The sequence below is a fragment of the Hydrogenophaga sp. ANAO-22 genome (assembly GCF_042466645.1).
In the GTDB taxonomy this organism is placed as follows: Bacteria; Pseudomonadota; Gammaproteobacteria; order Burkholderiales; family Burkholderiaceae_C; genus Hydrogenophaga.
This window is the reverse complement of record NZ_CP159956.1, coordinates 171,153-228,823: the sequence shown is the minus strand read 5'-3', so window position 1 is coordinate 228,823 and position 57,671 is coordinate 171,153. Positions and strand designations below refer to the sequence as shown.

The window sequence follows — 57,671 nt, the reverse complement described above, 5'->3', positions numbered from 1 at the left end:
CGGCCGCCGATGCCAGCGACGGTTTGCTGTACGACCTGGCCTGGCAGCCCCAGCCGCTGCTCGCCGCCACCGCCGATCTGCAAGGCCGCTGGCTGCTGCTGGCCGACCGCTCCGGTGTCGCCGACGAACTCGCGGACCGCCTGACGCAGGCCGGCGCGCAGTGCGTGCGCGTGCGACCGGGCGACGCCCTGGACACCGCCGGCCCCTGGCGCGGCGTGGTGCACCTCTGTAGCCTGGACACGGCGCCGCTCGACGGGCCCGCCGAGCACGACGACGACTGGCTCACCGTGGGCAGCGCGCTCGCGCTGGTGCAGGGCCTGGGCGCCGCGCCCGCACCGCTGTGGCTGGTGAGCCGGGGCGCGCAGGCGGTCAGCGGCCAGGAAGCCGCCGACGCCCTGCGGCCGCGCGCGGCCGGCCTCTGGGGCCTGGCGGGCGTGGTGGCGGTCGAGCACCCGGAACTGCAGGTCCATGCGATCGACCTGGACCCCACCGACACCGCGAACGCGGCCCTGAACCTGTTGACCGAATTGCGGCAACCGCCCGCGTCCCCGCAGCGCATCGCCCTGCGTGGCGCGCAGCGCTGGGCGGCCCGGCTGGTGCGCCACCGCCGGGGCGAGGGTGCGCGCCGCAGCGAGCCCCGCCACTGGGTGGTGGCCCAGGCCGGCACGCTCGACGGCGCGCGGCTGCAGGCCTCCACGCCCCACCGCCTGCAGGCCGGCGAAGTGCGCCTGCGCGTGCGCGCGGCCGGCATCAATTTCCGCGACGTGCTGCTCACCCTGGGCATGTACAGCGCGCCTGGCGTGCCGCTGGGCGCCGAGTGCGCCGGGGAGGTCACCGAACTCGGCGTGGGCGTCGAGGGGCTCGCGGTGGGCGACACCGTGTTCGGTTACGCGCCCGGCAGCCTGGGCACGGACGTGACCGTGCCGGCGGCCTTTCTCGCCAAGCTGCCGGCCGGCATGGCCGTGGAAGACGCCGCGGCCCTGCCGGTGGCGTTTCTCACCGCCCACCACGGCCTGCACCGCCTCGCCCAACTGCGGCCGGGCCAGCGCGTGCTGATCCACGCCGCCGCCGGTGGCGTGGGCCTGGCCGCGGTGCAGCTCGCGCTGCGCGCGGGCGCCCAGGTGTTCGCCACGGCGGGCTCGCCCGACAAGCGCGAGCTGCTGCGCCGGATGGGCGTGGCGCAAGTGATGGATTCGCGTTCGCTCGCCTTCGCCGACGAGCTGCGCGCCGCCACGAACGGGCAGGGCGTGCACGTGGTGCTGAACTCCCTGGCCGGCGATTTCATTCCCGCCACGCTGGGCGCGCTGGGCCAGGGCGGCACTTTCCTGGAACTGGGCAAGCGCGACATCCTGACCGTCGAGTCCGCTGCCGCGCTGCGGCCCGACGTGCGCTACCACGCCTACGACCTGGGCTCAGAAGCCCAGGCCGACCACGGCCTGCTGCGGCCCATGTTCGACGACCTGCTCGAGGCCTTCGCCGATGGCAGTCTCGCGCCCCTGCCGGTGCGGATCTACCCACTGGAAGGCGCGCAGGAAGCCTTCCGCTTCATGGCGCAAGCGAAGCACGTGGGCAAGATCGTGCTGCGCGTGCCGCAGCCGGCGGCGATCGCCGCCGACGCCACCTACTGGATCACCGGCGGCCTGGGTGGCCTGGGCCTGGAAACGGCGCGCTGGTTGGTCGCCTCGGGCGCGCGCCACCTGGCGCTCAGCGGCCGCTCGGCACCTGGCGACCACGCGCGGGCGGTGATCGCCGAACTGCGCGCGCAGGGCGCCACCGTGAACACCTTCGAGGCCGACGCCGCCGACCGCGAGCGCATGGCCTCGGTGCTCGAGAGCCTTTCATGCACCATGCCGCCGCTGCGCGGCGTGGTGCACGCCGCCGGTGCCTTGGACGACGCCGTGCTGCTGCGCCAGACCTGGCCGCGCTGCCAGGCCGTGCTGCGCGGCAAGGCCCACGGCGCCTGGGTGCTGCACGATCTCACGCGCCACCTGCCGCTCGATCTCTTCGTGCTCTATTCCGCCGCCGGCCTGTGGCTGGGCGCGGCGGGGCAGGGGGCCTACCCGGCCGCGAACGCCGAACTCGATGCCCTGGCCCACGCGCGCCATCGCCAGGGCCTGCCCGCCCTGAGCGTGGCCTGGGGCGCCTGGGCCGAGGTCGGCATGGCCGCGCAGTCGGCCAGCGGCGGCCACGGCGCGTGGGCCGCGCGCGGCCTGGGCCAGATCACGCCCGCCACCGGCTTCGCCGCGCTGGCGCAGCTGCTGCACGAGGGCACCGCCCATGCGCTGGTGCTGCCGATCGACTGGACGCGCTTCCTGGCGCAGTTGCCAGCCGGGGCCGACGCGGGCTTCTTCCAGACCCTGGCCACCGCCACGCCCACCACGGCGCCCGCTGCCCCGCCCGCCGGGCCAGCGGTGCTGGAGCGGCTGCAGGCCATGCCCAGCGGCCAGCGCCGCGCGGCCCTCATCGCCTACCTGAGCGAGCGCACCTTGCAGGTGTTGGGCCTGGAATCGGCACAGCCGCTGCAGCCCCGCATCGCACTCAAGGAAGTCGGCCTCGACTCCCTGATGGCGGTGGAGCTGCGCAACGCCCTGGCCAAAGCCTTCGCGCACCCGCTGCCGGCCACGCTGCTGTTCGACTACCCCACGCTCGACGCCCTGGCCACCAGCCTGCTGCGCACGCTGGGCCTGGAGATCGAGGTGGCGCCTGCGCAATCGTTCGCCGCGCCCGCCGCCGCGCCGCCCGCGCTCGATGAACTGGCCGACCTCAGCGATGAAGAAGCCGAAGCCCTCTTGTTGAAGGAACTCGAAAGCGGGTCCTCGGAGCACACATGACAGACACCCCGCCGGGCGCCGAAGCGCTCACCCCCGTCAAGCGCGCGCTGCTCGAGATCCGCGATCTCAAGGCCCAGTTGGCGCGCGCGCAGGCGGCGCTGCACGAACCCATCGCCATCGTCGGCATGGGCATGCGCCTGCCCGGCGGTGTGCACGACGCCGAGAGCTTCGCCGAACTGCTGTGGTCGGGCACCGACGCGATCCAGGGCATCCCGGCGGACCGCTGGTCGCTCGACGCGCTCTACGCCGAAGACCCGGACGCGCCGGGCAAGATGACCACGCGCTTCGGCGGCTTCATCGACCAGGTGGACCGCTTCGATGCCGAGTTCTTCGGCATCTCGCCGCGCGAGGCCGCCAGCATGGACCCGCAGCAGCGCCTCATGCTGCAGGTCAGCTGGGAGGCGCTGGAAGACGCCGGCCACGCCGGCCCCGAACTCGCGGGCTCGCGCACCGGCGTCTACCTGGGCGTGAGCAACAACGACTACGGCCGCGCGCTGTTCGCCCACCGCGAGCTGATCGACGCCTACTTCAGCACCGGCAACGCCTACAGCGTGGTGGCCGGCCGGCTGTCCTACTGCCTCGGCTTGCAGGGGCCGGCGGTGGTGGTGGACACCGCCTGCTCCTCCTCGCTGGTGGCCCTGCACCAGGCCTGCCAGGCGCTGCGCGCGGGCGAGTGCGACCGGGCGCTGACCGGGGCGGTGAACCTGATCCTCACGCCCGAGATGAACATCAACTTCTCGCGCGCCCGCATGATGGCGGCCGATGGCCGCTGCAAGACCTTCGACGCCGAGGCCGACGGCTACGTGCGCGGCGAAGGCTGCGCGGTGCTCGTGCTGCGCCGCCTCTCGGACGCGCTGGCGCAGGGCGACCGTGTGCTGGCCGTGGTGCGCGGCAGCGCGCTCAACCAGGACGGCCGCAGCGGCGGCCTGACCGCGCCCAACGGCCCGGCCCAGGAGGCCGTGCTGCGCGCGGCGCTGGCCTCGGCCCGGGTGCCGGCGAGCGCGATCGGCTATGTGGAAGCGCACGGCACCGGCACGCCGCTGGGCGACCCGATCGAGGTCGGCGCGCTCGGCGCGGTGCTGGGCGAGGGCCGCAGTGCGGCGCAGCCGCTGCCCATCGGCTCGGTCAAGACCAACATCGGCCACCTGGAAGCCGCCGCCGGCATGGCCGGCGTGATCAAGGTGGTGCTGGCGATGCAGCGGCGCGAGATCCCGCCGCACCTGCACTTCCGCACCGGCAGCCCGCACATCGCGTGGGACCGCCTGGCGCTGACCGTGCCCACGCAGGTCACGCCCTGGGCGCCGATCGAGGGCCGGCGCCTCGCGGGCGTGAGCTCGTTCGGCTTCAGCGGCACCAACGCCCACGTCATCCTCGAAGAAGCCCCGCAGAAGACACCCGCCCCGGCGGGCAAGGACCGCCCGCTGCACCTGCTGGCGCTCTCCGCGCGCGACGGCGCCACGCTGCAGGAACTGGTGCGCCGCCACGAGGCCGCGCTGGGCACGGCCACCGCGCCCCTGGCCGACCTCTGCTTCACCGCCAACGCCGGCCGGGCCCACTTCAGTCACCGCGCGGCCGTGGTCGGCGCCGACCTCGACGGGATCCGCCAGGGCCTGGCCCAGGCCGAGGCCAGCCAGGTGCAAGGCGCGCAGCGCCCGCAGGTGGCCTTCCTGTTCACCGGGCAGGGCGCCCAGTACGCCGGCATGGGCCGGGCCCTGTACGACAGCGCGCCGGTGTTCCGCCAGGCGCTGGACGACTGCGCCGCGCGCCTCGCGCCCCTGCTGCCGCGTGGCCTGCTGGAGGTGATCTTCGCCGCGCCCGGCGAGGCCTCGCCGATCAACGACACGCTCTACGCGCAGCCCACCACCTTCGCCATCGAGTACGCGCTGGCCGCGCTCTGGCGCTCCTGGGGCATCGAGCCGGTGGCCGTGATGGGCCACAGCCTGGGCGAGTACGCCGCCGCCTGCGTGGCCGGCATGCTCCCGCTCGACGACGCGCTGCGCCTGGTCACCGAGCGCGGCCGCCTCACGCACGCGCTGCCCGCCGACGGCGGCATGGCCGCGGTCTTCGCGCCCGAGGCGGTGGTGACGGCCGAGCTGGCCCGTGCCGGCGGCGCGCTGACCATCGCCGCCTACAACGGGCCCGAGCACTTCGTCGTCAGCGGCCTGCGCACCGAGGTGGACGCGCTGCTGGCCCACCTGGAGCGCGCCGGTGTGCGCGCCAAGGCGCTGCGTGTGCCGCACGCGGCGCATTCGCGCTGGATCGAGCCGGTGCTGCCCGAGTTCGGCCGCGCGCTCGAAGGCGTGCGCTTCTCGGCGCCGCAGATCGCGCTGGTGTCCAACCTCACGGGCCAGTTCGCGGGCGTGGAAGAAATCGGGCGCCCGGGCTACTGGCTGGACCACATGCGCGAGCCCGTGCGCTTCGAGCAGTCCCTGCAGGTGCTGCTGGCCCAGGGCATCACGCATTTCATCGAGATCGGCCCGCACCCCGTGCTGCTGGGCATGGGCGCCGAATGCGCCGCTGGCGCGCCGGTCGAATGGCTGCCCTCGCTGCACCGCGAGCGCGCCGACTGGACCGACCTGCTCGAAGGCCTGCAGCGCCTGTACCTCGCGGGCACGGACGTGAACTGGCCCGCGCTCGACGCCGGCCAGGCCCGCCAGCGCGTGGCCCTGCCCACGTACCCCTTCCGCGAGCGCCGCCACTGGATGGACGTGGTGGGCCAGCCGGCCGCCCCGGCCGACGGCGCCGCCCGCCGCTGGGACACGCTCACGCGCGCGCTCCAGCGCCAGGCCGAGCGTGGCCCGCTCGACCTGAACGCCGCCTCCTACCCCGCCAAGTGGGCCTGCCTGGAGCGCATCACCTCGGCCCACGCCGTGCGCACCCTGCGCGATGGCGGGCTGTTCAAGGCGGCGGGCGAGCGCCACACCCTGGCCCAGGTGCTGCAGCGCGCGGGCATCGCCGAGACCTATGGCCACCTGGTGCAGCGCTGGCTGGACCGGCTGGTCGCCCAGGGCGATCTCGTGCAGGAGGGCGACAGCTTCGTGGCACCCGCGCCGCTGGCCGAGCCCGACCTGGCCGCGCTCTGGCGCGAGGCCGAGGCGCTGTTCGCCGACAACCAGCCCCTGCTGGCCTACGTGCGCCACTGTGGCGAGCTTGTGAGCCCGGTGCTGCGCGGTGGAGAGAGTCCGCTGGAAACCCTGTTCCCGGGTGGCGGCTTCGAGCTGGCCGAGGGCCTGTACGAGCGCTCGGCCACCATGCGCTACATCAACGCGCTGGCTGCTTCGGGTTTCGAGGCCCTGGGCGCCTCGGTGGCACCGGGGCGCCAGCTGCGCGTGCTCGAGGTCGGCGCCGGCACCGGCGGCACCACCGCCTCGCTGCTGCCCGCCTTGCCGGCCGACCGCACGGCCTACCGCTTCACCGACGTGTCCGACTTCTTCATGGACCGGGCGCGCGAGCGCTTCGCGGGCCATCCCTTCGTGAGCTATGGCGTGCTCGACATGGACCGCGATCCGCTGGAGCAGGGCGTCGCGCCGCACAGTTTCGACGTCATCGTCTCGGCCAACGCGGTGCACGCCAGCAAGGACCTGCGCCTGACCCTCTCGCGCCTGCACCAGCTGCTGGCCCCGGGGGGCGTGCTGTTGCTGGTGGAATCCACCGTGCACATGGCCTGGTTCGACATGACCACCGGCCTGATCGAAGGCTGGCAGCATTTCGCCGACGACCTGCGCACCGACAACCCGCTGCTGCCGCCCGCCACCTGGCTGCAGGCGCTGCGCGACGCCGGTTTCGACGCCGCGGGCGCCTGGCCCCAGGCCGGCTCCAGCGCCGAGTGGCTGGGCCAGCACGTCATCGTCGCGCGCGTGCCCGGCGATGCGTCGGCGGGCACGCCGGCGGCGCAGGCCGACGAGGTGTCCGAGGCGATGGCGCCCAGCGCCACCCCGGCCCAGACCCCCGCCGGCGCCCTGCGCGAGCAGCTGGAAGCGGCCCTGCCGGGCGAACGTCTGGAGCTTTTGCGTGAATTCGTGCGCGATCGGGTCGTGCGTGTGCTGCGCCTGGACAAAAACGACACACCAGGGCGGCATGATCGCCTGATGGACCTGGGTTTCGACTCTCTGATGGCGGTGCAGCTGCGCAACCAGCTGGGCGCCAGCCTGGGCCTGGACAAGCCCTTGCCCGCCACCCTGATGTTCGACTACCCGACGATCGACGCCCTGGCCAGCCACCTGCTGGGCCGCCTGGCGCCGCCCGAGGCCCCGGTGCCGGGGGCCCCGACGGGCATGGAAGTTGCACCCGCCCCGGCGGTGCTGGGAGAGGCCGCGGTCGCGGCCATGAGCGATGCGGACATCGAGGCCCTGCTCCTCGACCGCCTGGGAAAACCATGAACGACGAGCGTCCGAACCCCGCTGCGGCGCCGCAGGAGCCCGCGGCCCTGTCGCCCCTCAAGCGCGCCTTTCTGGCCCTGGAGGACGCGCAGTCGCGCCTGGCGGCCATGGAGCGCGCCGCGCGCGAGCCGATCGCGGTGATCGGCCTGGGCTGCCGCGTCCCCGGCGGCGGGAACGACGCCGACAGCTTCTGGCGCCTCATGCGCGACGGCGTGGACGCCATCGGCCCCACGCCCGCCGACCGCTGGGACATGGACGCGCTCTACGACGCCGACCCCGAAGTCCCGGGCCGCATCGCCACGCGCCAGGGCGGCTTCCTCGGCCCGGTGGACCAGTTCGACGCCGGCTTCTTCGGCATCGCCCCGCGCGAGGCGCAAGGCATGGACCCGCAGCAGCGCCTGCTGCTCGAAGTGAGCTGGGAAGCGCTGGAGAACGCCGGCCAGGCGCCCGACCGGCTCGAAGGCTCGCGCACCGGCGTCTACGTGGGCGTGACCGCCAGCGACTACGCCTACATGCAGCTCATGAGCGGCGACCGCTCGCTGCTCGACGCGCACTTCACCTCCGGCATGGCGCACAGCATCGTCTCCGGCCGCCTCTCGTACCTGCTGGGCCTGCAGGGCCCCAGCCTGACGCTGGACACCGCCTGCTCCTCTTCGCTGGTGGCGGTGCACCTGGCCTGCCAGGCCCTGCGCAGCGGCGAGTGCCGCATGGCGCTGGCCGGCGGCGTCAACCTCATCCTCTCGCCCGACCTGTACATCGCGCTGTCGCACTCGCGCATGCTCGCGCCCGACGGCCGCTGCAAGACCTTCGACGCGTCGGCCGACGGCTTCGCGCGCGGCGAAGGCTGCGGCATGGTGGTGCTCAAGCGCCTGAGCGACGCCCAGGCCGATGGCGACCGCGTGCTGGCCGTCATTCGCGGCAGCGCGGTCAACCAGGACGGCCCCAGCAGCGGCCTGACCGCGCCCAACGGCCCGGCGCAGGAAGCCGTGATCCGCGAGGCGCTGGCCCGCGCGGGCGTGGCACCCCACGAAGTCGGCCTGGTCGAGGCGCACGGCACCGGCACCCAGCTCGGCGACCCGCTGGAGGTGCAGGCCCTGGGCGCGGTGTTCGGCAAGGAGCGCGAGCAGCCGCTGTGGCTGGCCTCGGTCAAGACCAACATCGGCCACCTGGAAGCGGCCGCCGGCATCACCGGCCTCATCAAGCTGGTGCTCTCGCTGCAGCACCGCGAGATCCCGGCCCACCTGCATTTCAAGACGCCCAGCCCGCACATTCCCTGGGCCGACCACGCGCTGCGCGTGCCCACCGAGCACACGCCCTGGCAGCCCATCGGCGGGCGCCGCATCGCTGGCGTGAGCTCGTTCGGCTTCAGCGGCACCAACGCCCACGTGGTGCTCGAAGAAGCGCCCGAGGCGCCCGCGCTGCCGGCCCGCCCGGCGCGCGCCGCGCACCTGATGGCGCTGTCGGCGCGAGACGAGACCGCGCTCGCCACCCTGGCCGCGAGTTACGCCCAGGCCCTGCGCGGCCGCGACGACGCCGAGCTGGCCGACATCTGCTTCACCGCCAACGTGGGCCGTTCGCACTTCGCGCAGCGCGCCACCGTGCTGGCCCACAGCGTGGCCGAACTCTGCGAGCGCCTCGACGCGCTCGCGCGTGGCGCGGAGACCGAGGGCGTGAAAACCGCCCGCGTGACGCGCCGCGACCCGCCACGCATCGCCTTCCTGTTCACCGGCCAGGGCGCGCAGTACGCCGGCATGGCCCGAGGCCTGTACGACAGCGAGCCGGTGTTCCGCGCCGCGCTGGACCGTTGCGCCGCCTTGCTCGCGCCGCAGCTCGAACGGCCCTTGCTGTCCGTGCTGTTCCCGGCCGAGGGCGAGACCTCGCCGCTCAACGAGACCGCTTACACCCAGCCCGCGCTGTTCGCGGTCGAATACGCGCTCACCGAATGGTGGCGCGCCTGGGGCGTCGCGCCGCAGGCGGTGATCGGCCATTCGGTGGGCGAACTCGTGGCGGCCTGCGTGGCCGGCGTGTTCAGCCTGGAAGACGCGCTGCGCCTGATCGCGGTGCGCGGCCGCCTGATGCAGGCGCTGCCCGCCGGCGGCGGCATGGCGGCGATCTTCACCACCGAGGAACAGGCGAAAAAAGCCATCGAACCCTACCGCGACAGCGTGTCGCTGGGCGCCGTCAACGGCGTGGACCAGGTCGTGATCTCCGGCGTGCAGGCCGACGTGGACGCGGTCTGCCGCGAACTGGCGGGGCAGGGCGTGCGCACCCAGGCCCTGACCGTCTCCCACGCCTTCCACTCGCCCCTGGTCGAGCCCATGCTCGACGCCTTCGAGCGCGAGGCGGCGCAGCTGCGCTTCTCGCGCCCCGGCCTGCGCGTGGTGTCCAACCTCAGCGGCGCGCTGGCGAGCGAGGCGTTCACCCGCGCCAGCTACTGGCGCCAGCACGTGCGCGAGGCGGTGCGTTTCGGCGACGGCCTTCAGGCGCTGGCCGCGCTGCGGCCGGACGTGTGCATCGAGATCGGCCCGCACCCCACCTTGCTGACCATGGCCAGCCGGGCCTGGGGCGATGCCGGCCCCACGCTGGTCGCGTCCCTGCGCAAGGGGCGCCACGACGGCGAACAGATGCTCGACGCCGTCGGCGCGCTGTACCTGGCCGGTGCCGACTTGAACTGGCGCGCCGGTGGCGCCGGCCGCACGGTGGACCTGCCGTCCTACCCCTTCCAGCGCGAGCGCTGCTGGTTCCAGGCCAAGCCCCCCGCGCCGGTGCCCGCGGTGCGCGGCCGGGGCACGGGCCATCCCCTGCTCGGCACGCGGTTGCGTGGCGCGGGCAGCGAAACGGTTTTTGAATCCCGCCTGAGCGCGGACGAGCCCGCTTTCATGCGCGAACACCGGGTGCAAGGCCACGTGGTCGTGCCGGCCACCGCCTACCTCGACACCTTGCTGGCCACCGCGCGCCAGCTGTTCGGCCAGGGGCCGGTGGCGGTCGAAGACATCACCGTGCAGGAAGCGATGCTGCTGGCCGACGACGGCGCCGCGCGCACGCTGCAGGTGGTCTGCGGCGCGGCGCGGCAAGGCGGCGCGGTGGCGGTCACGCTCAGCAGCCTGGGTGAAGACGCCGCCGACGCCGAAGCCTGGGTGGCCCATGTGTCGGGCACCTTGCGCGGGGGCGCCGCGCCGGCTTCGACAGGTTCCCTGGCGGCCCTGAAGGCCGCATGTTCGGAGCCGGTGGACATCGCCGGTTTCTACGAAGGTTTCGCGCGCCGTGGCCTGGACTTCGGCCCCGGCTTCCAGTCCATTCAAACCCTGTGGCGCGGGCCGTCGCAGGCGGTGGGCGAGATCGCCCTGACCGATGCGCTGGCCAAGGACGCCGGCGCCTACGGCATGCACCCCGTGCTGCTCGACGGCTGTCTGCAGGTGCTGGCCGCCGCGCTGCCCACCGACGGCGAGGAAGGCCTGTACCTGCCCATCGGCATCGGCCGCTTCGCGCTGCACGGCACGCCCGGCGCGCGCTGCTGGAGCCACGTGAACGTGCTCGCCAGCAGCGCCGAATCGAGCCGCGCCACCGTCACCGTCTGGCAGGCCGACGGCACGCTGCTGGCCGAGCTGGCCGACGTGCAACTCAAGCGCGTCTCGCGCGACGCGCTGGCGCGCCTGGGCGAGCGCTGGCTCGACGACTGCCTGTACGAGACCGTCTGGCGCGCCGCGCCGGCGCTGGTGCAGGACGCCGCGCCGCAGGCCCCGCTGCCGCTGCTGAGCGCCCAGGCCATGCAGGCCTTGCCCGCGCTGCGCCAATCGGCGCGCCTGGACGCCTACGACGCCTTCATTCCCCAGCTCGAAGCCTTGTGCGCCGAGTACGTGGTGCGCACGCTCTCGCGCCTGGGCTGGGCGCCCGCCGTGGGCGAACACGCCACCGAAGCCGCCCTGGCCGCGCGCCTGGGCGTGCAGGCGCGCCACCACCGCCTGTTCGGCCGCCTGCTGGCCATCCTGGGCGAGGTGGGCCTGCTGGCCCGCGAGGCTTCCGGCTGGGTGGTGCGCCGTGCCCTGCACGAGGCACAGCCCGAAGCCGAGCTGGCGCGCCTGAAGGCCGCCTACCCGGACGCCACCGCCGAGCTGGAGATGACCGGCCGCGTGGCCGCCGAGATGGCCGAGGCCCTGCGCGGCGAACGCGATCCCATGCAACTGCTGTTCCCCGGCGGTTCGCTGGACACCGCCGAGCGCATGTACCGCGACGCGCCCACCGCCCAGGTCTTCAACGGCCTGATGACCGAGGTCATGCTGGCCGTGATGGCCCACCAGGCGTCGGGCAGCGGCCGGCCGCTGCGCATCCTGGAAATCGGCGGCGGCACCGGCGGCACCACCGCGCGCGTGGCGCCGCGCCTGCCGGCGCAGGGCGTGGAATACACCTTCACCGACATCGGCCCGCTGTTCGTGGCGCGCGCCAGGGAGCGCTTCGCCGCGCACGGCTTCATGCGCTTCGCGGTGCTCGACCTCGAGCAGGACCCGAAGTCGCAGGGCTTCGATCCGCAGAGCTTCGACGTGGTCATCGCCGCCAACGTGATCCACGCCACCGCCGACCTGCGCCGCACGCTCGATCGCGTGCGCGGCCTGCTCGTGCCGGGCGGCCTGCTGGCCATGCTGGAGGTGACCGCACCGCAGCGCTGGTTCGACCTCACCGTGGGCCTCACCGAAGGCTGGTGGGCCTTCGACGACACCGACCTGCGGCCCGACTACGCCACCCTGCCGCGCGAGGCCTGGCTCTCGCTGCTCGCCGACCGGGGCTTCGAAGAACGCACGGCCCTGCCCGAAGGCGGCGGCCACCAGGGCACGCTGGCCCTGCAGTCGCTGCTGCTGGCGCGCGCCGCCGGCCCGGCCGCGCGCCGCTGGCTGCTGTGGGCCGACGAAGGCGGCGTGGCCGCAAAACTGGCCGATCGACTGCGCGCTCGCGGCGATCAGTGCGTGCTGGTGCGCGCGGGTGAACGCTTCATGTCGGGTGCCGACGGCACCCTCAGCATCAACCCGGCGTCCGCCGCCGACCACCGCCGCGTGTTCAGCGAGCTGCAGGCCGCGGGCCAGGCGGTGCACGGCGTGGTGCACGCCTGGTCGCTCGACGCCGAGCCCTGGGAAGGTCTCTCGGCCAGCCAGCTGAGCGCCGCGCAGACCGTGGGCGCCGTGAGCGGCACCCTGCTGGCGCAGGCGCTCATCGGCCTGGGCGCGCCGCCCCCTTGTGGTTCGCCACGCGCGGTGCCCAGCGCATCGACGAGGGCGACCGCGCGCTCAACCCGGCGCAGGCGCCGGTGTGGGGCCTGGCCAAGGCCGTGGCGCTGGAACACCCCGAATTGCGTTGTGCCTGTGTGGACCTGGAGGAGGGCGCGGAGATCGAGGCCCTGCTGGCCGAACTCGACGCGCCGGCGGCCGGCCCGTCGGCGTCGAAGCAGATCGCCTGGCGCGCGGGCGAACGCCGCGCCGCGCAGCTGGCGCACCTGCGGCGTGCCAGCACCGCCATCCCCATCGGCCGACCGGCCGCCTACCGCCTCGCGCCTGCGGTCCGGGGCGCGCTCGACGAACTCGGCCTGCAGCCGCTGGAGCGCCGCGCGCCCGGTGCCGGCGAGGTCGAGATCGCGGTGGAGGCCACCGGCCTGAATTTCAAGGACGTGCTCAACGTGCTGGGCATGTACCCCGGCGACCCGGGCCCGCTGGGCGGCGAGTGCGCCGGCCGCGTGAGCGCGGTGGGCCCCGGTGTGACGCACCTGCGCGTGGGCGATGCCGTGCTGGCCGTGGCCGGCGGCAGCTTCGCCTCGCACGTCATCGCGCGCGCCGCCTTCGTGCAGCCCCGGCCGGCCGGCCTGAGCGCGGAAGAGGGTGCGTCCTTCCCGATTCCGTTCGTCACCGCCGAGTTCTGCCTGGGCCACCTGGCCGGCATGAAGGCCGGCGACCGCGTGCTGATCCACGCGGCGGCTGGCGGTGTCGGCATGGCGGCGGTGCGGCTGGCGCAGCGCGCCGGTGCCGAGGTGTTCGCCACCGCTGGCTCCGAAGCGAAACGCGAGCTGCTGCGCGCCATGGGCGTGCCGCACGTGATGGATTCGCGCAGCGCCGACTTCGCCGACGAGGTGCTCGCGCTCACGCAAGGACGGGGCGTGGACACCGTGCTCAACGCGCTCTCGGGCGAGCTGATCGACGCGGGCTTCCGGGCGCTGGCCGATGGCGGCTGCTTCATCGAGATCGGCAAGCGCGGCATCAAGACACCCGAATGGGTGCAGGCGCTGAACCGGGGCCTGCGCTACCACATCGTGGACTGGGGCGAAACCGGCGAGCGCGACCCGGCGCTCATCGGCGGCATGCTGGCGCGCCTGGTGGCCGAGCTGGGCGAAGGCCGGCTGGCCCCGCTGCCGCGCCACGTGTTCGCGCTGGACGAGGCCGAGCGCGCCTTCCGTTTCATGGCCCAGGCCAAACACACCGGCAAGGTCGTGGTGCGCCACGGCGCGGCCGCGCCGGCCTCGGTGCGCCGCGACGGCACCTACCTCATCACCGGCGGCCTGGCCGGGCTGGGCCCGGTGGTGGCGCGCCGGCTCGCCGAGCAGGGCGCGGGCCGCGTGGTGCTGATCAGTCGCCGGGGCGTCACGCCCGAGGTGGCGCCCGTGCTGGATGAGATCCGCGCGCTGGGCACCACCGTGGTGGCCGAGGCGGTGGACGTGAGCGATGGCGAGGCCCTGGCCGCGCTGCTCGCGCGCATCCGCGCCGACGGCCCGCCGCTGCGCGGCGTGGTGCACAGCGCCGGCGTGTTGGACGACGCGGGCCTGCTGCAGCAGGACGCGGCGCGCTTCGAGCACGTTTTCGCGCCCAAGGTGCGCGGCGGCTGGCTGCTGGACCAGCTCACCCGCAGCGACGCGCTGGACTTCTTCGTGTTGTTCTCCTCCGTGGCGGCCGTGCTCGGCTCGCGCGGGCAGGCCAACCATTCGGCGGCCAACGCCTTCCTCGATCTGCTGGCCCACGAGCGCCAGGGCCGGGGCCTGCCGGGCCTGAGCATCAACTGGGGCGCCTGGACGGAAGTGGGTGCGGCGGCGGATCGCCAGCTCGCGCAGCGCCTGGCCGCGCAGGGCATCGGCGCGCTCACGCCGCCGCAGGGCCTGCTGGCTTTCGAGCGCCTGCTGGCCCAGGGCGAGGCCCAGGCCGCCGTGCTGCCGATCGAGTGGCCGCGCTACCTGCAGGCGATGGGCCTGTCCACGCCGCCGGCCTTCCTGGCCGGCGTGGCCGGGCAGGGCGCCGTGGCGGTGGCCGCCGCCAAGGCCGGCGCTAGCGCACCGGCCGCCGGCCTGCGCCAGCAGCTGCAGGACGCACCGCCCGGGCGCCGTCGCCCGCTGGTGGCGGCCTTCGTGCGCGAGCGCGCGCTCAAGGCGCTGGGCGTGGACCCGGCCCGCGCGGTCGATCCGCGCACGCCGCTGGGCGAACTCGGCCTGGACTCGCTGCTCGCGGTGGAACTGAGGAACACGCTGGGCTCGGCGCTGGGGCAGACGCTCTCGGCCACCCTGCTGTTCGACTACCCGACCATCGACACGCTCACCGACTACCTGCTCAACGACGTGATCCAGCCGCCCGCGCCCGCAGCGCCCGAGGCGGTGGCGGCGGTCGAGGAGCCGGCCAGCATGGTGGACGCGATCGAAGACCTTTCCGACGAAGAAGTGGACCGCTTGCTCGCGCAACGCGCGCAACGCAAGGGATGAAGACGACATGAGCGACTTTCTCGACCGCATCAGCAAACTCTCGCCCAAGCGCCTGGCGCTGCTGGCGCTGGAGCTGCACGAAAAGGCGGAAGCCGCGGGCACGCATTCCAACGAGCCGATCGCGGTGATCGGCATGGGCTGCCGCTTCCCCGGCGGTGCCACCAGCCCCGAGGCGTTCTGGGACCTGCTCGAAGCCGGGCGCGACGCGATCCGCGACGTGCCCGCCGACCGCTGGGACAAGGACGCCTTCTTCGACGCCGATCCCGACGCCCCGGCCCGCATGTCGGTGCGCAACGGCGGCTTCCTGGACGACGTGGCCGGTTTCGACCCCGCCTTCTTCGGCATCTCGCCGCGCGAGGCCCTCACCATGGACCCGCAGCAGCGCCTGCTGATGGAGGTCTCGTGGGAGGCGCTGGAACAGGCCGGCCTCTCGCCCGAAGGCCTGGCCGGTTCGCCCACCGGCGTCTTCTTCGGTCTGTGCAACAGCGACCACTTCCACCGCGTGCTGCAGCGCGGCAGCGACAGCATCGACGCCTACATCGCCTCGGGCAACGCGCACAGCGTGGCCTCGGGCCGCGTCTCGTATTTCCTCGGCCTGCAGGGTCCGGCGATGTCCATCGACACCGCCTGCTCGTCTTCGCTGGTGGCGCTGCACGTGGCCTGCCAGAGCTTGCGCAGCGGCGAATCGCGCACCGCGCTGGCCGGTGGCGTGAACCTGATGTGCTCGCCCGAGACCACCATCGCCCTGACCAAGGCGCACATGCTCGCGCCCGACGGCCGCTGCAAGACCTTCGACGCTTCGGCCGACGGTTTCGCGCGCGGCGAGGGCTGCGGCGTGCTGGTGCTCAAGCGCCTGAGCCACGCCCAGGCCGACGGCGACCGCGTGCTCGCCGTGATCCGGGGCAGTGCCGCCAACCAGGACGGCCGCAGCGGCGGCCTCACCGTGCCCAACGGCCCGGCGCAGGAAGCGGTGATCCGCGCCGCGCTGGCCGACGCCGGCGTGGCCCCGGCCGACATCGGCTACGTGGAGGCCCACGGCACCGGCACCTCGCTCGGCGACCCGATCGAGGTGCGCGCCCTGGCCGGCGCGCTCGGCCCCGGCCGCGACGCGGCGAACCCGCTGCTGATCGGTTCGGTCAAGACCAACATCGGCCACCTCGAATCGGCGGCCGGCGTGGCCGGCGTGATCAAGGTGATCCTCGCGCTGCAGCACGGCCGCATCCCCCGGCACCTGCATTTCAGCGAACCCAGCCCGCACATCGCCTGGTCGCAGTACCCGGTGAGCGTGACGCGCGACGGTCATGCCTGGCCGCGCGGCGAACGCCCGCGCCTGGCCGGCGTGAGTTCCTTCGGCTTCAGCGGCACCAACGCGCACGTCGTGATCGAAGAGGCCCCCGCGCCCGTGGCCGCCGCCTCGGGTGACCAGCGCCCGGTGCACTGCCTGCCGCTCTCGGCCCGTTCCGAGCCCGCGCTGCGCGCGCTCGCTGCCCGCTTCGCCGACGCGCTCGCGGCTGGCGCGCCGCTGGCGGACGTGGCCCACACCGCCGGCGTGGGCCGCTCGCATTTCGCCGAACGCCTGGCCGTGGTGGCCAGCGATGCGCAGGAAGCGCGCGCCGCCCTGCAGGCTTTCGCCCAGGGCCGCGAACACCCCGCGCTGCACCGGGGCACTGCCACGCCGGGCGTGGCCCCCGAGGTGGTCTTCCTCTACACCGGCCAGGGTTCGCAATACCCCGGCATGAGCGAGGCGCTGTACGCCGCCTCGCCGCTGTACCGCGACATCATCGACCGCTGCGACAGCCTGCTGGGCGCCGACGCCCAGGGCCGCACGCTCAAGTCCGTGCTGCGCGCCGGGCCGACCGAAGGCGCGGCCATCCACGAAACCGCCTGGACGCAGCCGGCGCTCTTCGCCGTCGAATACGCGCTCACGCAGCTCTGGCGCGCCTGGGGCATCGCGCCGGCGGCCGTGATCGGCCATTCGGTGGGCGAGTACGTGGCGGCCTGTGTGGCCGGCGTGTTCACGCTCGAAGAAGGCCTGAAACTCATCGCCGAGCGCGGCCGCCTGATGCAGGCGCTGCCGCCCGGCGGCGCCATGGCCGCCGTGTTCACCTCGGCCGTCGAGGTGGGCCGGGCCATCGCGCCCATGGCCGACCGGCTGGCCATTGCCGCCATCAACGCGCCCGACAGCGTGGTGGTCTCGGGCGATGCGAAGGCCGTCGACGCCTTGCTCGCCGACTTCGCCACGCGCAACGTGCAGGGCCAGAAACTGTTCGTCTCGCTCGCCGCGCACTCGCCCCTGGTGGCCCCCGCGCTGGACGCGATGGAAGCCTGCGCGCGCGCCGTGAGCATGCGCGCGCCGCAGATTCCCGTGGCCTGGAACGTCACCGGCGGCGCCGCGCTGCCCGCGCCCGGCGCCCCCGATGCGCGCTACTGGCGCGACCACCTGCGCCAACCGGTGCGCTTCGCCGAAGGCATCGCCTCGTTGGCGGCGCAGGGCTACCGCGTGTTCCTGGAAGTCGGCCCGCACCCGGTGATGATGGCCCTGGCCCAGCGCAGCCTGCCCGAGCAGGACCACCTGCTGCTGACCTCACTGCGGCGCGAGAAGAGCGACTGGCACGAACTCAACGCCAGCCTCGCCGCGCTGTACGTGCGGGGCGCGGCGGTCGACTGGGCCGGCGTGGACCGGCCCTACGCGCGCCAGCGCGTGGACCTGCCGACCTATCCCTTCGAACGGCGCGATTTCTGGATCACGCCGACCGCCGAAAAAGCCGTGCGCGCGCCGGCGCCCAGCGGCCTGCCGGGCCGGCGCCTGCCGACCGCCGTGCCCATCTTCGAGACCCTGCTTTCGCCCACGAGCACGCCCTACCTGGCCGACCACGTGGTGCAGGGCGTGGTGCTGGTGCCCGGCCCGCTGCTGCTGGAGCTCGCGCAGGGCGCGGCCCAGGCGGTGAACGGCCGTGCCTTGCGCGCGGTCGAGGCCTTCGAGATCGTCGAACCCCTGGTGCTGCCCGAGGCGGGCCGCACGGTGCAGACCCACCTGGGTCCCGAGTCCGGTGGTTCGCAGCCGTTCTCCGTCTACAGCCAGGCGGCCGATGGCTCGGGCGAATGGCACCTGCACGCCAGCGGCCGGCTGCAGCCCGGCAGCGCGCAGCAGGCCCAGGCCGGCGCCGACACCACCAGCTTCACCGCCACGCGCGACGTGCTGGGCGCGGCCACCAGTGGCGAGGGCTACCACCAGCGCCTCGAAGCCCTCGGCATCCACCTCGGGCCCGCCTTCCGCAGCCTGCAGGAAGTGCACCGCCGCGACGGCGAGGCCCTGGCGCGCATCGCGCTGCCCGCCGCCTGCGCCGACGAGCCCGTGACCTGGGCACACCCGGCGCTGCTCGACGGCGCCTTGCAGTCCATCGGCCTGACCCTGCCGCAGACCGAGGACACGGAACACACCTACCTCTTCACCGGCCTGGACCGCATCGACCTGGCCGGCCCGCTGCCCGCCAGCCTGTGGTGCCATGCCCGCCTGCTCAACGCGGCGGGCCAGGAGGCGCAGCCGCCCGAGTGGCAGGCCGAAGTCACCCTGCGCTCGCTCGACGGCGGCGTGCTCGGCCAGATCCGCGGCGTGCACCTGCGCCGCGCCTCGCGCGACGCGTTGGCACGGTCCCTGGGCCATGCCTCGGGCCATGGCTTGTTCCATGAGGTGGTGTGGGAAGACGCGCCGGCCCATGCGCCGGCCGCCGCCGCGCTGCCCGATCCCGCCGGCCTCGCGCCGGCCCTGCGCGAGCGCTTCGGCGCGCTGGCCGCCGAGCACGGCCTGGCCGTGTACGAACGGCTGCTGCCCGAACTCGATCGCCTGAGCACCGACCACGTCGCCACCGCCTTGCGCCAGCTCGGCTTCGACGACACGCCGGGGCGCGGGTTCGACACCGCCGGTGAATCGCAGCGCCTGGGCGTGGTGCCGCGCCACGAACGCCTGTTCGCGCGCCTGCTGCAGATGCTGGCCGAAGACGGCCTGCTGCGCAGGGAAGGGGATCGCCACACGGTGCTGGCCCGCCTGGGCACGGCCGATGCCGCGACGCGCTACGACACGCTGATGCAGACCTTCGGCGAGGTCGACGGCGAACTGCGCACGCTGCGCCGCTGCGGGCCCGCGCTGGCCGCCGTGCTGCGCGGCGAGCAGGACCCGCTGCAGCTGCTGTTCCCGGGCGGCTCGTTCGACGAGGCGCGCAAGCTCTACGTGGACTCGCCCTACGCGCAGACCTACAACCGCGCGCTCGGCGAAGCCTTGCAATCGGCCGTCGCCCAACTGCCCGCCGGCGCGCGCCTGCGCGTGCTGGAAATCGGCGCCGGCACCGGCGGCACCACCACCTACGTGCTGCCGCTGCTGCCCGCCGAGCGCACCGAGTACACCTTCACCGACCTCTCGCCGCTGTTCCTGGAGCGCGCGGCCGAGAACTTCGCCGCCTATCCCTTCGTGCGCCACGCCCTGCTCGACATCGAGCGCGACCCGCAGGCGCAGGGCTTCGCGGCCGGCGCCTACGACATCGTGATCGCGGCCAACGTGCTGCACGCCACCGCCGACCTGGCCCAGACCCTGCGCCACGCGAAAAGCCTGATGGCACCCGGCGCCATGCTGTTCCTGCTGGAAGGCGTGGCCCCGGAACGCTGGGTGGACCTCACCTTCGGCCTCACCGAGGGCTGGTGGCGTTTCACCGACACGGCCCTGCGGCCCGACTACCCCCTGGTGCCGCGCTCGGCCTGGCTGGCCACGCTGCAAGGCCTGGGCTTCCAGGGCGCCTGCGCGGTGCCCGACGACCGCTGGACCACGCGCGGCGCGGCCCAGCAGGCGCTGATGCTGGCGCAGGCCCCGCTCGGCGGCCAGACCTGGACCCTGGTGGGCGACGTGCAGGGCCTGGGCCAGGCGCTGGCCGAGCGCCTGCGCGCGCGCGGCGACCAGGTGCAAATCCTGGCGGCGGACGCCGCGCCGCCCGCCGGCGCGCTGGGCGAGATCATTTACCTGGCCGGCCTCGAACTCGCAGCGCGCGGTCTCGACGACCGCGAAGCCGCCACCCTGACTCACACGCTCGCGGGCGAAACGCCGCGCCGCTGGCTGGCGGCGGCCGCGCAAGGGCAGGGCCGCATCCGGTTCGTGACGCAGGGCGTGCAAGGCGGTGCCGGTGGAGCCATGAGCCCGGGCGCCGCCTGGCAGGCGCCGCTGTGGGGATGGGGGCGTGGCTTCTCGCTCGAACAGCCCGGCGCCTGGGGCGGCCTGATCGACCTGCCTTCGGCCTCGACCGCGGACACGCTGCTGGAAGCGCTCGACGCGGTGGACGGTGAGGATCAGGTGGCCTGGCGCGATGGCCAGCGCCGTGTGGCGCGCCTGGTCCAGGCCGACACGCCGCCCGCCGCACCGCTGAGTTTCAGCGCCGACGCCTGTTACCTCGTCACCGGCGGTTTCGGCGGCCTGGGCCTGGTGGTGGCGCGCTGGCTGGCGGAACACGGCGCGCGCCACATCGCCTTGCTGGGCCGCCGGCCCGACCTCGGCGCGCCCGGCGTGGCCGAGATCGAGGCCCTGGGCGCGAAGGTACACACCGTGCAGGCCGACGTGGCCGACGAGGCCGCGATGGCGCGCGCCTTCGAACAGCTCAAGCGAGATGCGCCGCCGCGCTGAGCGCGGCGCCGCTGCTCCAGCTCGACGACGCGATGGTGCGCCAGATGCTGGCCCCCAAGCTCGCGGGCACGCTGGTGCTCGAGCGCCTCACGCGCGGCATGCCGCTCGATTTCCTGGTGCTGTTCTCCTCGACCACCGCCTTGCTCGGCGCCTCGGGGCTGGCCCACTACGCGGCCGCCAACACCTTCCTCGACACGCTGGCCGAGGCCAGCGACGCCTCGCGCCGCGTGATCTCGGTGAACTGGGGCACCTGGGAAGTGATGCGGCTGGCCTCCAGCGACGACCAGCGCAGCTACCGCGAAGGCGGCCTGCAGCCCATGGCCGCCGCCGACGCGCTGGACGCGCTGGGCCGCCTGCTGGGCGGCACGGCGCGGCAGGCGGTCGTGGCCCAGGTGGACTGGAGCGCGCTCAAGGCCTTGCACGAGGCGCGTCGCTCGCGCCCGCTGCTGTCGCACCTGGGCATCGCACCGCGCGCCGCCGTGGTGGAAGCGCCGCGCGCGGACAGCGGGCCTTCGCTGCAGGCGCGGCTGGAGGCCGCGCCGCCCGCGATGCGCCACGACCTGCTGGTGGAGTTCGTGCGGCAGGAGGTGGCCTCGGTGCTCGGCCTGGCCGGGCCGGCTGTGGTGCCGATCGCCACTGGCCTGTTCGACCTGGGCATGGACTCGCTGATGGCGGTCGAACTCAAGCGGCGGCTGGAGCGCGGCGCCGCCCGCGCGCTGCCGTCCACGCTGACCTTCAACTACCCGAACGTGGGCGCGCTCGCGCGCTTTCTGGAAACCCAGCTCACCGTCAAGCCGGCCGCACCCCCGGCACCCACCGCGGCGCCCGCCACGGTGGCCGAGGTCGAGGTGCCCGATGCCGATGCGGACCTGGATTCGCTCAGCGACGACGAACTGGAGGCCCGCTTGCTGGCCAGACTGGAGCAGACCCGATGAAATACCGTTCCCTTGGCATGCGCCTGACGATCATCTTCGTGGCCCTGTGGGCGGCCGAGGAGGCGCTCACCGGCGTGCTCCTGCAGCGCTACGGCCTCGCGCAGGTCGTGTGCTTGCGCTTCGCGCTGCACCTGGCCCTGTTGTGGATGCTGTTCGGGCGCGACAACGGCCCCTCGCTGTGGCGCACGCGCCGGCCGGTGTCGCAGCTGTTCCGCGCCGCGATGATGGTGGGCATGCCGGCCTGCTGGTCGCTGGGTGTGCAGCGCGGCCTGGCCCCGGTCACCTTCCTGGCGGTGTTCTGGATCGCGCCCCTGATGATCCTGGGCCTGTCGCGCCTGGTGCTGCGCGAGCGCGTGCCGCTCAGGCTCTTCGGCTTCGCGGCGGCGGCCAGCGTGGGCGTGTTCCTGCTGCTGGGCCCGCACGCGCTGCCCCGGCCCGAGTTGCTGGTGTTCCCGGTGGCCATGGCCGCCTGCTTCAGCGTGTACGTGGTGATGACGCGCCTGCTGCACGCCGAGCCCACCCGCGTGAACCTGTTCTACACCGGCCTGGGCGCCTGCCTGCTGCTGTTGCCGCTGATGCCCTCGGGCTGGGTGACGCCGAGCGCGCCCGACCTGCTGCTGCTCGCGGGCGTGGCGGTGCTGGGCCTGGGCGCGTTGCTGGCGCTGGAGCGGCTGACGGCGGTGGCGCCGATCTCACGCACCGCGCCGCTGCTGTACCTGCAGATCGGTTTCACGCTGGCCTTCGCCTGGGTGGCATCGCATCCGCTGCCGGGCCTGATCGCCGTGGGCGCCGTGCTGCTCGCGGCCGGCCTGTGGCTCGCGCTGCGCCAGCGCCGGCGCGGGTCTTCCTGGCACATGACCTCGCTGCTGGCCGACACCGGCCACGCGGGCTTGGACTGAAGGAGGTGACAGGGTGACCGCCAACCGCCGCGCCATCCTGCTGATGCTGGCCTTCGTCCTGCTGTGGGCGGGGATCGAGGCCATGGCCGCGAACGTGCTGCGCCACTATTCCCCGTACCAGGTGGTCTGGACCCGCTATGCCGTGCACCTGGCGCTGATGCTGGCGCTGTGGGGATGGCGCGAGCCGGCCTCGCTCTGGCAGACGCGCCGCCCGGTGTTCCATGTGGCGCGCTCGCTGCTGATGTTGGGCATGCCCGCGTCCTGGGTGATCGGCATGCAGATGGGCGTGCCCGGGCATTCGGTCATGACCATCTTCTGGATCAGCCCGGTGCTGATCCTCGGGCTGGCCTGGGTGTTTCTGCAGGACCGCGTGCCGCTGCTGGTCTGGGTGGCCACCTTCGTGGCCTGCCTGGGTGGCCTGCTGGTCAACGGCCTGTACGGGCTGCCGGGGCCGTCGCTGCTGGTCTATCCCCTGGGCATGGCCCTGTGTTTCAGCGTCTACGTGGTGATGACGCGCTCGCTGCGCACCGAAACCACCCGCACCAACCTGTTCTACACCGCCGCCGGCGTGTTCGTGGCGCTCACGCCCGCCATGCCCGGCCTGTGGATCACGCCGCCGCTGACCGACCTGCTCACCATGGTGGCGATCGGCCTGCTCGGTTACGTGGCTTTGCTGGCACTGGACCGCTCCGCCGCCGCCGCGCCCGTGAGTATTTCGGCACCCTTCGCGTATTTACAAATTGCCTTCACCGTGCCGCTCTTCTGGGTGGCAGGGCTGGGGCATGATATGTCGGTCCCGCGCATGGCGCTGGGGCTCCTGTTGATCGTTGGTGCTGCGCTCTGCCTGTGGCTGCGCGAGCCGCGCCTGCATGCCCGCGACGCGGTGATGGCGCGGTCGACGCCGTGATGAAGTTTTCAGTGAGGAAGTGATATGCAGTCAGATCGGACCAACCCCCTGAATCGACGCCCGCCCAGCCGGCGCCCGCCGCCGATCGGCGCAACATGCTGCAGAACGCGCTCGGCGCCATCGAGCGCCTGCAGTCCCGCCTGGACGCGGTCGAGAACGCCAAGCACGAGCCGATCGCCATCGTGGGCATGGCCTGCCGCGTGCCCGGTGGCGCGGAAGACGCCGACAGCTTCTGGAACCTGCTGACCGAGGGCAAGGACGTGGTGGGCGAGGTGCCCGCCGACCGCTGGGAGGTGGACGCGTACTACGACCCGGACCCGAGCAAGCAGGGCAAGGCGCGCACCAAGGCCGGCGGCTTCCTGAAAGACATCGACCAGTTCGAACCCAGCTTCTTCGGCATGTCGCCGCGCGAAGCCGCGGGCGTGGACCCGCAGCAGCGGCTGCTGCTGGAAGTGGCCTGGGAGGCGATGGAGCACGCCGCGATCCCGACCGACCAGCTCGACGGCAGCCTGACCGGCGTGTTCGTCGGCATCACGTCGATGGACTACTCCAACCGCATCGACGTGGCCGACCCGGCCCGCAGCGACATCTACCTGGCTACCGGCACCGCGCTCAACGCGGCGGCGGGCCGCGTGTCCTTCACCTTCGGCTTCCGCGGCCCCTGCATGGCGATCGACACCGCCTGCTCGTCCTCGCTGGTGGCCATTCACACCGCCTGCCAGAGCCTGCGCAATGGCGAGAGCAACCTGGTGCTGGCCGGCGGCGTCAACGCCATCCTCTCGCCCGACCCCTTCGTGCTGATCTCCAAGTGGGGCATGTTGTCGCCCGACGGCCGCTGCAAGACCTTCGACGCCTCGGCCAACGGCTTCGTGCGCGGCGAAGGCTGCGGCCTGATCGTGCTCGAGCGCCTGTCCGACGCCGTGGCCAACGGCCGCCGCATCCTGGGCGTGATCCCGGGCTCGGCGATCAACCAGGACGGCCGCTCCAGCGGCCTGACCGTGCCCAACGGCCTGGCCCAGCAGGAAGTGGTGCGCCAGGCGCTGGCCTCGGCCCGCCTCAAACCCACCGACGTGAGCTACGTCGAGGCCCACGGCACCGGCACCTCGCTGGGTGACCCGATCGAGGTCGAGGCGCTGGCCGCCGTGTACGGCGAAGGCCGCGCCATGCACCAGCCCTTCGAGGTCGGTTCGGTCAAATCCAACATCGGCCACCTCGAAGCCGCCTCCGGCGTGGCCAGCGTGATCAAGCTGGTGATGGCGCTGCGCCACCAGAAGCTGCCCGCCAGCCTGCATGTGAAGCAGCTCACGCCGTCCATCCCCTGGGACACGCTGCCGGTGCGCGTGAGCACCGCGCTGCACGACTGGAAGCCGGTGGGCGACGCGCGCCGCATCGCCGGCGCCAGCGCCTTCGGCTTCAGCGGCATGAACGCGCACGTGCTGGTGGCCGAGCCGCCCGCCGTGCCCGCGCTGGCCGCCGCGCCCGCGCGGCCGCTGTGCGCCATGCCGCTGTCGGCCAAGAACGACGCGGCGCTGCAGGCGCTGGCGCAGCGCTACGCCGACCACCTGGAACAACGCCCGGCCGATGCCCTGGCCGACGTGTGCGCCACCGCCGCCATCGGCCGTTCACACCACCTGCTGCGCACGGTGCTGGTGGCAGCCGACCGCGCCGGCATGTTGGCCCAGTTGCGCGAACTCGCCAGCACCGGCCAGTCGGCCGTGCAGGGTTCCGTCTCGGCCAGCGGCCGCAACCGCGTGGCCTTCCTCTTCACCGGGCAGGGCGCGCAGTACGTCGGCATGGGCCGCGAGCTGTACGACGCCGAGCCCGTGTTCAAGGCCACGATCGACCGCTGCGCGGCCGTGCTCGATCCCTTGCTGGGCCGGCCGCTGCGCGAGGTGATGTTCGAAGAGACCGGTGGCAGCCTGGACCAGACCGGTTTCACGCAACCCGCGCTGTTCGCCATCGAGGTCGCGCTCGCGGCCACCTGGCGCAGCTGGGGCATCGAGCCCACGGTGGTGATCGGCCACAGCGTGGGCGAGTTCGCCGCCGCCGTGGTCGCGGGCGTGTTCAGCCTGGAAGACGGCGCGCGCCTGATCGCGGCCCGGGGCCGCCTGATGCAGGCGCTGCCGGCCGGTGGCGCCATGGTGTCGGTGCAGGGCGATGCGGCGCTGGTGCAGCGCGAGATCGCGCCGCACGCCGACAAGGTGTCGGTCGCCGCCTTCAACGCGCCGGGCAACCTGGTGATCGCCGGTGCCGGTGCCGAGGTGACGGCCATCGCCGCGCGCCTGGCCGAGCAGGGCCTGCGCACGCAGGCGCTGTCGGTGTCGCACGCCTTCCACTCGCCGCTGATGGACCCGATGGTCGCGGAGTTCCGCCAGCTCGCCGCCGGCGTGAGCCATTCGGCGCCCACGCTCACCTGGATCTCCAACCTCGACGGCGCGCCCATGGACTGGGCGAAATGGGGCTCCCGCATGGCCGACTACTGGGCCAGCCATGTGCGCGCACCGGTGGCCTTCGAGAGCGGCGCTCGCGCGCTGGCCGCCACGCAGTGCGACGTGCACCTCGAAGTCGGGCCCAACCCCACGCTCATCGGCCTGGGCATGCAGTGCGTGCCCGAAGGCACGGCGACCGACTGGCTGCCCTCGCTCAAGCGCAGCAAGGGCGGCTGGGAACAGATGCTCGACAGCGTGGCGCGCCTGTACGTGCGCGGCGCGAAACTGAACTGGATGGCCGTGCAAGGCCCGGGCGTGCGCCACAGCCTGGAGCTGCCGCTGTACCCCTTCCAGCGCCAGGCCTACCTGGTGCCCTTCGCGCCGCGCGCCCGCCGTGTGGCCGGCGACTCCGTGCACGACCTGCTCGGCGAACGCCTGAACGTGGCCGGTGTGGCCGCGCAGTTCGAACGCACGGTGGACGCCACCAGCCCGGCCTGGGTGGTGGACCACGTGATCGCGTCCGAGGCCGTGATGCCGCTGACCGCCTACCTCGAAGCCGCATTGGCCGGGGCGCGGCAGGCGGACCCGGCCGTCACCGGGCTCACGGCGGTGGAGATCGGCGAACCCATGCCCCTGCTCGACGGCGAACAGCGGCTCATGCAGGTCTCGGTGGACAAGGCTTTGGGCGGTGCGCCCTCGCGCGTGCGGGTGTTCAGCCGCGACGCGAAGCGGCCCGACGCCGAATGGACCCAGCACGCCAGCGCCGAGCCGCTGCGTGGCCCGGTCGAGGCGGTGCCGGTGTCGCCCGTGGCCGACGCGGCGAAGCGATTGACCAACGAGGTCGAGGTCGCGCCGTTCTACGAGAAGGTGCGCAAGCTGGGCGTCGATTTCGGCGCCGGCTTCCGGGGCATGCGCCGCGTCTGGTGCGGCGAGGGCGAGGCCATCGGCGAGATCGTGCTGACCGACGCGGTCCAGGCCGATGCCGGCAAGTACCTGATGCACCCCGCGCTGCTCGACGCCTGCTTCCACACCTCGGCGGTCGCCATGGACACGCTGCCCAGCGCCAACGACGGCCGCTTCTACTTGCCCATCGGGGTCGACCGCTATCTCTGGAACGCCACGCCCACCGCCACGCTGCGCAGCCATGCGCGCGTGCGCCCGGCGCCGCCGCACAGCGACATGCTGGTGCTCGACGTGCACATCGAGACGCCCGACGGCCAGCCCGTGGCCCTGCTCGAAGGCCTGCGCTGCCGCCGCGCCAGCCGCGAGTTGTTCCGCCAGCGCGTGGACGCGCAGGTGGCCGACTGGCTCTACGAACTGCAATGGAAACCCGAGGCCCTGGTGGCCGAGCCCGCCACCGCCGAAGGCACCTGGCTGGTGTTCGACGAAGGCCAGGGCCGTGGCCAGCGGCTGGCCGATGAGATCGCCCAGCGCGGCGGCCAGGCCCTCCGTGTGCTGCCTTCGGGCAGCGCGGCCGGCCCGGGCGCCACGGTGATCGACGAGACCCAGGCCGGCGAGTACGCCCGCCTGGTGGCCAAGGCCGCCGAAAGTGGCGCGTTGCGTGGCGTGGTGTCGCTGTGGCCGCTGCGCGTGCCGGCGCTGCGCGACGACGACCTGCCCAGCGCGGTGCAGCGCTTCGGCGTCGACGCCGCGCTGCTGACCCTGCAGGCCCTGGCGCAGGCCGGGCTGCCGTCGGCACCGCGCCTGTGGATCGCCACCGCCGGCAGCCAGTCGGTGGACGGCACCGAGGAACTGCGCATCACGCAGGCCCCGGTGGCCGGCCTGGCGCGGGTGGCCGCGACCGAGCACCCCGAACTGCGCGTGACCCTGGTGGACCTCGATCCGCAGGCCACGCCCAGCGACGCGCGCCTGCTGCTCGACGAAATGCTGTCCGGCAGCGAAGAGAACCAGGTCGCCTTGCGCAAGGGTGTGCGCTACGCCGCCCGCCTGGCGCGCCAGCCGCGTTCCAGCGCGCCGCACATCGACGACGCGCCGATCCGCCTGAACATCACCGAGCGCGGCACGCTCGAAAACCTGAACCTGGGCGCGATGGAACGCCGCGCGCCCGGTAAAGGCGAGGTCGAGATCCGGGTGCGCGCCAGCGGCCTGAACTTCCGCGACGTGCTCAGCGCGCTGGGCATGTACCCCGGCGAGATCCGCCACCTGGGCAGCGACGCCTCGGGTGAGGTCGTGGCCGTGGGCGAGGGCGTGACGCAGTTCAAGGTCGGCGACCGCGTGGTCGCCATGCTCGAAGGCGCCTTCTCCAGCCACGCGATCGCGCGCTGGGAGTTCGTCGCACCGCTGCCCGACGGCGTGAGCTTCGAGCAGGGCGCCGCGATCCCCACCGCCTACCTCACCGCCGACATCACGCTCAACCTGCTGGGCAAGATGAGCAAGGGCGACCGCGTGCTGATCCACTCGGGCGCGGGCGGCGTGGGCATGGCCGCCATCGCGCTGGCCCGCCGCGCGGGCGCGGAAATCTTCGCCACCGCCGGCAGCCCGGAGAAGCGCGAGGAACTGCGCCGCCTCGGCGTGCACCACCCGCTGGATTCGCGCAGCGACTCGTTCGCCGACGAGATCGCCCGCATCACCGAAGGCAAGGGTGTGCGCCTGGTGCTCAACTCGCTCGCCGGCCAGCTGCTGGACCGCAGCTTCGAATGCCTGTCCGACGGCGGCGTCTTCCTCGAGATCGGCAAGCGCGGCCTGTGGACGCACGAGCGCGTGGCCGAACTCAACCGGGGCATCGAGTACCACATCGTGGACTGCAACGACAACGCGCGCGACACCCCCGAGATCGTGGGCCAGATCTTCACGCGCGTGCTGCAGGAGATCGAGTCGGGCGTGCTGCCGTGGCTGCCTTGCACCACTTTCCCGTTCGAAAACGCGCCCGACGCCTTCCGCTACATGGCGCAGGCCAAGCACATCGGCCGCGTGGTGTTCCGCCACCGCGTGGACCCGCGCAAGGTCACGCAGGCGGTGCGCGACGACGCCACCTACCTCGTCACCGGCGGCCTCAAGGGCCTGGGCCTGCTGGCAGGCCAATGGCTGGCCGGCGAGGGCGCCCGCCACCTGCTGCTGGCCGGTCGCAGCGAACCCGATGCGACCGCGCGCGACGCCATCGCGGCCATGGAAGCCGAGGGCGTGAGCGTGAAGACCGTCTCGGCCGACGTGGCCACGGCCGACGGCATCGCGCGCCTCATGGCCGCCCTGAAGGACATGCCCGCGCTGGGCGGTGTCATCCACGGCGCGGCGGTGCTCGACGACGGCGTGCTCATCAAGCAGACGCCGGAACGCTTCGCCACCGTGATGGGGCCGAAGGCCGACGGCGCGTGGCGCCTGAGCGTGGCCCTGGAGCGCGCCGGTCACCGGCCCGACTTCGTGGTCTTCTACTCCTCGCTGTCGGCCGTGTTCGGCTCGGCGGGGCAGGGCAACTACGTGGCGGCCAACGCTTTTCTCGATGCGCTGGCGCGCCAGCGCCGCGACGCGGACCGCTCCGCCCTCAGCGTCAACTGGGGCGCGTGGAGCGAGGTGGGCATGGCGGTGCGCGCCGGCACGGTCTCCAAGGCGGGTGCGCAAGGCCTGGCCTCGCTGTCGCCGGCCGAAGGCATGCAGGCGCTGAGCGTGCTGCTGCGCGACAACGCCACCCGCAGCTCGGTCGCGCCGATCGACTGGGCGCTGCTGGGCCAGCAGATGCCGGCCGGGCAGGCGCCCAGGCTCCTGTCGGACCTGCTCGCGGCCGCGCAGAACCGCGGCGGCGGCCAGGCCCAGGGCAGCGCCGCGCGCGTGGACTACGCCAGCCTGCCGGCCAAGGAGCGGCGCGAACAGCTCGTGACGCTGGTGCGCCGCGAGCTGGCCACCGTGCTGGGCCTGGCGGGTTCGCCGCAATCGATCCCGGTCGACCAGACCTTCACCGCGCTGGGCCTGGACTCGCTCACCTCGGTGGAACTGCGCAACCGCCTGCAACAGGCGCTGGGCCGCAGCGTGGCCGCCACGGCCGCCTTCGAATGGCCCTCGGTGGGCGAGATGGCGACCCACCTGAACAGCCTCTATGGCGATGACGACACCTCGGATGCCTCCGACGCCGACAGCCGGGAGGAACTCACGTTGTGAGCGATACCGTTGAGTTGATCAAGCGGCTTCAAGGGCTGGACATCCATCTGAAACTCGACGGAGACCGGCTCAGCGTCAACGCGCCCAAAGGCGCGGTGACGGCCGAACTCCGCGAGGAACTGGGACGGCGCAAGGACGAGGTCAAGGCCTACCTGGCGGCGCACGGCACGGCGCCGGCCCGCTCGGTGCTGCCGGCGCTGGAGCGCGTGCCGCGCCAGGCCGACATGCCGATCTCTCACACCCAGCAGCGGCTGTGGTTCCTGCGCCAGATGGACCCGACCAGCCACGCCTACAACATCGCGGCGGCACTGCGCATCACCGGGCCGCTGGACGAAGCCGTGCTCGAACGCGTGCTGGCCGTGCTGGTGGCGCGGCACGAAAGCCTGCGCACGCGCTTCATCTCGGTGCAGGGCGAGCCGCGTTTCGTGATCGACCCGCACGCCCGCGTGCACCTGGACCGCATCGACATCTCGCACCTGCAGGGCGCCGCGCGCGACGCCGCGTGCAAGCAGGCCATCGAAAGCATCGCGCGGCGCCCGTTCGACCTGTCGCAGGCGCCCTTGATTCATGCCGGCCTGATCCGCGAGAGCGGGCAGCAGCAGGTGTTCGCCTTCGCGCTGGACCACATCGTGTCCGACGGCCTGTCGCTCGGCATCTTCATGCTGGAGTTCCGCGACCTGTATTCGCGCCTGGCGACCGGCCACGAAGTGACGGTGGTCGAGCCGCCCATCCAGTACTACGACTACGCCGAATGGGAGCGCCGCGCCTTCGCGCAGGGCGCGATCGACGAGCACCTGGCGTTCTGGAAGCGCGAACTCGCCGGCCTGCCGTCGATGCTGCAGCTGCCCACCGACCGGCCCCGCCCGCCGGTGCAGACCACCCACGGCTCGCGCTGCGCGCTGCAGCTCACGCCCGCCTTCTCCGACCGCCTCAAGGCCTTCGGCCGCGCCGAGGGCACGACGCTGTTCATGGTGATGCTCTCGGCCTTCCAGGTGCTCATGCACCGCTACAGCGGCGAGACCGACATCGCCATCGGCTCGGCCATCGCCAACCGCAACCGCTCCGAGGTCGAGCACACCATCGGCTTCTTCGCCAACAACCTGGTGTTGCGCGCCGACCTGAACGGCGACCCGACGGTGCGCGAACTCATGGTCCGCGTGCGCGAGCGCGCGCTGCGGGCCTACGCGCACCAGGAGATGCCGTTCGACATGCTGGTCGACGAGCTGGGCACGCGGCGCGAGCTCGATCACTCGCCGCTGTTCCAGGTGCTGTTCGTGCTGCAGAACCTGTCGATGACCAGCCTGGAGCTGCCCGGCCTGCGCTGCGACAGCGTGGACCTGGACGTGACCGCCTCGCGCTTCGACCTGTCCGTCGACGTGTTCGACATCGTGCACGGCCTGCGCTGCTACTTCGAATACAACACCGACCTGTTCGACGTGTCGACCATCGAGCGCATGCTCCACCACTACCGCAAGCTGCTCGAAGGCTTCGTGGAGCGGCCGGACGCGCGCGTGAGCGAACTCGCCCTGCTGACGGACGGCGAACAGCGCCAGCTGCTGCTGGACTGGAACGCCACCACCATGCCGTACCCGACCGAGCAGACCGTGCACGGGCTGTTCGAGGCGCAGGCCCGGCGCACGCCCGACGCGGTGGCGCTGCAGTTCGAGGACGTGGCGCTGAGCTACGCCGAACTCAACGCCCGGGCCAACCGGCTGGCCCACCACCTGCGCGCCCTGGGCGCGGGGCGCGAGTCGCTGGTCGGTGTGTGGATGGAGCGCAGCGAAGACATGGTGGTCGCGGTGCTGGGCGTGCTCAAGGCCGGCGCGGCCTATGTGCCGCTCGACCCGGCGTTCCCCAAGGACCGCATCGACTACATGATGGAAGACGCGGAGCTGTCCATCGTCGTGACCCAGTCGGCCCTGGCCGAAGGCCTGCCCGCCGGCATCCGCGCGGTCTGCATGGACCGCGATGCCGCCACGCTTGCGGCCCAGCCGGCCGCCGACCCGGCGCCCCTGGCGGCTTGCGGCGACCTGGCCTACGTGATCTACACCTCCGGCTCCACCGGCCGCCCCAAGGGCGTGATGCTGGAGCACCGCGCGGTGGTGAACTTCCTGCTGTCCATGCACCGCGAGCCGGGCATCACCGCGCAGGACCGCTTCGTCTCGGTGACCACGCTGTCGTTCGACATCGCGGGCCTGGAAATCCACGGCCCGCTCACGGTCGGTGGCACCGTGGTGCTGGCCTCGCGCGCGACCGCGCTCGACGGCGTGCGCCTGGCGGCGCTGCTCGACCGGTCCGAGGCCACGCTGCTGCAGGCCACGCCGGCCACCTGGCGCCTGCTGCTGGAAAGCGGCTGGCAAGGCCGGCCCGGCCTGAAGATGCTGTGCGGCGGCGAAGGCCTGCCGCGCGACCTGGCCGACAAGCTGCTGGCCACCGGCGGCGAGCTGTGGAACATGTACGGCCCGACCGAGACCACCATCTGGTCCACGGTCTGGCGCGTCACCGACACGCAGCGCGCGATCTCCATCGGGCGCCCGATCGCCAACACCCAGGTCTATGTGCTGGAGCCCTCGGGCCTGCCGGCGCCGGTGGGCGTGGGCGGTGAGCTGTGCATCGGTGGCGACGGCCTGGCGCGCGGCTACCGCAACCGCGACGACCTGACGGCCGAGAAGTTCGTGACGCTGGACCTGCCCGGCGTGGGACCGGCGCGGGTCTACCGCACCGGCGACGTGGTGCGCTTCCTGGCCGACGGCCGCATGGAGTTCGTCGGCCGGCGCGACCACCAGGTCAAGGTGCGCGGCTTTCGCATCGAGCTGGGCGAGATCGAAACCGTGCTCGCGAAACACGAGGGCATCAAGGACTGCGTGGTGCACGTGCGCGAGGACACGCCGGGCGATCAGCGCCTGGTGGCCTATGTCGTGAGCCAGCCCGGCGCCACTTTCGAGACCGAGGCCGCGCGTGCCACGCTGCGCGTGCAGCTGCCCGAGTACATGGTGCCCAACCTCTTCGTGGTGCTGGAGGCGCTGCCGCTCACGCCCAACGGCAAGGTGGACCGCAAGGCCCTGCCGGCGCCGGCGCTGGTGGTGGACGAGGCGGCCGACGTCGCCGACGAGGCCCTCATGACGCCGGTGCAGCGCCAGGTCGCCGCGCTCTGGCGCGAGGTGCTGAACACCCAGCGCGTGGGCCTGCACGCCAACTTCTTCGACCTCGGCGGCCACTCGCTGCTGCTGGTCCGGCTGCAGTCGGCGATGCAGCGCGAGTTCGGCAAGGAGTTCCCGCTGGTGGAGCTGTTCCAGCGCACCACCGTGGCCGCGCAAGCCGAACGCATGTCAACACCGGTGGGCGCCAGTGGGGCGCTGGAGCGCGCCCGCGCGCGCGCCGCCAAACAGATTCAGGGGTAAGGGGATGGGGCTCAGCGAGAAATTTCCCGAGCACGCCATGGCCATCGTCGGCATGGCGGGGCGCTTCCCGGGCGCGCGCGATCTGGACGCGTTCTGGCGGAACATCCGCGAGGGCGTCGAGTCGCTCGAACCGTTCAGCGACGCCGACCTGCACGGCGCCGGCGTGGACCCGGCCCTGAGCGCGCAGCCTCAGTACGTGCGCAAGGGCACGGTGCTGGAGAACGCCGACCACTTCGATGCCGGCTTCTTCGGCATGTCGCCGCGCGAGGCGCAGGTGATCGACCCGCAGCAGCGCATCTTCCTGGAGTGCGCGTGGGAGGCGCTGGAGCACGCGGGTTACGCGCCCGGCGCGATCGCGCAGGCCGTCGGCGTCTACGCCGGCGCCAGCATGAACACCTACCTGCTGTCGCAGATCCTGCGCGACCCGGCGCTGGCCGCCTCGGTCGGCGGTTACCAGCTCATGCTGGGCAACGACAAGGACTTTCTCTGCACGCGCGTGTCCTACAAGCTGGACCTGCACGGACCCAGCATGACGCTGCAGACCGCCTGCTCGACCTCGCTGGTGGCGGTGCAGGTGGCCTGCCGCGCGCTGGAGCGGCACGAGTGCGACATCGCGCTGGCCGGCGGCGTGTCGGTGAACTTCCCGCAGCGCGGGGGTTACCTGTTCCAGGAGGGCATGATCCTCTCGCCCGACGGCCACTGCCGGCCGTTCGACGTGGACGCCAAGGGCACGCGGCCCGGCGCCGGCGCCGGCATCGTGGTGCTCAAGCGCCTGGCCGATGCGCTGGCCGATGGCGACACCATCCACGCCGTGATCCGCGGCGCGGCCATCAACAACGACGGCGCCGGCAAGGCCGGCTACACCGCGCCCAGCGTGGACGGCCAGGTGGAGGCCATCGCCACGGCGCAGATGCTGGCCGGCGTGGAGCCGCGCAGCATCGGCTACCTGGAGGCGCACGGCACCGCCACGCCGCTGGGTGACCCGATCGAGATCGCGGCGCTGCGCCAGGTGTTCGAGGCCGGCACCGCCGACCAGGGCTTCTGCCGCCTGGGCTCGCTCAAGGCCAACCTGGGCCACCTCGACGCCGCCGCCGGCGTGGCCGGCCTCATCAAGACCGTGCTGGCGTTGCAGCACCGCGAGCTGCCGCCGCTGGTGAACTTCCGCCAGGCCAACCCGCAGCTCGGCCTGGACACCTCGCCGTTCACCGCCAGCGCCCAGGCCGCGCCCTGGCCAGCGGGGGATGCGCCGCGCCGCGCGGGCGTGAGTTCCTTCGGCATCGGTGGCACCAACGCCCACGTGGTGCTGGAGGAAGCGCCCGAGCTGGAGCGCGCAGAAACCAAAGGCCAACCGCAATTGCTGGTGCTGTCCGCGCGCAGCGAAGCCGCGCTCGAAGCCGCCACGCAGCGCCTGCGCGAGCACCTCGCCGGGCCTGGCGCGGCGCAGGACCTGCGCGACGTGGCCTGGACGCTGCAGGAAGGCCGGCGTGCCTTCCCGCACCGCCGCACCCTGGTGGCCGCGACCGCCGCCGACGCGGTGGCCGCGCTCGGTGCGCCCAAGCGCGCGCCGGTGCACACGGCCCGCCACGAAGGCGGCGAGCGGCCCGTGGCCTTCCTGTTCAGCGGGCAGGGCAGCCAGTTCGCCGGCATGGGCGCCGACCTGTACGCGCAGCACGCCGTGTACCGCGATGCGATCGACCGCTGCGCCGAGCTGCTGCGCGAGCCCCTGGGCCGCGACCTGCGCGAAGTGCTGTTCGCCCCCGCGGGCGACCTCACCATCAACGAAACCCGCTACGCCCAGCCGGCGCTGTTCGTCACCGAGTACGCGCTGGCGACGCTGTGGCAGTCGTGGGGCGTGCGCCCGGCCGCGATGCTGGGTCACAGCATCGGCGAGTACGTGGCGGCCCACCTGGCCGGCGTGATGTCGCTGGCCGATGCGCTCACCCTGGTGGCCGCGCGCGGCCAGCTGATGCAGGGCATGGCGCCCGGCGGCATGGCGGCGGTGCAGCTCAGCGCTTCCGAGCTGCAGAAGTGGCTGGTCACGCCGGCCGGCACGCTGGAGATCGCGGCGGTGAACGCGCCTGGCCTGTGCGCCATCTCCGGCCCGCACGAAGCGCTCGACGCCTGCCTCAAACAACTGAAAGAGCAGGGCATCGACGCCCAGCCGCTGCACACCTCGCACGCGTTCCATTCCTCGATGATGGAAGGCGTGCTCGCGCCGTTCACCGCGCTGGTCGAGAGGATGGCCCTGGCCGCGCCCGGCGTGCCCTACGTGTCCAACGTCACCGGCCTGTGGATCACGCCGGCCCAGGCCACCTCGCCCGCGTACTACGCCGAGCACCTGCGCCGCGCCGTGCTGTTCGAGGCCGGCGTGCGCACGCTGGCGGCCGATGCCTCGCTGCACCTGCTCGAGGTCGGCCCCGGCCGCTCGCTGGCCACGCTGGCGGGCATGACGCTGGGCGTGGAAGGCGTGCGCCGCACCAGCCTGTCCATGGGCAATGCACGCGACGCCCGCCAAGGCTCGCAGGCGGTGCTCGACGCCGCCGGCCGCCTGTGGCTCGCGGGCGTGTCGCTCGACTGGGCCGGCCTGCACGGCCCGGTGCGGCCGCACCGCGTGCCGCTGCCCACCTATCCATTCGAACGCAAGCGCCACGCGGTGGACCCGGCGGCGCCCAAGGCCGCGCCCGCCAAGGCGGCGGCCGCGGTGGCGGAGGCCGCCGTGCAACGGCCCGTCGACGACTGGTTCTGGGAACCTTCCTGGCAACGCGCGGGCGCCTTGCCGACCGGTCTGTCGCCGTCCACCGAGGCCCAGGGCCGCTGGCTGGTGTTCCGGGGCGACGATGCCGCGTCGCAGGCCTTGGCGAGCGCGCTGGCCGGGCAGGGCGCCGAGGTGGTCTCGGTGACCGCCGGTGACGTGTTCAAGCAAGTCTCTGCCACGCACTACGAGGTGGCGCCCGGTTCTCAGGCCGACCACGATCAACTGTTCGGCGCCCTGGGCGCGGCGCCGCTGGCCTGCGTGCTGCACGCCTGGAACGTGGCGCCCGATGCGCCGCTGATGGCCGACGCCCTGGACGCCGCGCTGCCGCCAGGCCGCCGCCAGGCCTTCGACGCGCTGATCTGCCTGGCGCGCGCGCTGGGTGGCGTGAAGCGCGCCCAGCCGCTGCCGGTGCTGGTGCTCAGCAGCGACCGCGAGCCGGTGCTGGGCACCGAGTCCGTTCGGCCCGAGCGCGCGCTGCTGCTCGGCCCGGCCTTGCTCCTGCCGCTGGACGTGCCCGGCGTGCACTGCCGCGCGATCGATCTGGCGGGCAGCGAATGGACGCCTGAGGCCGCGCCCCGGCTGGCCGCCTCGCTGCGCGCCGAAGCGGCCCGGCCCGATCCGGACGGCGTGGTGGCCTACCGTGGGCGCCACCGCTGGACGCCCACGCTCACGCCGCAGCGCCTGGGCGCCGACGCGGGCGCGCTGCCGCTGCGCGAGGGTGGCACCTACCTCGTCACCGGCGGTGCCGGTGGCATCGGCCTCACGCTGGGCCAATGGCTGGCCCGGACCGCGCGCGCGGCCCGGCTGGTGCTGGTGTCGCGCTCGGCCTGGCCCGATCGGGCGCAGTGGGACACGCTGCTGGCGGCGAAAGACACGCCCGCGCCGCAGAAGGAGCGCATCGCCGGCATCCGCGCGATGGAAGCCGCCGGCGCCGAGGTGCTGCTGTGCTCGGCCGACGTGGCCGACGAAGCGCAGATGCAGGCCGTGGTCGCCATGGCGCGCGCGCGTTTCGGCGCGGTGCACGGCGTGGTGCACGCCGCGGGCGCGCTGGGCACCGGCACGGTGTTCGAGAAAACGGCGCAAAGCATCGAGGCCGTGCTGCGGCCCAAGCTCGAAGGCACGCTGGTGCTGGACCGCGTGCTCGCCGGCGCCGGGCTCGATTTCTTCATGATGTGCTCGTCCATCAGCACCTCCTTCGGTTCGGCCGGCATGGCGGACTACTCGGCCGCCAACGCCTTCCAGGACGCGTTCGCCAAGTCCGGCCTCGCGCGCTCGAGCGAGCGCGTGCTCGCGGTGGGCTGGGATTCGTGGCGCGACGTCGGCTTCTCGGCCGCGCAGGGGGGCGACAGCTCGCACGCCGCGCTGCGCTACGCCATCCGCCCGCAGGAGGGCGCTGAAGCTTTCGGGCGCGTGCTCGCCAGCGGCCTGCCGCATGTGTACGTCACCCGCCAGGCGATGCCCGACATGCTGCGCGACGTGGAGGCCTTGAAGGCCTGGTTGCGCACCTCGGGCGAGGCCACGCAGAGCCCGCCCGCCTCGGCCGAGCCGGGCGCCGCCGCGCCGGTGGACCTGCAGGCGCTGGCCCCGAGCGAGATCGAGGCGCGCATCGGCGCCATCTGGGCCGACCTGCTGGGTGTGGACGACATCGGGCTCGACGACGACTTTTTCGCGCTGGGCGGGCATTCGCTGATGGCCACCCGCATCATCGCGCGCATCGAAGAGCAGTTCGGCGCGCGCCTGTCGCTGCGCGACCTGTTCGAAGGCCCCAGCATCCGCCAACTGGCGGCGAAAGTGGTGGCGCAGGGCGCATCGGGCGCCAGGAGCACAGGCCAGCCCGAGAGCGGCGCTGGGGATGAGGACCGGGAGGAGATCGAGTTTTGAACGCGCACGAGTTGCTGGCACAGCTGCAAGGCCTGGGCGTCGAATTGACGGCGGACGAAGGCCGCCTGCGCGTGAGCGCGGCCCGAGGCCGCCTGGACGAGGACCTCAAACACGCCATCGGTGAACACAAGACCGAGTTGCTCGCGCTGCTGGCGCAACGCCGCGCCCCCGGCGCCGGGCCGGTGGCCGGCGTGGCGCACGACGGGCCGTTGCCCCTGTCGCCGTTCCAGGAGCGGCTGTGGATCCTGCAGCAGCTCGAACCCGACAGCACCACCTACCTGATGGCCACCACCTGGCTCGCGCCCATGGGCGTGAGCGGTGAAGCCCTGGTGGCCGCGATCGAGCGCGTGCACGCGCGCCAGCTCGGCCTGCGCATGGTGTTCGTCGAGGAACAGGGCAAGCCCACGGGCCGCCGCGTGCAGGTGCCCAAGGTGCGCATGCACGACCTGCGGCACCTGACCCCGACCGAACAGAAATGGCAGGTGGACGCCGATGTCGAGCGCGTGGTGCACACGCCGATCGACCTGGCGCACGAGACGCCTGCGCGTTTCGAGGTCTACGCCACCGCCGGCGACAGCTGGGTGGTGATGGTCGCGGCGCACCACATCGCGGTCGATGCCTGGTCGCTGCACGTGCTGCGCCGCGAGATCGCGGCCGAGCTGGCGGCGCCGCGTGGCGACGAAGCCGCCGCGCCCGCGCTGCAGTACGCCGACTACGCCGCCTGGCAGCGCCACGCGGTCGACACCTCCGCCGGGCTGGACTGGTGGGAACGCACGCTGCAAGGCGCGCCCCAGCTCTCGGCCTTTCCCGCCGACCTGCCGCTGTCCGACGCGCCGCCCAAGGGCGCCTCGGTGGACTTCGAGCTGGACGCGGAGCTGCTCTCGGGTCTGCGCCAGCTGGTGCGGCGCGAGAACGCCACGGTCTACATGGCGCTGCTGGCGGCCACCGCCGCGCTGCTGCGCGCGCACACGGCGCAGGGCGACCTGCTGCTGGGCAGCCCCATGGGCGTGCGCGAGCGCGCCGAGTTCGAAAACCTGATCGGCCCCTTCGTGAACCTGCAGGTGGTGCGCCTGCAGGCCGGCGACGACCCGGCTTTCAGCGAACTGCTGCGCCGCGCGCGCAACGCCTTGCTGGACGCGCACGAGCACCGCGAGGTGTCTTTCGAAAGCGTGCTGGAGCGGCTGCGCCCGGTGCGCTCGTTCCAGCACTCGCCGCTGTTCCAGGTGGCGGTGGTGCAGCACAACGTCAACGCCCAGAGCCAGGGCTCGGCCAGCGAGAGCGGCCTGGCCATCACCGGTGGTGGTGCGCTGCACGAGCTGACCTGGTTCGCGCGCGAGGAGGGCGGCCGGCTGGTCTGCAGCCTGGAGTACCGCAGCGACCTTTACTCGAGCGGCATGATGGAGCGCCTCGCTTCGCAGCTGCAGGCCCTGCTGCGCGGCGCGGTGGCGAACCACGAGGCACCGATCAGCCAGCTGCCCCTGCTCACGCCGGCCGCGCGCGAACAGCTCGTGCACGGCTTCAACGAGACCACGCAGGCGCTGGACACCACGCTCTTCGCCCAGCGCCTGGAGCGGCAGGCCGCCGAATCGCCCGCGCGCACCGCGGCGGGCTTCGAGGGCCAGACCCTGGACTACGCCACGCTGAACCGCCGCGCCAACCAGCTCGCGCACCACCTGCAGGGCCTGGGTGTTCGGCCCGGCGTGCGCGTGGGCATCTGCATGGGCCGCTCGCTGGATCTGCTGATCGCGCTGCTGGCGGTGCACAAGTCCGGTGGGGCCTATGTGCCGCTGGACCCCGACTTTCCCGCCGAGCGCCTGGCCTACATGCTGGAAGACAGCGGCGCGCAGGTGCTGGTCACGGCGGGCGAGGCGGCCGACGCCGTCAGCGCACCCGAAGGCGTGCGCTGCGTGGACCCGCTGGCCGACGCGGCCGCGATCGCCGCGCACAGTGGCGAGAACCCGGCGCCTTCGGCCGGCGCCGGCGACGCGGCCTATGTGATCTACACCTCCGGCTCCACCGGCCGCCCCAAGGGCGTGGTGGTGCCGCAGGGCGCGCTGGCCAACTTCCTGGCGTCGATGGCGCTGCAGCCTGGCCTGGGCGCCGACGACGTGCTCGCGGCCGTGACCACGGTGTCGTTCGACATCGCCGGTCTGGAGCTGTACCTGCCCCTGACCGTGGGCGCGCGGGTCGAGCTCGCCTCGCGCGACACCGTCACCGACGGCGCGGCGCTGGCCGACTGGCTCGCCGCATGCGGGGCCACGGTGCTGCAGGCCACGCCGGCCACCTGGCGCCTGCTGCTCGAAACCGACTGGACCCCGGCGCGCCCCTTGCGCGCCTTCTGCGGCGGTGAACCGCTGCCGCGCGACCTGGCCGACCGCCTGCTGGAGCGCGTGGCCAAGCTGTGGAACCTCTACGGCCCGACCGAGACCACCATCTGGTCCACCGTGCAGCGCGTGGAGCCTTCGCCGGCGCCCATCCGCATCGGCCGGCCCATTGCGAACACGCAGGTCTATGTGGTCGATGCGCGCGGCGAGCCCGTGCCGATCGGCGTGCCCGGTGAGCTGTGCATCGGCGGTGCCGGCGTGGCCACGGGTTACCACGAGCGCGCGGAGCTCACGGCCGAGCGCTTCGTGGCCGACCGCTTCGCCCGCGAGCCGGGCGCGCGCCTGTACCGCACCGGCGACCTCGCGCGCTGGGACGCGCAAGGCCATCTGCACCACCTGGGCCGGCTCGACCACCAGGTGAAGGTGCGTGGCTACCGCATCGAACTGGGCGAGATCGAGACCGCGCTGTCCGCCCACCCGGCCGTGCGCCAGGCGGTGGTGATGGGCCGCGAGGCCGGCCCCGCCGACGTGAGGCTGGTGGCCTACCTGGCGTTCCAGCCGGGCGAAGACCTCACCGCCAGCGACGTGCGCCGCTTCCTGCGCAAGCAGCTGCCGGATTACATGATCCCGTCGGTGGTGGCGGCGGTGGACGCGATCCCGCTCACGCCCAATGGCAAGGTCGACCGCGCCGCGCTGCCCGACCCGTTCCGCCACGCGGTGCAGGCCGCGCGCGATTTCGTCGCACCCGAGCCGGGCCACGAGCAGGCCATGGCCGAGATCTGGCGCGACATCCTGCACGTCGATCGCGTGGGCGCCGAGGACAACTTCTTCGAGCTCGGCGGCCATTCCCTGCTGTCGCTGCGCGTGGCGCAGGCGGTGGAAAAGCGGTTGGGGTGGCGCATGGATGCGCGTACATTGTTCTTCCAGAACCTGCGTCAGGTGGTGGCTACCGCGGCCGCCGAAAAGGGAAGCCTCCAGGAATGACGCCACTGTTTTTTGGTGAGAGCTCGCGCCGCCTGTTCGGCGTCTACACGCCGGCGCACGCGCGCGGCGGGAAGGCGCGCGGGGTCGTGATCTGCCCGCCCTGGGGCACGGAGTACCTGCGCGCGCACCGCAGCGTCTGCCAGCTCGGCCGGCTGCTGGCCGAGTCCGGCGTGCACGTGCTGCGTTTCGACTATTACGGCACCGGCGATTCCGCCGGGGACACGAACGAGGGCGACCTGAAAGGCTGGCAGGCCGACGTGGAAACCGCCATCGACGAACTCAAGGACACCGCCGGCCTGCAGCGCGTGGGCCTGGTGGGCCTGCGCCTGGGTGGCCTGCTCGCGGCCCGCGTGGCGCCGGTGCGGCGCAAGGACGTGGATGCCGTGGTGCTGTGGGACCCGGTGGTGCAGGGGGCCGATCACCTGGCCGGCCTGCAGCGCCTGGACGCGGCCGTGGCCCGCGAGCGCGCCTTGAAGGTGAACGCCGGGGAGCTGCTGGGCTTTCCCATGTCCGTGGCCCTGGCCACCGAGCTGCAGGCCATCGACCTGCTGCAGCACGCGCCCGGCCTGCCGGCGCGCACGCTCATGGTGGTGTCGGAAAACGTGCTCGGGCAGGACGCCGTGCGCACCGCGCTCGAAACGGCGCGGCCCGGCGCGCAGCCCTTCGAGCACATCCAGAGCCAGCCCGCCTGGCTGGAGGACCAGCATTCCGGCGCGGGCGCCGTGCCCGTCAAGCTGCTGCAGCGCGTCGTGGAGTGGCTGGCCTGATGGAACGCGTCGTCGAACAGGCCTTGCTGCTGGGCCCCCGCAAATCCATGGTCGGGGTGATCACGCCCGCCTCCACGCGCTCGGCCGTGCCCGATGCGCCTTTTGTCGTGATCCTCAACGCCGGCATCATCCACCGCGTCGGCCCCAACCGCATGCACGTGCTGCTGGCCCGCGCGCTGGCGGCCGCGGGTTTCGGTGTGCTGCGGGTCGATCTCTCCGGCCTGGGCGACAGCGAGGCGCGCAGCGATGCGCTGCCGCCGCTGGACGCCACCATGGCCGACATCCGCGAGATCCTGGACATGCTGCAGGCCACGCGCCAGGTGCAGCGCGTGGTGCTGGTGGGCCTCTGCTCGGGCGCCGACCATTCCATCATCTACGCCGGCACCGACGAGCGCGTGGTGGGCGTGGCGCTGATGGACCCGTCCATTCCGCGCACCCTGGGCTACTACGTGCACCACTACGGCCACCGCATCCTGGGCCTGCGCGCCTGGCTGAACCTGATGCTGGGCCGCCACCCGATCTGGCGCGCGCTGCGGCGCCGTCTGAGCCGCAAGGCGCCCGGCGGGTCGCCGGCTGAAGAGGTGGAGGCCCGGGGGCCGTCGCTGGAAGATCCGAAGGTCAAGGCCTTCCTGCAGAACGCCTACGGCCGCGCGCTCGGCAGCGGTGTGCAGATGCTGGCCGTGCTCACCTCGGACCGGCAGCGCCAGCACAACTACCGCCGCCAGCTGCTGGACGCCTTCCCCCTGCTGACCTTCGGCGACCAGCTGTGGCTGGAGTACTTCAAGGAGTGCGACCACACCTTCGCGTCGTCGGCCAACCGCGCCCGCCTGATCGGCCTGGTGGAGACGTGGATGAAGGCGACCAACTTCCGCTCGCCGCCAGAGGGCTGAGCGAACGGTTCAGCGGTTCGAAGGCAGCACGCGGCTTGTCAGCCAGTCGTCGGTCATCGCCAGGAAGGCCTGCTGCGCGGTGCGTGTCGTGATCAGGTGGTCCGACACTTCCAGGTAGTTGAAGCCCACCTTCTCGTGGAACGGGAACTGGCCGAACATGCCCTTGAACTGGCCTGCGTGGTTGAACCACTCGGGCTCGCCGCCGCAGTAGACGAACAACAGCTCCACGCCACCGTCGCTCAGGGTCTGGATGCGCTGGCCGAAGACCTCTTTCGGCGGCACCAGGGACACTTCCACCGCGCGCCCGCTGCCGTTGCCGCCATCGCCGTCGGTGGATCTGGCGCGGAACAGGCCGAGCAGCCGGTCGGCCGCCTTGCGCACCGTGCCCGCCAGGCCCGCGCGGCGCAGTTTGTAGAAGAAGGTCCGGGTGCGTGAGGCGGCCGTGGGGTAGGCGTAGAGGTCCCACAGCAGGATGGCGCGCAGGCGCGGGTCTTCCAGCGCCACCAGGTGCGCCACCTCGGCGCCCGAACAGAACCCCACCATCATGAAACGCGCGCAGCCAAAGCGCGCCTGGGCCGCGTCCATCACCGAGCGCGTGTCGGCCACCCACTGTTCGACCACCGGCAGGGTGCTGGCGGTGCGGCGGCTGTCGCCCAGGCCACTCATGTCGAAACGCACCGAAGGAATGCCCTGGGCCGCGAGGCGGCGCGCGAGGTGCACGTTCATGCGGTGCGGCCCGCTGCGCGGGATCACGCCGGAGTTGGTCAACAGGGCCACCACGGGGGGCGCGCCGTCGAAGCCGGTGTCGGCTGGCGTGAAGGTCGCGACGAGGTGGTTTTCGATACCCAGCGTGAGGGTGTGTTCAGCCATCGGTCAGTCGAGGGTGGAGAGGACGGCGCGCAGCAGGTCCGGAGGGACGATCGCCGTGCCCATCGCCTGACTGGACATCCAGTCGGTGATCTGCCCGATATTGTGCAGGCGGAATTCGGGGTGGCTCTCCAGGTCGGCGAAATGCCCGCGCTGTTCATCGGGCACGGCACAGAGCACGCGCACACCGCGCCGCAGCGCGGGCGCCACCTGCACGTCGCGCAGGTTCTGCAGTTCGTCGGCCAGGGACTGGCCCACGTGAAAGCCCAGCAGGTCGCCCGGCAGGCCAGGGGCGACCCCCTTGTCGCTGGCGAGCAGCCGGTCCCAGGGCACGCGGAACATGCGCACCAGTTCGCGCTGGTGGCCTTCCATGAGCTGGCGCATGTAGGTGGGGCCGTCGAGCACCGGTTCCCACAGCACGAGCTGCGTGGGCGGCTTGCGCGCGCGCAGGGCCGCGCGCAGCGCGAGGGTGGCGCCCAGGCCCATGCCGAACCAGATCACGGGTGCGCCATCGCCGTCCTGCAGCTGCTCGTGGGCGGCCAGGGTGTCGTCCAGCCAGCCGCTGAGCGACTGGTCTTCCTCGTTGCCGGGGGAGTCGCCGGTGCCGTGGTAGTCGAAGCGAAGGGATTCACAGCGCTCGCGCGCGAGCCGCTCGCCCACGACACGGTAGATGGCCGCGGTGCGCACGGCCTCCTGGCCGAGCGGGCGGCACAGCAGGAAGCGCGCGCGCGGTGCGCCACCGCTGCTGGCGGTCTGGTACACGCCCACCATCTCCCGCCCGGGGCGGCCGAAACGTCTGATCGCAAGGTCCATGGAATCGAATCGGTGGTGTGCCGGGTCAGGCCCGTTGAACGAGGCGCGCGAGCCGTTTCATGAGGCCCGGCGCGGGTTCGGCCGCGTCGGCGTTGGCGGCCGAGGTGGCCGGCGGCGTGTCGGCACCGGTGGCGTCGTAGGCCACGGCGAGCTGGGCCAGCGTTTCGCTCACGTAGCGGCGCGGGCTGATCTGCTTGCCGATCTGCTGCTCCAGCTTGAGCACGGCCTGCATGGCGGTGAGCGAGGTGCCGCCCAGGTCGAAGAAGTTGTCGTTGCGGCCGATGTGGCTCATGCCCAGCAGCTCGCTCCAGACCGCGTGGATGGCCTGCTCGGTGGCCGTGCCGGCGAAGCGGTCGCCGGTCTGGCTCGCCTGCGCCTTGAGCGCGCGCGATTGCGCCAGCTGCAGCCGGCCCGAGGGGTGGCGCACGATCTGCTCGAACCAGCGCAGGTCCAGCGCCGCGCGGGCCTCGGTGGGCACGGCGTCGAGCAGCGCGCGGGCGTGGGATTCGCGTTGCGCGGCGGACAGGCCGCTGGCCTGCAGGCCGATCACCAGCCGGCGGCGCCCGTTCGAGTCCACCGCGGCCTGCGCGGCGGCCACGTCGACGCCCGGCAGCGCCAGCGCCGCCTGCTCCAGCGCCTCGAGGTCCACCAGGCCACCGCCGAGCAGCACTGTGGGTTCGTTCGCATCGCTCACGTGTTGCAGCACGCCGTCGCTGCGCCAGCGCGCGCTGGTGTGGCTGGCTGTCCAGGCGCCCGCCGCGCCGGCCTTCACCCAGACGGGGGCGGCCACGCCGATCGGGGCCGTGCCCTCGGGCCGCGGCGCGACGCGCACGGTGTGCGGCACCAGGGGTCGGCCCACCAGGCCGGCCTCGGCCGCGTCGGCCACCCAGTGGGCGGCCAGCGGCAGGGGCAGTGAATCGGTCTGCAGCACGTTGAGCACGGAAAGGCCCGCGTCCAGCAGCTGCGCCACGAGTTCGGGGGAGTTGTCGCGCGCGTCCACGGCGGCGATGACCGAGAGCGAGGCGCCACGGCGGGCCTGCAGGGCGTCGGCCCAGGTGTTGGCGTCCGCGAAGACGAGGCCGGTGCGCTCGCGCTGGAGGTCGGCCACCAGGGTGGCGCCGTCGGGCGCCTGGTCCCACAGCACCAGCCGGCCGCCGGTGTGCAGCGCCAGGCCCAGCAGGGCCAGCGCGGTGCCGGTGGCGTGGGCGCTGGCGCGCAGGCAGTCGCCCACCAGCAGGTGGGCCTGGCGGGCGAGGCCGGCGCTGATCTGGGCGACCAGCGCGGCGTCGAAGGCTTGCGGCTGGATCGCCGCCTTGCGCGCCGTGGCGGCGGGCTGGCTTTGCAGCCAGGGTGCGTCGCCGAAAGCCACCGCGTCGGCGGGCGGCGTGTCGCCGGGCGTCAGGGGCAGGCAGTGGTGGCCCAGGCGCAGCACGGCCAGGGCGGTGACCAGTTGGGCCACCGGCTCCTGCATCGCGATGGCCACGGTGAGCGGGTGGCCCGCCGCGGGCAGGCGGGTCTTGAGCTGGGCCGCGTTGTCGTTCACGCGGCGGACCAGCTCGCGGGCGTCGAGTTCGGTGCCGCCGATGCGCAGCAACGCGGGGGGAGTGAGTGCGCTGGCGCGCTGCTCCAGCAGATCGAACAGGCTTTGCGCGGGCGCCACGGCCGGCGCGTCCAGCGCCAGCACGCGGGCTTGTTCGGCGGGCGTGGGCGCCATCAGCTGCGCCACGGTCTGGTTCGGCGTGCGGGCCACCGCGTCGAGCAGGGCCACGAAGCGCTCGTGCAGGGACTTCGCGGTGGAAGGCAGGTAGAGGTGGGTGTCGTACTGGATGCCACCTTCGATGCCGGAGGGGATCTCGACCAGCCAGAGGTTGAGGTCTTCGGTGGCGCCCTTGTGCTTGATGCGCACGCGCTCGTGCTCGAGCGGGCCCCAGTGGGTGGGCCGGTTGCGCGCGTCCTGGAACGAGAACATGCACTGGTACAGGCGCGCGTGCACGCCGGGCTGTTCGGCTTCGAGCACGTGGGCCATGCGCTCGAAGGGCACGTCCTGGTGGGCGAAGGCCTCGACGACGGCGGCGCGCACGCGACCGATCCAGTCGAGCCAGCTCAGCGAGGTGTCCACCGGCAGGCGCACCGGCAGCATGTTGTTGAAGAAACCCATGATGGGGTCGAGCTCGGGCGTGGGGCGGCCGCGCACCGGCAGGCCGATGGTCGGCGCGGGCTCGCGCAGCAGCTGCGAGACCATGGCGGCGTAGACCGACAGGGCGACGATGCTCAGCGTCGAACCGGTTCGCTTGGCGATGTCGCGCACGCGGTCGGCCTGCTCGGCCGAGAGGTGCATGGGCTCGGTGGCGCCTTCGCGCAGCATGCCGGGCAGACGGGCCAGATCGGTCAGCGGTTCCTGCACCGGCTTGCCCAGGAACTGGTTCTTCCAGTAGCCCAGCTGGCCTTGCAGTTCCTCGCTCTCCAGCCAGCGCCCGTGCCAGTCGGCGAAGTCGCCGTAGGTCAGGGCCAGCGGCGGCAGCGGCGAGGGCCGGCCTTCGGAGAACGCCTGGTAGAGCGCGTTCATCTCGTCGTAGAACAAGTCGAAGGACCAGCCGTCCCAGATCACGTGATGCGTCATGAAGAACAGCACGTGGTGATCGTCGGCGAGGCGGAACAGGCGGGCCTTGAACAGCGGCGCATGTTCCAGCTCGAACGCCTGGTTCGCCAGCGCGGCCAGCCGGTCCCGCAGCGCGGCTTCCTGTTCGTCGGGGGCGTAGCTGCCGAAGTCTTCCAGCGGCAGCAGGCTGAACGCCGGCAGATCGACGTTCACCTGCAGCGGGCCCTGGGCACCGGAGACGATGGCGCTGTGCAGGGCGGGTTGGCGCTTCACGACTTCCTGGAAGGCGCGGTCGAACGCCTGCAGGTCCATCGGGCCGTGCAGGCGGTGGGCCGAGGGCGCGTTGTAGACGGTGCGGCCGGGCTGCATGGCCTCGATGAAGCGGATGCGCTCCTGCATCAGGGTCAGCGGCGCCTGGCGCTGGTCGGCGCGGTGCACCAGCGGTTCGCGGGTGGGCGCCGTGGCGCCGCGTTGTTCGTCGATCAGGCGCGCCAGTTTTTCGGCGGTGGTCGATTCGAACAGCACCCGCAGGTTGAGCTGGAGGCCGAAGGCCTTGTTGATCTGGCCCATGAGCTTGGCGGCCAGCAGGGAGTGGCCGCCGAGGAAGAAGAAGTCTTCGTCCACGCCGACGGCGGGCAGCTTGAGCACGGCCTGCATGGCCTCGACCACCGCTTTTTCGGTGTCGCTGCGCGCGGGCTTGACCGCCCCCGCGCTGGCCGACGGTGCCGGGCCGGTGGGCGCGGGCAGCGCCTTGCGGTCGATCTTGCCGTTGGGCAGGAGCGGCATGGCCTCCAGCAGCACGATCTGCTGGGGCAGCATGTAGTCGGGCAGGCCGGCGCGCAGTGCCTCGCGCAGGGCGGCGGCGTCGGGTTGCTGGCCGGCGTGCGGCACGGCGTAGCCGATCAGGCGCACGTCGCCCGGGCTGTCCTCGCGGGCCATCACCACGGTGCGGGCGATGCCGGGCAGGGCGGCGAGGCGGGCCTCGATCTCGCCCAGCTCGATGCGGTAGCCGCGGATCTTGACCTGGAAGTCCAGCCGGCCCAGGTGCTCCAGCGTGCCGTCTTCGCGCCAGCGCGCGAGGTCGCCGGTGCGGTAGATGCGCGCGCCGGGCGTGGCGGTGTCGAACGGGTCGGCCACGAACTTCTCGGCGGTGAGTTCGGGGCGTTTGAAGTAGCCGGTGGCCACGCCGGCGCCGCCGATGCACAGCTCGCCTTCCTGGCCGATGGCCACGGGTTTCATCTGCTCGTCCAGCACCCAGACCTGGGTGTTGGCGATCGGGTGGCCGATGGTGATCTTCTGCTGCGCGTCGGTGATGCGGCACAGGGTGGACCACACGGTGGTCTCGGTCGGGCCGTACATGTTCCAGAGTTCCACGCCGGCCTCGAGCAGGCGCTGGGCCAGCGAGGGCGGCAGCGGCTCGCCGCCGCACAGGGCGCGGAAACCGGCGGGCGCGCGCCAGCCGGCGTCGAGCAGCATGTGCCAGGTGGTGGGCGTGGCCTGCATCACGTTGATGCGCTGCTCGGCGGCCAGGCGGCCGAGCACCTCGCCGTCCATGGCGTCTTCGCGCTGGGCCAGCACCACGCTGGCGCCCACGGTGAGCGGCAGGAAGAGTTCGAGCACCGCGATGTCGAACGACAGCGTGGTCACGGCCAGCAACCGGTCGCCGGCCTGCAGGCCGGGCTCGCGGCGCATGCTGGCGAGGAAGTTGCACACCGCGTTCTGCGGCAGCACCACGCCCTTGGGCTTGCCGGTGGAGCCCGAGGTGTAGATGACGTACATGGGCGCGTCGTCGGCCCAGTCGGCGGGGCGCGGCAGGGCGGCGTCGGAGGCCGAGGCGATGGCCGCGGCATCGTCGTCGATGCGGATCTGCTGCTCGCGCGGCACGCCCGAGAGGCTGGCGTTGGCGGCGTCGGTGATCACCAGGCGCACGCCCGCGTCCTCGGCCATGTAGTGCAGGCGGTCCTTGGGGAAGCCCGGGTCGAGCGGCACGTAGGCCGCGCCGGTCTTCAGGATGCCGAGCAGGGCGGGCACGAGGTTGGGGCCGCGCGTGAGGCACACGCCCACCCGCATGCCGGCACCGATGCCGCGCGAGCGCAGCAGCTGGCCGAAGCGGTTGGCGCGCGATTCGAGCGCGGCGTAGCTCAGGCTCACGCCGTGCGCCACCAGGGCGACGGCATCGGGCGTGGCGGCGGCCTGGCGGCTGATCCACTGCTCCACGCGGGCATGCGCTTCCAGCGGCATCGCGGTGGCCTGGTTCCAGGCGATCAGGCGCGGGTCCGGTGCCGTTGCAGGGCGCACCGGCGCGGGCGCCACCACGGCGGTGAGCACCGGCAGCTCGACGCCGGGGTGCTGCGCGAAGTGGGCGATCTCGGCGCGCAGGGCGTCGATCAGTTCCTGCGCGCGCTGCGGGCTGAAGAACTCGCTGCTGTGGTGCAGGTCCAGCGTGAGCGCGTCGTTCTGCTCGTAGAAGTTGAAGAACAGTTCGCTGAGCGTGCCGCGCTTGCGGCCTTCGTGCATCGTGGCCTGCAGCGGCGCATAAGCCGAGAGGTCGACCTTGGGGTTGAGGTTGAAGAAGATGCCGGTGAGCGGCGGGCGGTCGCCCGCGCTGCGGATGCCCAGCGCGCGGGCCACCGTGCCCTGGGTCATGAGCGGGTATTCCAGCGCGTCCATCAGGCGCGAGCGCACGCGCTGCAGCACGGCCTCGGTGCTCTCGCCGGGCTGGCAGCCCAGGCGCAGCGGCAGGTCGAGCACGCCGTCGGCCATGATCGGCCCACGGCGCTGCAGGCTCTGGCTGGCGTAGGGGATGCTGACCACGAAATCGCTCTGGCCGCTGCGCTTGTGCAGCATGCGGGTGAGCGCCATGAGCAGCACCTGGAACAGCGTGGCGCCCGACTGCTTGGCCTGCGCACGCAGGCGGCTGAACAGCTCGCCGTCCAGTCGTATGCGAAGCGTGTCGGCCGCGTAGCTGCGGTGGCCTTGCGGTGCCCGGTCGCCCAGGTTCAGCGGCGCGGGCGGGTTCTGCAGTTGCTGCTGCCAGAAGCGCAGGGCTTCCTGGCCGTCGGGGCCGTCGAAGCGGGCCTGTTCTTCCTCGGCGAAGTCCAGCGGCGACTCGGCCGGCTTGAAGGCCGGCGCCATGCCCATGCTGCGGGCTTTGTAGGCGGTGGCGAGCTCGGCGTTGAACACGCTGGAGGCCCAGCCGTCGAACACCAGGTGGCTGGCCACCACGTGCACCACGGTGCGGCCGTCGGCCAGGGTGAGCAGGCTCACGGCGGCCAGCGGTGCCTGGTCGAGCGGGAAATCGCGCAGGCTGGCCTGGGTGCAGAAGTCGTCCAGCGCCTGGTCGGCGTCGGGCTGCGCGCTCAGGTCGATCTCGGCCACGGGCAGGTTCAGCTGCGGCGCGACCCGCTGCCGGGGATCCTCCAGATCGAACTGGATGCGGAAGGCCTCGTGCCGCGCCAGCACGTCGTTCAGCGCGGCCTTCAGGGCGGTGCGGTCCACGCCGCCCTGCAGGCTGACGCAGAACGATTCGTTGAGGGCGAGTCGGGCCGAGGGGTCGAAGCCGCCGGCCAGCCAGCGCTCGGTCTGCCCGGGCGAGAGCTGGGCGTCGGTGCCGGCGCGCGTGCCGCCTTGCGGGCCCGAGGGGGGTGGGGCACCGCCGCCGTCCTTGGGCGTGATGAAGCCCAGGCCCATGAGCTCGTCCATGGCATCGGTGAACACCTGGAAGATGCGGTCGGTGTGGGCGTCGGTCATGCCCTCGGTGACGAAGTGGCCGAACTGCTCGTACAGGTGCAGGCCGTGGTAGCGCACCAGGTAGTAGAAGAGGCTGATGTGCTTCTGGTTGTCGTCCCACTGCAGGCGCCAGATCGAGGCGCAGTGCACCGCCTTGACCGGTGCACCACGCACCGCGAAGGCCGTGTTGAGTCGGTCGATCAGGCGCTGGGTGCGGTCGTTGAGGTTGCGGTAGAACTCGCGCCCACCGGCCTTGATGTGTTGCAGCGTGGCGCGCGCGGCGGCCAGCGCCAGCGGGTGGCGCACGAAGGTGCCGGCGAAGTAGGTCACGCCCGCTTCGGGGTAGGAGTCGTCGCCGTACTGCCAGTGGCCGCCGTCGAGCGCATCGAGCCAGTTGGCGTTGCCCGCGATGGCCGCGAACGGCAGGCCGCCGCCGATGACCTTGCCGTAGGTGGCGATGTCGGCGCGCACGCCGTAGAACTCCTGCGCACCGCCCGGGGCGACGCGGAAACCGGTCACGACCTCGTCGAAGATCAGCGCGCAGCCGGCCTTGTCGGCGATCTGGCGCAGCGACTGCACGAACTCGCGCGGCTGCAGCGTGGGGTACTTGTTCTGGATCGGCTCGGTCATGATCGCCGCCAGCTCGGGGCCGCGCTCGCGCAGCACGCGCAGGGAGTCCTCGCTGTTCCAGTCCAGCACCAGGATGTTCTCCACCGCGTTGGCCAGGATGCCGGGCGCGGCGGAGAGCGAGCGCAGCTGCTTGGTGCCGCGCACGATCACCTCGTCGAAGATGCCGTGGTAGGAGTTGGTGAAGATGGCGATGGTCTTGCGGCCGGTGACGGTGCGCGCGATGCGCATGGCGCCCATCACGGCCTCGGAGCCGGTGTTGCAGAAGCCCACGCGCTCCATGCCGGTGAACTCGGAGATGAGTTGCGCCACGTCGGCCGCGTAGGGGTGTTGCGGGCCCACTTCCAGGCCGAGCTGCAGCTGCTGCTGCATGGCCTCGATCACCTTGGGCGGCTGGTAGCCCAGCAGGTTGCCGCCGAAGCAGGACAGCAGGTCGATGTACTCGTTGCCGTCCAGGTCCCACAGGCTCGCACCGCTCGAACGGTCGACCACGATGGGGTAGACCAGGTCCTTGTACAGCGGGTTGAAACCGGTCACCACGCGGGGGTCGGCCATGACCTTGCGGTGCTGCTGGCTGAAGGCCTTGGATTGGCCCGAGCGCGCGTTGTAGCGGGTGATGAACTCGTCGAGCCAGCGGCGCTGCGCGGGTGTGAAGTCCTGGCGCGCTTCCAGCGTGAGGCGGGGCGAGGCGCCGAAGGGTTTTTCGACCAGCGACTTGATGGAAGGCTGGGCGGGTTCGGCTTCCGTCGCGGCGGCGGCCGGAGCCGAGGCCACCACGGCCGGCGCGGGCGCCACGGGGACCGCTGCGGTCGGCAGGGCCGCCGCCATGGGCTGGCCCGCCAGCACGGCGAGCTGCTGTGCCATGAGCTGCATCTGCTGTTGCAGCAGCTGGTGCACCGCGTTCGCACCACCAGGCAGGGCCGCGAACGCCTGCAGCGGCGCGGCCGGGGCCGCGAAGCTGGCCACCTGGGCGGGGACGGCGGCGGCAACGGCCGCCGGTGCCGCCACGGTCGGTGCGGGTGCGAACTTGTCGGCCGGCATCTCGGTGTTGAGGAAGCGCGCGAGCTTGCCGATGTTGTCCAGGTCTTCCATCAGGCGGCGGAAGCGCAGCTTGACGCCGAACACGCGTTCCAGCTCCAGCGTGGCCTGGGTGAGCGAGAGGGAGTCCAGGCCCTGGTCGACAAAGCTGGCGTCCGTGGTCATGTCCTCGGCGGGGATGCCGGAGACGTCGCTCAGGACGCGCTTGAGTTCGTTTTCAACGGTGGGTATTCGGCTCATGGTGACGGCACTCGCAACGGAGAGGGAAACATCGGACGGCAGGGCGCCTGCGGGCGCGGTGCGGCGGGCAAACCAGTGACGGTCGTTCTGGAACGGGTAGGTGGGCAGGGGCGCGCGGCGCGCGGTCGCGGCCACCGGCCAGGCGGGTTCGATGCCGGCGCACCACAGGGCACCGAGCGCCGAAAGACCTTGTTCGGCGGGCTGGCCGGGGTCCTGCGCAGCACCCAGCATGGGCACGATGCGCGGCACCTCGGCCTTGGGCGTGCGGTGCTGGCGCAGCAGCGCGGTGAGCGCCTGGCCAGGACCGACCTCGACAAACACGGTGTCGCCCTGGGCCAGCTCGGCCATCACGGCCTTGCTGAACAGCACCGGCGCGCGCACCTGGCGCGCCCAGTAACCGGGGTCGGTGGCTTCGTGCGCCTGCAGCGGCGCGCCGCTCACGCACGAGTACACGGTGAGGCGGGGCGCCTGCAGGCGAGCCTGGGCCAGGGCCTGGGTGACGCGCGGCAGCGCGCCTTCCATGGAGGCGCTGTGAAAGGCGTGCGAAACGCGCAGGCGCGTCGCATCGATCTCGCTTTTCTCCAGGGCCTGGGCGAAGCGGTCGATGGCCTCGTGGCCGCCGGCCACCACGGTGAGCGCGGGCGCGTTGCAGCCGGCGACCTCGATGCCTTCGGGCAGCAGGGCCCGCACCGCGTCCACGCCCGTGCGCACGGCCAGCATGGCACCGGCGGGCTGGTCGAACATGGCCTGGCCGCGCGCGATGACGGCGGCCATGGCGTCTTCGAGCGAGAACACGCCGGCGTGGCACGCGGCGGCGTACTCGCCGATGCTGTGGCCGATCATGGCGTCGGGCCGGATGCCCAGGCTGTCGAGCCAGGCCGCCAGCGCGTAGGACACGCTGAACAGGGCCGGCTGGGCGTAGCGGGTCTGTGCGAGCAGCTGGGCCACCTCGGCATCGGCCGGGTCGGCGCTCACCAGCCAGGCGCGCAGGTCCACCCCCAGCGCGGCCTCGGCCAGCGGCAGGGCGCGGTCGAGCGCTTCGCGGAAGGCGGGCACTTCGTCCACCAGCTGGCGCGCCATGCCGGGGTGTTGCGAGCCCTGGCCGGGGAACAGGAAGACCAGGCGCGGCTTCTGCAACGCGCTCACGCTGCTCTTGGCAGCGCGCAGGCGCGCCACGGCTTCCTGCACGCTGCCGGCGACCACCGAGAGGCGCTGCGCCATGGGTTTGCGCCCGCGCATGAGCGTGGCGGCGACCTCGCCCAGCGGCAGCTCGGGATGGTGTTCGAGGTGCTCGGCCAGGTCGCGCGCGCGCTGCAGTGCGGCGTCGGCGGTGCGGCCCGAGAGGGGCAGCAGCCAGCGGCCGTCGCCGGTCGATGCGGGCGCACGCGCCGGGGCCTCTTCGATCACCACGTGGGCGTTGGTGCCGCCCACGCCGAACGAGCTCACCGCCGCCAGGCGCGATTCGCGGCCGCGCGGCCAGGGGGTGTTCTGCGCCACCACGCGAAACGGCGTGTTCTCGAAGTCGATCTGCGGGTTGGGCTGGCGGTAGTGCAGGGTGCCCGGGATCACACCGTGGTGCAGCGAGAGCGCGGTCTTGATCAGGCCGACCACGCCGGCACCGGCGGCCATGTGACCGAGGTTGCTCTTGACCGAGCCAATGCCGCAGTACTGGCTGTCGGCGGTGTCTTCGCGCCAGGCGCGGGTGAGCGCGGCGACCTCGATCGGGTCGCCCAGCGAGGTGCCGGTGCCGTGGGCTTCCACATAGCCGATCTGGCGCGCGCTCACGCCGGCCTGGTCGAGCGCCATGCGGATGGCGCCCATCTGGCCGGTGACGCTGGGCGCCGTGAAGCTGGCCTTGTCGCCGCCGTCGTTGTTCAGGCCCACGCCGCGGATCACGGCGTACACCGTGTCGCCTTGGGCCAGGGCGTCTTCCAGCCGGCGCAGCACGACCACGCCACCGCCGCTGGCGAACACGGTGCCGCTGGCGTCGGCGTCGAACGGCCGGCAATGGCCGTCGGCGGACTCCATGCCGCCTTCGACGTGCAGGTAACCGCTGATCTGCGGCACGGCCACGTTGATGCCGCCGGCCAGCGCCACGTCGCACTGGCCGCTGGCCAGCGCGTGCCAGGCCTGGGCCACCGCCACCAGGCTGGTGGAGCAGGCGGTGTGGATGCTCAGGGCCGGGCCGTTGAGGTTGAGGCGGTTGGCCACGCGGGTGGCCACGTAGTCCTTCTCGCTGGCGAGCATGGTGGCGAATTCGCCGTACTGCTGCACCAGCTCGGGCTGTTCGCTGCGCAGCGCGGGCGCGTAGGCGTTGTTGCCGGTGCCGGCGTAGACGCCGATGCGCGCATCGGTGCGCGAGGCGTCGATGGCGGCGTGTTCCAGGGCCGCCACGCTGAGTTCGAGCATCAGCCGCTGCTGCGGGTCGAGCATCGTCGCTTCGCGCGCCGAAATGCCGAAGAAGCCGGCGTCGAAGTGCTCCACGCCGTCGAGCACGCCGTGCGCGGCCACGAAGTTGGGGCGTGAGCGCACCGAGTCCGGCACGCTGGGGTCGAGTTCGTCGAGCGAGAACTGGCGGATGCCTTCCTGGCCGTCGATCAGGTGCTGCCAGAAGTCGTCGAGCCGGCGGGCACCCGGCGTGCGGGTGGCCATGCCGACGATGGCGATGCCGGCGGTCGGCTGTGCCGGTGCCAGGCGCTTGCGCTGGCCCGAGCTGGTCGGGCCGGCGAGGGCGGCGGCGATGCCCGCGACGGTGGGCTTGTCGTACACGTCGGCCACGTTCAGGCCCTGGACGCCCTGGTCCTTGAGGCGCGTGACGAAGCGCATCACGAGCAGGGAGCGCGCGCCGAGGTCGAACAGGTTCTGGTCGTCGCCAAGCGAGGGCAGGCCCAGCAGTTCCTGCCACAGGCCGCGCACGATGGCGACCGGGTCGCTGGACGCGGCAGCGGTCGTGTCCATGGCTGGCAGGGGCAAGCCCTTGCGGTCGATCTTGCCGCTGGGCGTGGTGGGCAGGCGGTCCAGCACCACGTAGCGCACCGGCACCATGTACTCGGGCATGGCGGCGCGCAGTTCGGCGCGGATGCGGGTGATCAGCTCGCTGGTGTTGGCTTGCGCGCCTTCGCGCAGCACCAGGTGCGCGACCAGCTGCTTGCCGATGCCGGGCAGGTCGGGCGCGGTGACCACCGCGTCCTTGATGCCGGCCTGGGCCATGATGGCGAGTTCGATCTCGCCCGGCTCGATGCGAAAGCCATCCACCTTGAGTTGCTGGTCGGCGCGGCCCAGGTAGGTGTACACGCCCTCGGCGTCGCGGCGCGCGAGGTCGCCGGTGACGTACCAGCGCCCGGGCAGCGCGGGGAAGTCGCTGCGGAAGCGCTCGCCGGTGAGTTCAGGCCGGCCGAGGTAGCCGCAGGCCAGCGTCTCGCCGCCCAGCAGCAGTTCGCCGGTGTGTTCGTCGGTGGCGTTTTCGGACGGCACCAGGGCGAGCTGCACGTGCGGCAGGGCGCGGCCGATCGGGGGATCTCGGGCCAGGCGGCCGGGTCGCCGCGCAACTCGTGCGCGGTGACCACGTGGCTTTCGGTCGGGCCGTAGTGGTTGTGCAGCTCCGAACCCGGCAGGCGCTGGAACAGCGAGCGGATCGCGGGCGTGACCTGCAGTTGTTCGCCTGCGCTCACCACGTCGCGCAGAGCCGTGGGCAGTTCGTCGCGCGAAGCCTCGGCGATCATCTGCAGCGCCACGTAGGGCACGAAGATGCGTTCGATGCGGCGCTGGATCAGGGCGTTGAGCAGCAGGCCGGGGTCGCGCCGCTGTTCCTCCGGCACCAGCACCAGCGTGCCGCCGCAGGCCAGCGTGGAGAAGATTTCCTGGAAGTGCACGTCGAAGGACAGCGGCGCGAACTGCAGGGTGCGCGCGGGCTGGCCCAGGCGGGGGTGGTCGGCGTGCCACTGGATCAGGTGGCGCAGCGGCACCGCGCCCATGGCCACGCCCTTGGGCCGGCCGGTGGAGCCTGAGGTGAACAGCACGTAGGTGAGGTCGGGCGCCGAGGCGTGCAGGGCGGCTTGCACCGGCGCCGGCTGTTCCAGCGTGGGCAGTTCGCCCACCAGCGAGCGCAGCGTGGACAAGGCCTGGTCTTCGCCCACCACCGCGCGGGGTTGCGCATCGTCCAGCATGGCGCGCAGGCGCTCGGCCGGGTAGGCCAGGTCCAGCGGCACATAGGCGATGCCGGCTTCGGCGGCGGCCAGGATCGAGATGATGGTGTCGGTGGAGCGCGTGGCGGCCACCGCGATGCGTTCACCGCTTTGCAGGCCCGCGTCGGCAAAGGCGCGCGCGCGCGCCGCCACCGCAGAGGCCAGTTCACGGTAGGTCAGGGGCTCTCCCTCGGGCGATTCCAGGGCCACGGCGTTCGCGTGGCTCTGTGCTCCGCTGCGCAGCCAGAGACCCAGGTTCGGTTCACCTGCGTCGTTCTCTTGCTGACTCATGAAGTGCATTGCAAAAACCCCCTACGTGCAGGAAAGCTCCTCGAATGAATACAAATGAGTACCATCAGAAACTTGTGTAACAAATGATAACCCGGTCGTGTTGTATTTTTTCTGACTTTCCGGGCCGCTTTCCCGCAGTTTGTACGACATAACTCACGCCGAAATGCATTTCCGACATTCCCGACCAAACGGCACTGACAAGATGCAGGACTTCTTGCAACAGACCCTCTCGCATTGTTGCGGGCTCGAAGCCTTTTGATCTTGTGAAACATTCACCCAGGTTATCGCTGTGGATGGGTTGGGGCGTGGCGGCGCTGATCGCCTGCGCGGTCCTGGCGATTGGCGGCTCCGCGCGCCTTTCGGAGGCGTTCCTGTGGCGCCTGGAGCGTTGGCAGTCCGCGCCCACGGT

General features: G+C 72.7%; 18 protein-coding genes and 1 pseudogene (2 of these 19 cut by a window edge). 15 read left to right on the top strand and 4 right to left on the bottom strand.

Going from position 1 to position 57,671, the window contains the following annotated elements; all coding sequences use genetic code 11:
* From ABSY19_RS00885 to ABSY19_RS00820, 14 genes and pseudogenes are all read left to right on the top strand, one after another.
* Nucleotides 1-2,831 carry the end of an SDR family NAD(P)-dependent oxidoreductase gene (locus ABSY19_RS00885; protein ID WP_382158226.1) on the top strand. The gene continues 3,601 nt to the left of window position 1, outside the view, so the window shows 2,831 of its 6,432 coding nt (coding positions 3,602-6,432); its start codon lies off the left edge, out of view; the stop codon is at nucleotides 2,829-2,831.
* On the top strand, nucleotides 2,828-7,210 hold the full coding sequence (locus ABSY19_RS00880) for a type I polyketide synthase (protein WP_382158224.1): 4,383 nt from the start codon (nucleotides 2,828-2,830) through the stop codon (nucleotides 7,208-7,210). Before ABSY19_RS00885 ends, ABSY19_RS00880 begins: the two co-directional genes overlap by 4 nt.
* Nucleotides 7,207-12,852 carry a beta-ketoacyl synthase N-terminal-like domain-containing protein gene (locus ABSY19_RS00875; RefSeq protein WP_382158222.1) on the top strand — a complete coding sequence of 1,882 codons (5,646 nt, stop codon included), beginning with the start codon at nucleotides 7,207-7,209 and terminating at the stop codon, nucleotides 12,850-12,852. The genes ABSY19_RS00880 and ABSY19_RS00875 overlap by 4 nt, the downstream gene beginning before the upstream one ends.
* A complete protein-coding gene (locus ABSY19_RS00870) occupies nucleotides 12,834-14,930 on the top strand; it encodes a type I polyketide synthase (RefSeq protein ID WP_382163988.1) in 2,097 nt (698 codons plus the stop codon). The genes ABSY19_RS00875 and ABSY19_RS00870 overlap by 19 nt, the downstream gene beginning before the upstream one ends.
* Before the next feature lie 7 nt (nucleotides 14,931-14,937).
* Nucleotides 14,938-20,789 (top strand): annotated as a pseudogene (locus ABSY19_RS00865) (SDR family NAD(P)-dependent oxidoreductase); the annotation flags it as partial.
* 63 nt (nucleotides 20,790-20,852) lie between these two features.
* The gene (locus ABSY19_RS00860; protein ID WP_382163986.1) at nucleotides 20,853-21,527 is read left to right on the top strand and encodes an acyl carrier protein; all 675 of its coding nucleotides are present in this window, start codon (nucleotides 20,853-20,855) and stop codon (nucleotides 21,525-21,527) included.
* Nucleotides 21,524-22,426: a DMT family transporter gene (locus ABSY19_RS00855; RefSeq protein WP_382158220.1), complete on the top strand. Its 903-nt coding sequence runs from the start codon at nucleotides 21,524-21,526 to the stop codon at nucleotides 22,424-22,426. The genes ABSY19_RS00860 and ABSY19_RS00855 overlap by 4 nt, the downstream gene beginning before the upstream one ends.
* Before the next feature lie 13 nt (nucleotides 22,427-22,439).
* Nucleotides 22,440-23,333, top strand: a complete 894-nt coding sequence (locus ABSY19_RS00850) for a DMT family transporter (protein WP_382158218.1) — start codon at nucleotides 22,440-22,442, stop codon at nucleotides 23,331-23,333.
* Between the two features lie 95 nt (nucleotides 23,334-23,428).
* The gene (locus ABSY19_RS00845; RefSeq protein ID WP_382158216.1) at nucleotides 23,429-29,872 is read left to right on the top strand and encodes an SDR family NAD(P)-dependent oxidoreductase; all 6,444 of its coding nucleotides are present in this window, start codon (nucleotides 23,429-23,431) and stop codon (nucleotides 29,870-29,872) included.
* Entirely contained in the window at nucleotides 29,869-33,273 is a 3,405-nt protein-coding gene (locus tag ABSY19_RS00840; protein ID WP_382158214.1) for an amino acid adenylation domain-containing protein, read from the top strand. Before ABSY19_RS00845 ends, ABSY19_RS00840 begins: the two co-directional genes overlap by 4 nt.
* Before the next feature lie 4 nt (nucleotides 33,274-33,277).
* Complete coding sequence (locus ABSY19_RS00835; RefSeq protein WP_382158212.1) at nucleotides 33,278-37,909, top strand: SDR family NAD(P)-dependent oxidoreductase; 4,632 nt, start codon at nucleotides 33,278-33,280, stop codon at nucleotides 37,907-37,909.
* Nucleotides 37,906-41,217 (top strand): amino acid adenylation domain-containing protein, encoded by a 3,312-nt coding sequence (locus ABSY19_RS00830; RefSeq protein ID WP_382158210.1) that lies wholly within the window; start codon nucleotides 37,906-37,908, stop codon nucleotides 41,215-41,217. Before ABSY19_RS00835 ends, ABSY19_RS00830 begins: the two co-directional genes overlap by 4 nt.
* On the top strand, nucleotides 41,214-41,984 hold the full coding sequence (locus ABSY19_RS00825) for an alpha/beta fold hydrolase (RefSeq protein WP_382158208.1): 771 nt from the start codon (nucleotides 41,214-41,216) through the stop codon (nucleotides 41,982-41,984). Before ABSY19_RS00830 ends, ABSY19_RS00825 begins: the two co-directional genes overlap by 4 nt.
* Nucleotides 41,984-42,874, top strand: coding sequence for an alpha/beta fold hydrolase (locus ABSY19_RS00820; RefSeq protein ID WP_382158206.1), 891 nt, complete (start codon nucleotides 41,984-41,986; stop codon nucleotides 42,872-42,874). Before ABSY19_RS00825 ends, ABSY19_RS00820 begins: the two co-directional genes overlap by 1 nt.
* Before the next feature lie 9 nt (nucleotides 42,875-42,883).
* Here ABSY19_RS00820 and ABSY19_RS00815 read toward each other — a convergent pair whose 3' ends face one another.
* From ABSY19_RS00815 to ABSY19_RS00800, 4 genes are read right to left on the bottom strand one after another with little or no spacing between them, the layout of a single operon-like run.
* A complete protein-coding gene (locus tag ABSY19_RS00815; protein WP_382158204.1) occupies nucleotides 42,884-43,744 on the bottom strand; it encodes a serine aminopeptidase domain-containing protein in 861 nt (286 codons plus the stop codon).
* Nucleotides 43,745-43,747: 3 nt separating this feature from the next.
* The gene (locus ABSY19_RS00810) at nucleotides 43,748-44,554 is read right to left on the bottom strand and encodes an alpha/beta fold hydrolase (protein ID WP_382158202.1); all 807 of its coding nucleotides are present in this window, start codon (nucleotides 44,552-44,554) and stop codon (nucleotides 43,748-43,750) included.
* A 25-nt stretch (nucleotides 44,555-44,579) separates the two neighbouring features.
* Nucleotides 44,580-55,970 (bottom strand): amino acid adenylation domain-containing protein, encoded by an 11,391-nt coding sequence (locus ABSY19_RS00805; protein WP_382163984.1) that lies wholly within the window; start codon nucleotides 55,968-55,970, stop codon nucleotides 44,580-44,582.
* On the bottom strand, nucleotides 55,877-57,262 hold the full coding sequence (locus tag ABSY19_RS00800) for an AMP-binding protein (protein WP_382158200.1): 1,386 nt from the start codon (nucleotides 57,260-57,262) through the stop codon (nucleotides 55,877-55,879). The genes ABSY19_RS00805 and ABSY19_RS00800 overlap by 94 nt, the downstream gene beginning before the upstream one ends.
* Before the next feature lie 263 nt (nucleotides 57,263-57,525).
* Here ABSY19_RS00800 and ABSY19_RS00795 point away from each other — a divergent pair, with 263 nt between their 5' ends.
* Nucleotides 57,526-57,671, top strand: the start of a protein-coding gene (locus ABSY19_RS00795) for an SGNH/GDSL hydrolase family protein (protein ID WP_382158199.1). It continues 550 nt past the right edge of the window; 146 of the gene's 696 nt are visible here — the first part of the coding sequence; it begins with the start codon at nucleotides 57,526-57,528; its stop codon lies beyond the right edge, outside the window.

What these genes read in the sequence shown, in the direction of transcription:
- ABSY19_RS00880 (WP_382158224.1), top strand. Translation starts at nt 2,828, where the DNA reads ATGACAGACACCCCGCCGGGCGCCGAAGCGCTCACCCCCGTCAAGCGC.
- ABSY19_RS00860 (WP_382163986.1), top strand. Translation starts at nt 20,853, where the DNA reads ATGCGGCTGGCCTCCAGCGACGACCAGCGCAGCTACCGCGAAGGCGGC.
- ABSY19_RS00875 (WP_382158222.1), top strand. Translation starts at nt 7,207, where the DNA reads ATGAACGACGAGCGTCCGAACCCCGCTGCGGCGCCGCAGGAGCCCGCG.
- ABSY19_RS00815 (WP_382158204.1), bottom strand. Translation starts at nt 43,744, where the DNA reads ATGGCTGAACACACCCTCACGCTGGGTATCGAAAACCACCTCGTCGCG.
- ABSY19_RS00855 (WP_382158220.1), top strand. Translation starts at nt 21,524, where the DNA reads ATGAAATACCGTTCCCTTGGCATGCGCCTGACGATCATCTTCGTGGCC.
- ABSY19_RS00835 (WP_382158212.1), top strand. Translation starts at nt 33,278, where the DNA reads ATGGGGCTCAGCGAGAAATTTCCCGAGCACGCCATGGCCATCGTCGGC.
- ABSY19_RS00800 (WP_382158200.1), bottom strand. Translation starts at nt 57,262, where the DNA reads ATGAGTCAGCAAGAGAACGACGCAGGTGAACCGAACCTGGGTCTCTGG.
- ABSY19_RS00820 (WP_382158206.1), top strand. Translation starts at nt 41,984, where the DNA reads ATGGAACGCGTCGTCGAACAGGCCTTGCTGCTGGGCCCCCGCAAATCC.
- ABSY19_RS00825 (WP_382158208.1), top strand. Translation starts at nt 41,214, where the DNA reads ATGACGCCACTGTTTTTTGGTGAGAGCTCGCGCCGCCTGTTCGGCGTC.
- ABSY19_RS00810 (WP_382158202.1), bottom strand. Translation starts at nt 44,554, where the DNA reads ATGGACCTTGCGATCAGACGTTTCGGCCGCCCCGGGCGGGAGATGGTG.
- ABSY19_RS00845 (WP_382158216.1), top strand. Translation starts at nt 23,429, where the DNA reads ATGCTGCAGAACGCGCTCGGCGCCATCGAGCGCCTGCAGTCCCGCCTG.